The sequence below is a fragment of the Photobacterium kishitanii genome (genome assembly GCF_003026355.1).
Classification (GTDB): domain Bacteria; phylum Pseudomonadota; class Gammaproteobacteria; order Enterobacterales; family Vibrionaceae; genus Photobacterium; species Photobacterium kishitanii.
In genome coordinates this window covers 1-57,671 of record NZ_PYON01000021.1, presented here as the reverse complement: position 1 = coordinate 57,671, position 57,671 = coordinate 1, and the positions used below count along the sequence as shown (strand labels likewise).

Sequence of the window (57,671 nt, the reverse complement as noted above, 5' to 3'; positions counted from 1 at the left end):
GTGTGTTGAGTTTAACCCCAGAGCAGCTGCAACAAGCTAAAGTGGATAATGTTTCAGTACTGTCTTATTTAGCTAATGTTGAAGATAGTCACTTTATTATGATACTTGGACCATTAATTGCCTTTATTGCAATTACTTCGTCATTCTTAGGTCATTTTATGGGAGCGCGTGAAAGCTTTAATGGTTTAGTGGCAAAGCAAACATCATTATCGATTAAAACCATTGATAAGATTGGCGTTGTATTAATGTTTGTTTGTATCTGGTTTGCTGCGGTTATTAATCCGAGTATTCTGGGAATGATGGAGGCTTTTTCTGGCCCCGTCATTGCGATGATTTTATTTTTGATGCCAATGCTGGCGGTGTATCACATTGAAAGTTTGAAAATCTATCGTGGTAAAATAAGCACTTACTTTATTTTACTGATGGGATGTTTAGCTGTTGGTGCGATTGTGTTTAATTTGGTGAAATAAAACCAAATGAAAGCATAAAAAATAAGGCTTGCTACTCTTCTATCGTTTTAACGAGAAAGAGTCGCAAGCCTTATTGGTTTTAAATTAACAATAAAGTCAAAACTTACAGCTTGAAGCGATTAATTTCTTGTTGTAGTTCATAAGACAAAGTTGATAACTCTGCTGCTTGTTTGGCCGCTTCAGTGGCCTCTATTGCCAACTCATTTGATACATCACGAATTCCCTCGGTATTACGGGTAATTTCAGATGTTACTGATGATTGTTCTTCAGCGGCAGAGGCGATTTGAGTGGCCATATCACTGATATTATTCACAGCAGTAGTGATTTGCGACAAGCTTGCAGAGGCTGAGTTTGCATCATCAACGCTGGTTTCTGCTAAATGACGACTGTCCTCCATGATCCCTACCGCTTGACCTGTGGTTTGTTGCAGCGTCTCAATCATTTGTTGAATTTCTTGGGTTGAAGCGTGAGTACGTTGGCTTAATACTCGTACTTCATCGGCAACTACGGCAAACCCGCGTCCTTGTTCACCAGCACGCGCTGCTTCAATAGCGGCATTAAGTGCGAGTAAATTGGTTTGTTCGGCAATGCCTTGAATGGTCGAGAGGATAGTATTAATACTTTGTGCATGACTGTTTAACGCACTAATAACCGCTGTTGCTGTTTCTACTTCTTGGGCAAGGCTAGCGATTGACTGTTGGCTTTGGTTTACTTGAGTGCTGCCATGGCCAGAAGCGATAACCGTTTCTTCTGAGGTGCGAGCAGTATTTTCTGCATTTGAAGCAATCTCATGGGTTGCGGCGGCCATTTCATTAATTGCAGTTGCAACCATATTAATTTCATCTTGTTGAAATTGAATACGAGTACTGCGCTCCTCTGCTTGAGAAGCTGTGATATGAGATTGTTGGCTTAAAGTGCTAGAAACATGACTTAAACGGGTGAGCATGCTATGTAAGTTACTAACAAATAAATTGAAGTTATGTGCAAGTTGACCCACTTCATCATTACTATGAGGTTCAAGGCGACGAGTTAGATCACCTTCACCGCTAGCAATTTCAGCTAGGGCTGCAGAAACTCGGTTTAGATCGCGGAATAAGAAGTTGACTAATATTGTTAGGGTAGCGATCACTAATAAGGTAATGACGATAGCAGTGATAATTAATTGTTGTAGTGCCGTATGATAACTGGCTTCTTCTGTGGCGAGATCCATTTCTAACGCTAAAATCCATTCAGTATTTGGGACATTAGCGAAATAAAGGATTTTTTGTTGACCATTAATTGTCAGCAGTTGCGATTTATTGGTCGCAATTTGCTGTTCAATATTAGCCATGGTTAGTTGATTACTGTATTGGGGGAGTGGCTTGAGCAATAATTGTTTATTAGGATGTGCTAAAAAGCTGCCGTCTTGTTTATTGATTAACATTGCAAAAGCATTTTGACCAACATCAAGGCTGATCACATCATCAATAAGTTGATCTATTAATACGTCAGCACCAACAACACCGATCATTTGACCATTATTAATTAATGGTTGCGCTATGGTAACGAGTAATGCATTCGTGATGGCATCTTGATAGGCAGTGGTAATTATTTGTTTAGTCGCTGTTTGTGCGTCACGGTACCAAGGGCGTGTGCGTGGATCGTAGCCAGCACGATTACGATCGGGGTGTGAACGGTGCATCGCACCATCAATTGTGCCGAAATAAATATCATCAAAGCCACCACTTTTACGTGCTTGTTCTAAAAACATCACATTATTGGGTTGGTTATAATAATTTTCAAATGACAGAGTAATTGCACGGCGAATATTCATCCAGTCAGAAATACCCACTGTGGCTGTTGAAGCAATACTGTGAGCACGCTCGTTGGTATTCGCATGTGTTTCGTTACTAAGTTGTTTGGCGGCAAGCCATGTTAACGCTGTTGCCATGACGACTACTGCCGATACGCTAGCCATGATCAGTTTTTGTTTGAGTGAAAACTGCATAGGTCCATCTCATGAGTCAAAATATGCTCTATGAGAGCAAATTATAACTGCCATTACAATTGATTCATTGATGATTACTTACTTTATTTTTAAGTAATTAACATATTGATATTTTGTGACTTTTTATTGACGCTCAATACGGGGTGGATGTCAATAGCTTGACGATTATGGCTGTTTGGGTGATATGTAGAGAGTCATTAAGTGATGTGCATATGGATGTTTAGACGTCTAGATGTTGACAGTGGTGACACATCCCATTAACCTAAGGGAAATTCTAAAATAGATATTCACTATCAGCATGTCAAACTCAACCAACACATCATCAATTACACCTTCAGCATTGGCATTGCTGCCGTTGGGGATCTTTCTCGCCTTATTTATTGGTGTCGGTAGTTACCTTACTTACCAAGGGGTCGACTTCGCGTTTTACCAATTGCCATCACCTGTAGCAGCATTACCTGCTGTTATTGTGGCTATTCTTCTCAGTAAAGAGAAGCTTAATAAAGCCATTGAACAGTTTATCCGTGGTGTCGGCCATAGCGATATTATTGCAATGTGCATGATTTATCTTCTGGCTGGCGCATTTGCAGCGGTAGCTAAAGCATCTGGTGGGGTTGATGCAACGGTAAATCTAGGTATGGCGATATTGCCTGCAAGTATGATTCTGCCGGGTATTTTTATTATTTCAGCATTTATTGCAACCTCAATGGGCACGTCAATGGGGACTATTGCAGCTGTTGCACCGGTAGCATTAGGTATTGCTCATGCCGCTGGGATGGATGTTGCACTAACCGCTGGTGTGGTACTGAGTGGGGCAATGTTCGGTGATAATTTATCTATTATTTCTGATACGACGATTGCAGCAACGCGTTCTCAGGGGTGTCAGATGAAAGATAAATTCCGTGAGAATATTAAAATTGCGATACCAGCAGCGTTAGTGACTATGGTGTTATTTGCTTTTAGTAGTTCAGTTACCACGTTACCAGCAGCAAACCCAATTGAATGGCTTAAGGTGATGCCTTATATCACTATTTTGATCCTTGCTGTTTCAGGGGTAAATGTATTTGTAGTACTGACACTCGGTATTGTACTTGCTGGTGGCGTTGGTTTATTTTCGATTGATAGTTATAGCCTAACTACATTTGGTAAAGATATTTATAGTGGCTTTGGTAATATGCAAGAAATCTTCTTGCTCTCTATGCTGATTGGCGGTGTGAGTGAATTAATGCGTCAACAAGGAGGGTTAGCTTTTTTAACTCAACTTATTAGTCGTGTGATTGGTAAATTTAGTTCAAAGCACAGTTCGTCAGAAAACTCGCGAGCAAGTGAGCTGGGTATTGCCTCGTTAGTGAGTTTAACTAACTGCTGTACCGCGAATAATACCGTTGCGATTATTGTATCTGGTGGTGTAGCACGTGAGTTAGCACAAGAGAATGGTGTTACTGCCCGTCGTTCAGCGAGTTTATTAGATATTTTCTCGTGTGTTATTCAAGGTGTATTACCTTACGGTGCTCAGGCGTTGCTATTAGGTTCGGTGTTTAAGCTGTCGCCATTAGAAATAGTATCTCATTCATACTATTGTTTCTTTTTAGCTATTTCAGCATTAATTGCGATTTTTGTTCGTCGTTCAGCGACTAAATTTGAAAAAGTATTTTAATCACGAAATGATCATATTTAGCGTTTGAATTTATTAAACGTTTTTCAAAAAGCTCGGCAGTGACCGAGCTTTTTTTATAGTTTGTGATCTAGTATCCGTTTTTAATGTTGTAAAAGTGATCTTGATAGCAGAATAGTGACACTAAACAGGTGCTGATTTTCGATTCACTTACACTGAGCGCGATTATTTTTAAGCTGTTATTTATTATTACTATTTAATTAAATAACGCGATTATTTTTGCATTAATTTGACTCGACTCAAGCCATCTAAAAATGGTGGGTATCGTCTATTAAAATCGTTAAGGTGGATAACATGAAGCAACGTTTATTTGCTAAGACAGCATTAACTGCTGCTCTTCTGGCTGTACTTTCTGGTTGTGCAACACCGACAGATGATACCTCTACTCAGTGGGATGCAGATAAAACTTATCGTATTACAATTTTACATACCAATGATAATCATGGCCGTTTTTGGCAAAATCAAAATGGTGAGTATGGTATGGCGGCACGAAAAACCTTGTTAGATACTATTCGTGCAGAAGTAAAAGCTGAAGGTGGTACAACATTATTACTTTCTGGTGGTGATATTAATACTGGTGTGCCTGAGTCCGATTTACAAGATGCAGAGCCTGATTTTAAAGGTATGAATATGCTAGGTTACGATGCAATGGCATTAGGTAACCATGAGTTTGATAACCCACTTGAGGTATTACGTAAGCAGCAGCAATGGGCTAAGTTCCCAATGTTATCAGCCAATATTTACGATAAAAATACCGGCAAACGTTTATTTCAACCATACCAAATCTTTGAGCAGCAAGGGATTAAAATTGCTGTCATTGGCTTAACGACTGAAGACACCGCTAAAATAGGTAATCCAGAATATATTGGCGGGATTGAGTTCCGTGATCCTAAAGCAGAAGCTAAACAAGTTATTGCTGAACTTGAAGCCAATGAAAAGCCAGATGTCATTATCGCGGCAACCCATATGGGCCATTACGAAGATGGTCAACGCGGCATTAATGCCCCTGGTGATGTGGCATTAGCGCGTTATATGCAACCTGGCGATCTTGATATGATTGTTGGCGGTCACTCGCAAGAGCCTGTATGTATGGAAGGGCCGAATAAGAACAATAGCAACTTTAAACCCGGTGATAAGTGTACTCCTGATCAACAAAATGGTACTTGGATTGTACAGGCCCATGAATGGGGTAAGTATGTCGGGCGTGCTGACTTTGAGTTCCAAAATGGTGAGCTAAATCTTATTAGTTATGATCTTATCCCTGTGAACTTAAAGAAAAAAATCAAATTAGATGATGGTAGCCAGCAGCGGGTGTTTATTCAGGATGAGATCCAGCAGAATGCTGAAGTATTATCATTTTTAACTCCATACCAAGAAAAAGGCCAAGAGCAATTAACGGTTAAGATCGCAGAGTCTAATGGTAAGTTAGAAGGTGATCGTAATGTAGTACGTTTTAAGCAAACTAATTTAGGTCGCTTAATTGCAGCATCACATATGCAACGAGCGAAGGCTGATTTTGCGGTGATGAATTCAGGTGGTGTACGTGACTCGATTGACGGTGGCGATATTACCTATAAAGATGTACTGATCGTGCAGCCGTTTGGCAATATCGTGACTTACATTGATATGTCGGGTAAAGAAATTCTGGATTACCTGAATGTGGTTGCGACTAAACCGATTGATTCTGGTTCTTATGCTCAGTTTTATGGTATCAGCATGACGGTAGCTAATGGCAAAGTGAGCGATGTTAATATTGGTGGCAAACCACTATTAATGGACAAAACGTACCGTTTTACAGTACCAAGTTTTAATGCTGCTGGTGGTGATGGTTATCCTAAAGTCAATAAGCACTCAGGTTATGTGAATACTGGGTTTGTTGATGCTGAAGTGTTAAAAGAGTTTTTACAAAATAATAGCCCGATTGATGTAAACCGTTACGCGCCAAAGGGTGAGATTATTTATAAATAAGTGGCCGTTGTTATCGGTATGCTTTATCTACGGCGCTGACTATTCAGCGCCGTTTTTTTTGTACTTTTTAAAAAATACCTCTCGGTATATAGTTCTGTTTTGGTAAACAGATGTTGTTAGCTTCTTTGGCGGATATTCACTAAATCAAAGGGGAGCTAATGACAGCTGTTTGGGTAGCAAAACTTTGCAAGAGAAAAACGTATGACACCGGCAATTAAATTAGCAAAAAAACATAAAATTGAATTTCAAGTACACCAATATGAACATGATCCAGCTAATAATAATTTCGGTCACGAAGCTGCTGAAATATTAGGCTTAGATCCTCACCGCGTGTTTAAAACGTTATTATTTGCATTAAATGGTGATCCTAAAAACTTAGCAGTTGCCGTCGTTCCTGTCGCTGGAATGCTAGATCTAAAAGCTGCGGCTAAAGCAGCTGGTGGTAAAAAAGCGGAAATGGCCGATCCTAAATTGGCAGAAAAAGTCACGGGTTACATTGTTGGCGGTATTAGCCCTCTTGGACAGAAAAAACGGTTACCAACCTTTGTTGATAGTAGTGCCGAGCAATTTGAGACTATTTGCGTTAGTGCTGGACGCCGTGGTTTGGAAATAGAACTTGCGGCTCAAGATTTAGTGACCTTAACGTCAGGTAAATTTGCAGCTATTGCTAAGCAAGATTAGTGAATAAAATATATTCGTATTGTCGTTAGCATATTGCTGTTATTACAGTAGCTAAACCAATAGTAATTAATCCCCGATGTGTGCATTGATAAAAGGAAATTAGCGATGACAATCAGCATTTGGCTGTCTTTATTAGTTATTTGTTTACTGGGGGCAATGTCACCGGGGCCGAGTTTAGCCGTAGTTGCTAAACATAGCTTATCGGGAGGACGTTGGCATGGGATCGTGACTGCATGGGCGCATGCCTGTGGGGTTGGATTTTATGCTTTGCTAACGCTCGTTGGTTTAGCGGCAATACTGCATCAGTCGCCACTGTTATTTACCAGTGTTAGTTATGTCGGCGCAGGGTATTTAGCGTATCTAGGCATTAACGCATTACGTTCTAAGGGTGGTGTAGCAGCAAAATTAGCTCAAGGACAAGCAAGTACATTGCTTGAAGCGGCTCGTGATGGGGTGATGATTTCATTATTTAATCCGAAATTAGCGCTGTTTTTTTTGGCTTTATTTAGTCAGTTTGTTGCGGTCGGCAATGAAATATCGTCAAAGATCATTATTGTCGCAACACCGCTGTTAGTTGATGGATTATGGTATACGCTAATTGCTTGTGTTTTATCTTATCCAGCGGTACTCACTCTATTAAGAACCAAAGCACAAATAATTGATCGTCTCTCTGGAATTGTTCTATTAGGATTAGCGTTTCGCGTTGTGTGGCTGGCTTAATTGTAAAAATGGCCGAACTGTGTTCGGCCATTTATATTAGCAATTAGGTTGGCATCTTTTTTTACGTAGCCAAATCGGAACAAACGTATTTAGAAGCGTCGCTAATATAATTAAACTAACACCAACAATTTTATTCCATGACATAGGATGATTAAAGAACATAAATTGCCAGATAGCAGAGAAGATTAAATTAGTAAAAATAATCGGTGCTAACTGTGATCCTGATTCTGCTAACTGATAAGCTTTAGCTCGGAAAACCTGTGTATTGACCGTACATACTGCCATAAATAGCAATAACAATAATAAAGGGTGCTGCCATCCTGTCAGGGTGTGCCATTCTACAGCTGTTGTAACGGGGGAAAAAATTAACAAAGGTACTAAAAACAAAGAAGCAACAATAAAGCTCCATGCACTTACACCTAAAGGCGTTAAATTACTTTTGCTTGAGCGATACATTGCCACTTGTGAACCCGCATTAAAAATACCACCCGCTAAGCCTAATAATAAACTTCCACCAAATTTCATTTGCTCCAGATTTCCTGCAATGAAAAGTAAGCCAGTAAAAGTTATTCCTAAGTTAATAATAATTAATCGTTTTATTGGTGTCTTAAAAAATATGCGTTCTAGAATAGGAACAAATAAAGGGCTGGTACCAAATAAAACGACTGCTTCAACTAGACTTAAGTGCTTAATTGAGGCCAAGAAACATAATTGACAGGCTGTAATACAAAAGCCACGAACCAATAAACCACTCCAAGCTTGTTTATTAGGTTGTGACCATTGAGTGATCATCATTAGCCAAAATGCCAGGATTGCTGGAAACAGTAACCGGAAAAAGCATAGCCATGCAGGGTCAAAGCTGTGGGTTAGCCATTTTGCTAACAATCCTGTTACTGATAAGCTAAATGTAGACACTAGCATTAGCAGCATTGGGCGTATTTCTGAATTCATTAGTAATAATCTCCTAGGGCGGCGACTTTACTTTAATTGTATGATAAATAAATTCAAAACAATTTAACCCTAGGATCTATTTATTTTACCATGTGGTTAATGGCGTAGATTTAGATGCGGTAATAATCATTTGTTATTTTTATCAATGGCTTATGTTTTATTCATGTAATTTATTATTAAGCATCGCGATGGTTTAAATGTCGATCACGTATTTGTTGTTTCTTTTCTGCACTTTTTTTGATCATAACGTAAAGCGCACCAGTTCCACCATGCTGGCGCATAGCTGAATGGAAACAAAGTACATCTGAAATTTGCTCAAGCCATGTGGTGACAAAACTCTTCATTAAGGCTGGTGGGTTAGCGTGCTCTCCTTTGCCGTGAATAATCATAACCGTACGAATATCTAACCGTTGAGCTTGTTTTAAAAAAGCGAGTACTTCATCACGTGCTTGAGATAAGGTCTTTTTATGTAGATCTAAACGGGCGTGAATATCATATTTACCTTGGCGCATTTTTTTAAATACAGCTAACTGCACACCGTCACGCTTAAATTCAATCATGTCATCAGGTTTGATCATGTTGGCATGATCAAGTGATAAATAATCTATATTACTATTTGCTAAAGTTTGTGCTGCAAGTCGCCGAGCGAGTTGTGCTTCAGATACTTGGTATTTTTGTTGGATTAAAATAGTATCTTGTTTTATTGGCGCTACATCGGCCATCATCTCTTTAAAGAGATCTAACTCATTATTAGACATAAAGGTTCACTATAAGTAAGCGATAATTTAATTATACTCGCGCTTAATTGAAACAAAAGCCAATAAATTGGAAAGGCAAAGAGAGATATTTAAGCCATTTATTTATTGAAAGTTATTTAATATTAACTATGCGGTGTAATGTCGTTTGCCATTAAGTTTTTATAATTGCTATAAAAGTTGGTACTTGATTGTATTTTAACCAGATTAAGTCCCTAATAGTCCCTGAAGTTGTTGGTTTAGTGAGCAGTTGTTTTAGTTACAAAAAAAATATCGTATAGGGGTTGCTAAAATAAAAATGGCGAGTATTATAGCGACCTCAACAACGTACAGCGTGTTGAAAAATCGGTGAATAGCACAGTTTATAGAGTGCATCTCTGATTTAGGAATTACGGACTTGAGGGTGATCCTTCTCGCGGTATTCCTAGAAAATTAGTCGGTGAATAGCGCAGTTTGGTAGCGCATCTGGTTTGGGACCAGAGGGTCGGGGGTTCGAATCCCTCTTCACCGACCACTATTTAAAAAGTAGTGGTTGATTAAAACCATTACTATTAGAGAACACGCAGCATAATGTGGTTCTCAGAAAGAATTAAGTCGGTGGATAGCGCAGTTTAGTCGCGCATCTCTGATGTTAGGAATAGCGGGCCAGAGGGTTAACCCTTTGAGTAGTGTTCCTGAAAAGAACAAAGTCGGTGAATAGCGCAGTTTGGTAGCGCATCTGGTTTGGGACCAGAGGGTCGGGGGTTCGAATCCCTCTTCACCGACCACTTACAATGGTGGCTATAGCTCAGTTGGTAGAGTCCCGGATTGTGATTCCGGTTGTCGCGAGTTCAAGCCTCGTTAGCCACCCCATTATTCAGGTTATCTTTTTTAGAGACCTTGGCCTTGTAAGCCTAAAAAAGTCAGTGAATAGCGCAGTTTGGTAGCGCATCTCTGATGTTAGGAATAGCGGACCAGAGGGGTGACCTTCTAGCAGCGTTCCTAGAAAAGAATTAAGTCGGTGAATAGCGCAGTTTGGTAGCGCATCTGGTTTGGGACCAGAGGGTCGGGGGTTCGAATCCCTCTTCACCGACCACTATTTAAAAAGTAGTGGTTGATTAAAACCATTACTATTAGAGAACACGCAGCATAATGTGGTTCTCAGAAAGAATTAAGTCGGTGAATAGCGCAGTTTAGTCGCGCATCTCTGATGTTAGGAATAGCGGACCAGAGGGTTAACCCTTTGAGTAGCGTTCCTGAAAAAGAACAAAGTCGGTGAATAGCGCAGTTTGGTAGCGCATCTCTGATGTTAGGAATAGCGGACCAGAGGGTTGACCCTTCTAGCAGCGTTCCTAGAAAAGAATTAAGTCGGTGAATAGCGCAGTTTGGTAGCGCATCTGGTTTGGGACCAGAGGGTCGGGGGTTCGAATCCCTCTTCACCGACCACTTACAATGGTGGCTATAGCTCAGTTGGTAGAGTCCCGGATTGTGATTCCGGTTGTCGCGAGTTCAAGCCTCGTTAGCCACCCCATTATTCAGGTTATCTTTTTTAGAGACCTTGGCCTTGTAAGCCTAAACAACGTCGGTGAATAGCGCAGTTTAGTCGCGCATCTCTGATGTTAGGAATAGCGGAGCAGAGGGTTGACCCTTCTAGCAGCGTTCCTAGAAAAGAATTTAGTCGGTGAATAGCGCAGTTTGGTAGCGCATCTGGTTTGGGACCAGAGGGTCGGGGGTTCGAATCCCTCTTCACCGACCACTATTAAGAAGACCGTATCGAAAGATACGGTTTTTTTTCGTCTGTATAAAATGAACCGTGGTTTAGATGACCAGAGGTCGGGGGGCACTGATATTAGAATCTCGCTCTTCACCGACCATTATTAAGAAAACCTGAGTCGAAAGATTTAGGTTTTTTTCGTCTGTATAAAATGAATCGTGGTTTAGATGACCAGAGGGTCGGGGATTCACTGATATTAGAATCTCGCTCTTCACCTATTATTGCCCCACTTTTACTTGCAGTTAGCTTTTGTACCTGAGGTTATCTTCTCAATCTTAAAGCCTTGTTGTTTCATTAAGTTGGGTAGTCCTTGCTCGCCAATTAAATGAAATGCGCCGACCACGACCATAAACTTCCCTGATTGGTATGGCGATGTTTTAGCTAAGGTTTCAGCCCAGCGCTGGTTACGGTTAAAAATTAAGGCATCATCAGTTGTTGGATCAAATTGGCTTTCTTGAAACAGCTGTTCAAGTTTATCGCCATCTCCGTGTTGCCAGACTTTAACTAAGCAACGTAATGAGGATTGGGTTTTATCCCATTCATTAATAGTCTCAATTAACATTGGGGCGCCATTGTCGGGGAGATTTTCTAACATATTGAATTGTTGGCTAACACTTTCTAATTCGAGGATTGGTAACTGTTGTTGCTGAGCGCGCTGTAAAAGTACGTAGTCGATACCATAATCAGATTTTAGTTCGAGCTGATCGGCAAGAGCGAGTTGGAGAGTAACGGCAGTTAACCAAGGCGGTTGCTGGAGTAATTGCTCAAATGAAATATTTAATTTCTTACTGATATGTTTTAATTGATTGAGTGCCGTTTCAGGTAGCGCTTGATGAGTAAACGGTGGCGCAAGTTTTGGGGTTACGCTTGATTGTTGAAGGATATTAGCTTCTACAATTAGCGCGTCGGCTTGTTGCCATTGTTCAAGAAACACATCAGGCAATGGAAACATCGCTTCTTTACCTGCATGAATAGATCCTAAAACATAAAACTCACGCTGATTGTCATAAATTTTCCATACAATTGGTGTCGCTAATGCTGGTTGGGAAATAAAAGGCAGTAATAATAATGCTTTTGATAAGATAGATTTGAACATAGGTTACCGCTGATTATGTAGGAGTGATTAAGTTATAACAAATATTGGAGCTGAGTGAGATCAAAAAAGGCCACCGAAGTAGCCTTAATGCGATTTTTAATTATCGGAATACTCTTATTTTGAGTTACGGATACTTGGATGAAGCCAGAACCACCACACAATAAATCCAATTGCAGCTGCGCCTAATAAGAAACACATATTATTTCTCCTGATGTTGTTGGCTTGGCTTGAATAAACGTAACCGGTTAGCATTACTTACTACTGTAATTGATGATAGTGCCATTGCTGCCCCTGCAATTACAGGGCTAAGGAGTGTTCCTGTTAGTGGGAATAACACTCCAGCGGCAATTGGAATACCTAATGTATTGTAAATAAAGGCACCAAATAAGTTTTCTTTGATATTTCTTAGTGTCGCTTTTGATAATTCTAATGCATCAGCGACACCATGTAGTGAATGACGCATCAAGGTAAATTGCGCACTTTCAATCGCAACATCAGTGCCACTTCCCATTGCGATACCAACCTCTGCTAACGCGAGTGCTGGTGCATCATTAATACCATCACCAACCATAGCGACTCGCTTACCTTGTTGTTGTAATAAGGTAATCTGTGCTGCTTTACCATCGGGTAATACCTCTGCAACCACATCTGAAATACCGAGTTTAGCGGCAATAACTTGAGCAGTCTTGACGCTATCACCTGTAAGCATAACGACATTTAGCCCCATATCTTGCATGCGTTTAACTGCAGAATATGAATCTTTACGTAATGGATCACTAATTCCAATAATTCCCGCTAAAATACCATTTTGAGCTAAATAAACGGGAGTAGCACCTTGGTTAGCAATGAAATCGAAATCAGTTTCAGCCTGAGATATATTAATCTCATTTTGATTCATGAACTTGGCATTACCTAGTAGCAGTTGTTGTTGCTCTATTGTGCCTGATACACCTAATCCTGAATACGCCATAAAGTTGCTATGTGGGTAGAGTTGTAGCTGTTGTTGTCGCGCTGATTCAACAATCGCGTTGGCTAATGGGTGTTCAGAACCTTGCTCTAAACTCGCGGCTAATTGAATGAGTTGTTCACGACTTAACGTATTATAAATTTTATAATCAACAACTTGTGGTTTACCTTCGGTTAAAGTACCGGTTTTATCTAATACCACAGTATCAATGCTAGCTGCCTGCTGCATCGCTTCAGCATCTTTAATTAAAATACCTAGCTCTGCTGCGCGCCCGACACCAACAGTCACTGACATTGGTGTTGCTAGGCCTAGTGCGCACGGACAAGCAATAATAAGTACAGTTGTGGCGGCCACAAGCATATAAACTGATGCAGGCTGCGGGCCAAAATAATACCAAGCCATTGCAGTTAATATGGCAATAATCATTACACTTGGTACGAAAACACTTGAGATAGTATCGGCTAATCGTGCAAGTGCAGGTTTACTACTTTGGGCTTGGCGGACCAATTGAATAATACGTGCGAGCATAGTATCACTGCCAATATGCTCAGCTTTAAACAATAAACTACCTTGTTGGTTAATCGTACCTGCACGAACGTGATCACCGCTTTTTTTATGTACAGCTAAGGGCTCACCAGTCAGCATCGATTCATCAAGATAACTATTACCATCAATCACACAGCCATCAACGGCGACTTTAGCACCCGGTTTTAAACGTAACGTCATACCCGCAATAACATCACTTAGTGGACGTTCAATTTCTTGACCATTTTCAACCACAATGGCGGTTTGGGGCTGAAGATCAATTAAGCGTTCTAAGGCTTTTGAAGTACGGCTGCGTGCTCGTGCTTCTAATGCGTGGCCAAGGGTGATAAGACCGATGATCATTGCTGATGCTTCAAAATAGACATGACGAGCAGCTAACGGGAACATATCTGGTGCGATAACCACTGCCATTGAAAATAGCCACGCTGCTCCTGTACCTAAGGCAACGAGTGTATCCATCGTGGCACGATGATGACGGAAAGCTTTCCAACTATTGATATAAAAATCTTTACCGGCTGTGACGAGTAATGCCAAAGTAATAAGACCGACAATTCCCCAACTTATTTGGCTGGTTGTTGAATCGATTACCATGCTACCGCCAAATACTCCCCAAGCCATCATTGGTACCCCTAAAGCAAGGGCAATAATGGCATTACGCATATGAGTCTTTACTGTTTGTTGGTTTTGCTGTTGTTGGCGAATACGACGTGTTTGATCATCTTCGCTTTGTTCTGCACCGTAACCTGCTTGTTGAATAGCCTCTATAACCGCCTGTGATGACGCCTGTCCATAAATTAAGGCAGTACGTTCAGCAAGGTTAACGTTAACACTATCAACACCGTCTACTGCCTTAATTGCTTTCTCTACAGATGCAACGCAACTCGCACAGGTTAGTCCTGATAGTAGTAACTGGATTGAGTTTTCTTGAGGCGAGATAATAGGTTCGGGGTCTGATGCGATAGACTCCGATGCCAGAGGTTGATCGATTAAGGGTATTGGCTGCGGTTGCAATATTGTCGTCGTTGTTGCTTGATAGCCTGTCGCAGCTACGATTGCGATAATCTCGTTATCAGTCAGTGATGTATTAACGCTGAGATTATTTTTATCGATCGTAATAATATCAATATTATCTAAGGTTAATGCGGTGGTTAATTTAGCAACGCATTTACCGCATGATAGGCCGGTTAAACTGAAATCATAATGGTGTTGTGTTGGCGTTGTTACTACTTGATAGCCTAATGCAACTATTATGTCTGTTAGTGCTTGCTCACTGATAGAGCCAGATACATCAGCAAGCTGTTTGCTAATATTAAAATGTGCAATATCATGACGCTCAGTTAGGGCCTGTTCAATTTTAGCGACACAGCGACCACAGGATAAACCCGTAAGTGGCAATTGATAGTGATAGCCAACTTGGTAACCTAATGCAGTAATAGCGTCAAATAATGCATTTAAAGGAGTACCAGCAGATACGGTTAATTGTTCTGTATTGATATCTATAATTTGGGTGTCAGGTAGTAGGCTAAGAGCATCACGAATTTTATTAACGCAACGCATACAGCGTACATTGGCAAGAGGAAGAGTAATGGTATTCATGTGCTCGCCTTTTTATGCTTAGATGAAATAATGTTGCTAGCATAATCCTTCCAGTAACTATAATGTCAAGGCTATTTTTTTATACAGTAGAGTAAATAAGTGATGATGAGTATTAGTGATGTTGCAAAACAAACAGGATTAACCGCTAAAACGATCCGTTTTTACGAAAGTAAAGGGATTATAAGTGCTGCGCCTCGAGGTGCTAATGGTTATCGATATTACAATGCTGATCATATCGCAGAGTTATTATTAATTAAGCGCTCTCGAATGATTGGGTTTTCTTTAGATGAATGCCAACAATTATTAGCATTATCGACTAATCCAGATCGTCATAGTCGTGATGTTAAGCAAAAAGCGCAGCAAAAGCTGGTTGAAATAGATCATAAAATCGAGGAGTTAAAGCAAATTAAATTGACGCTAGCGGCATTGACTGAGCAGTGCCCAGGGGATAAAAGCGCACAATGTCCGATTCTCGATAGTTTAACTAAAAGAGGCTAAATAACCGTATAGATAAAGGTTATTTAGCCGTAAGTTGGTTAGTGACCACTATCTGTCATAGACAAAGTCCCATCATAAGGAATGACACGTAATTGCTTTGTTGGTGATGAGCTATAGCTAACCATAGTATTTTTATCTAATCGTTTTAGATTAAATTGATGCCAAAAACTCTCATGAGTCCAATTAAGGCTTTCAATCGCTGCATCAGTGATTTTCTTAGTGTGATCTTCAGTATCGACTACCAATACGGCTGCATTACCAAAGGCGTAAAAATAGAGTCCTTTTAATACCGTATAGCCGTTATCTTTTTTAGGATCTGGGTAGTCGATGAGCGTATATTGACCAAATTTACAGCTACCAAATTGTTCATGGCTGGAAGTTACGTATTTATAGTTAAAGTCACACCCCATGCCGTTAATAACGGGATATAGCATTAAAACTAATAATGCTATGACAAGATATTTAAATTTTTTCATACATTTTTCCAGTGGTATCAATGTAAACCGTGCCTTTACCGCTCAAGTTTTGTGGCATTTTTTGTAGATTGAGCAATTCAATGTTACCACAAATCTTTTGACTATTAACGGTAACACAAGGTGGAGACTGCCAACTGCTGGCCCATAACATAATCCAAGCAAACATCGCTGTTAAACAAACGCTGTAGCCAATTTTTGCTATAGTCGGAAATGAGCTAGTTGTTGATGCCTGCTTGGTGCTATTTGCATCAGTCCCAATACTATTGTTATCACCATGATGATCGATTGGTTGTAGCTGCTCTGTATTATGTTGTTCATTATCGACCACAATTTCAGGCTGAAATTGTTGTTGGATAAAGGTGTTATTGGCAATAGTAAAACCAGCCCCTTTAATTGTGATGATAATTTCACTCTTACTCTTAAACGCTTTACGTAAGTTAGCAATGGCAACGTTTAATGAGTTGGGTACAACAACTTTGTCTGGCCAACCGATTTCAAGTAGTTTTTCTCGACTGATAATTTCGCCGCTGTTATCAATTAAAAATTGGAGGATCTTTGTCTCGCTTGCACTGAGTTTAGTGGTTGCCTCTTGATTGGTATAAGCACTCTTTTGCGGCTCAAAAACATCCTTACCGTATTTATATATGATCATGGCGTTAACTACCTATCTTAGTATCTGTTTTTCGCAGTACACTCTTAAAGACGACTGCTTTTTTTTTATTGTTATTGCTTTCAATATCAAAGCGCGTGGGTATTGATTGCGATATAAAATCTTTATTCCTTTAGAGGATATAAGAGGGTAACAAGGGAGTTACTTCTACTCTTCTTGCTCTAAGAAAGTCCATCACACATCTCTGATCTTTATTTTCAAAGCAAATGCTAACAAAAAAAAATATTTATGGAAGAGATGATAAAGGATAATTCTCGCCGTAAAAGGCGAGATATGATTATTTATCACATTATGTGTAGTATAAAAAGGTATGTTTTTCACATTTTTTTTTATAGCTTGGTGGTAAAATCATTATTGCATAATTCATTGTATTTAATTGAAAAACCTTTGCCATCTTAATGATTTTATCTTTTTTTATATGAATATAATCGTTAAAAAAAACTGTTTTTTTTATTTATCTAAATTTTTTCTGAAACATTTATTTTTCAGAAGCCATTTTTTTGACGCGTGTGAAAAAACACCAATTAATTGTGAACATCATTTTTTATTATTTGCCTTAATACAAACTCAGTCACAGAATGAGCGGGTTCCTGACAAAGACTGTCCTGCGATACACACTTAAAAAAATAGATAGTACGCACTTATGTGGACAGACAATTAGAAAGTTTTAAAGCATTTAACCAATGGAGTTAAACATGAAATTGAAATCTCTATCTCTAGCTGTAGTAGCAGCTTTATCTCTAGGTGTTGCTACATCTGCAATGGCTGCTGATGCACCAGCAACAACTACAAATAACACTGCACTAACTCAATCAGCAGCGACTGGTCACTGGTATGCTGGTCAAGGTCACGGCTTCTGGGTTGGTGGTGCACTAGGTATGGGCTATGTTGGTAGCGCAGATTCTCAAATGTTTGGTGGTCAAACTAATGCTCCTAGCGCTAAGCTAGATGCTGGTTACGACTTCAACCAATATGTTGGTGTGTACGGTAGCTACGACTTCATGTACAACCTAGGTAATTCAAATCTAAACCTAGCAACTGTTGGTGTTAAAGGTAATCTACCTCTTACACAGAAATTATCTGCATTTGCTAAGTTAGGTGCAACTTACATCTACGCTGATGATAAAGATGTAAACGAAAACTTATTCCACATGAAGTCTGATAGCTTCTCTGCAACTGGTGGTCTAGGTCTTTCTTACCAAATCACTAACGCGCTATCTACTCAAATTGGTGCTGATTACTACCAAAACCTACGTACTTCACACGGTCACGCTGATCTAACTCAAGCGTACTGGGGTATGACATACAAGTTTGGTCAACCAGCTACACCTGTAGTTGTTACTAACAATGTTGAAGTAGTTAAAGAAGTTGCTGTTGAAGCACAAATCCCAACACGTTCTTCTTACGTTCTTCCATACCAAAATGGTGAAACTAAGCTAAACGCTTACGGTCGTTACAACCTAGGTGAGATTGCTGCAACTATGCAAGCTAACCCAGAAGTTAACGCTCAAATTATCGGTCGTACCGATAATGTTGGTAGCCAAGCAATCAACGATAAAGTTTCTTCTGAGCGTGCAGCAAACGTTGCTAGCTTCCTAGAAGCAAACGGTATTAGCGCAACTCGCTTAACTGTTTCTCACGTTGCTAACACTAACCCAATCAAAACTGATAAAGCAGACAGCACTGACTACGTTCAGCGTTCAGTACAAATCATCCTTAAGTAATTAAGACGATTGTACAAACTGTCTAGTTTTTAACTAGTTTGAATTTAATGCCGGTGAGAGATCATCGGCATTATTTTATTCGATTGTTATCTCAATAGCCTGTTTAGGTATAACTAAAGCAATCTATCGAGATTAAGATTGAGTTATAGAGTAATGATGAAAAAGAGTAGATTCTGTTTATTAATATTATTAGCAATTTCACTAACGGGCTGTTTTTCTAACCAGCAATTGAAGAAATCAACGCAATTGGTAGGGGAATGGACATTGAAAGGCGGGGTCTACATTCCTGGCGTAACCAAACATAAACCTAAATTAAATATTAATGCTGATATGAAGGTTTCTGGTTTCACTGGCTGTAACCAATTTAAAGGCCGTCTAATTGCTGCTGATGGTAGTTTTACCTTACCTGTGGTTAGTCGTAGAATTTGTTTACCAGAGCTTGTTACTCAAGAAGAAAATATGCTGAATGTTCTACGCAGTGCGACCAGTATTGAAGTGATTAATAATACGTTGGTGGTTGATTCAGGTAATAAGTTTTTAGTATTTGAAAAAACTAATGCTCGTTAACTTTTAGTTCGAGATGATGCATATAAAAAGGCCCGTTAGCATTATGCTGACGGGCCTTTTTATGTTGTAGGGTCGATCAGTATAGTAATGAATATAACTGACGACGGTATGTCGCTGCAATTGGGTTGCCTTGACCTAATGCCGCTAAAATATCCATCATGGTTTTTTTAGCATTGCCATCGGCAAAATTAAGATCACCACGAAGAATATTTAATAAGAGTGCTAATGCTTCTTCATTGCGATTGACTTGGCTGTATTGAACCGCAAGCTCAAAGGCAACATTACTATCATTTGGCTCTGCAGCTAATTTTTGTTCTAACTGCTGAATTTCAGGAGAGTTGCCTGCTTGTTTATGCAATTCAAGCTTAGCAATCAGCCCTTTATATTTTGCATCTTGATCTTGCATTGGAATGGTTGCGAGAATTAATTCTGCTTCGTCAAATAATCCAGCGGCGACTAAACACTCAGCAATCGACAGTTCGATAATGCTATTTTTAGGAAATTTGTGTGCGAGTTGGCGTAGTAACGCCAGTGCTTGATTATAATCTTGGCTTTCTACTAACGCTAATGCATGTTGTAGCTGCAACTCTTCTGGCGTAGGTAAATGACGAGTTAGCATCTCACGTAAGCTTTGCTCTGTTTGTGGGCCAGCAGAACCATCAATTGGTTGGCCATCTTTAAATAAGGCAACAGTGGGTAAACCACGGACACCAAATTGAGAAGCAACCATTTGTTGAGTTTCACAGTTCACTGTCGCTAACGTAAATTGACCTTGATATTCACGTGCAATTTTTTCAAGAGTTGCATTTACTTCAAGGGTTTCTGGCATTGAAGGCGCCCAGAAACTGATTGCCACAGGTGCCTGCATTGATTGATCGATGATCTGCTGAAGATTCTGCTCGTTTAATTCAAGAGCGACATTTTGATACATGTGCTGATATCCGTTGGCTATTTGAAAGGCTATATCAAATATATGGGGATGAATCGAGACGAATCAAGAAAATAGCAACAAATGACATTAATTATTAAAGGTAAGCATAACCGCAAGTGTGATACAGACACAGATAATATTAATTTGGCGCAACGACATACTACACCTCAGATAAGAAAGTTTATGATGATATGAGTCTTTTGACTTAAAGCTACTGTAGCGCTTTATTGTGACACTAATGTGACGTTATTATGGTTTTTGTAGTGGAGGTGAGGTTATATCGATTTAAAGGCTATTTATTTAACTTTAAGAGCTTAAATTAGGGAGATATACCGATATTGAATTTTCAGTTGTTGTTTTTATCACCATGTCATTTGAAAATAACCGAAAAAATCAGCCATAATAAACGCTGCTATTATGGCCTATATTTGACTAATTACTCTTTATTAGTAGTTTATCTAACCACTTTGTTGGCAATATACGGCGAAGAAAACCAAAAATATGAGTTGGTTGAGTAACGTAATAACGTGCTTTTGGGTGCTTGCTGTTAATTATAGCTAACACTTGCTTAAATACAGCTTCAGGGCCTAAAGTGAACTTATTATTAGGGCTAGATGAGCCTAATCGATGTAATGTTTGTTGATAAGCGGCTTGATGGCGTGAGTGGTTAATATCAATATGTTGTTCAAATTGTTGCTTAGCATTTTGTCGAAAATGGCTTTCAATTGGCCCTGGTTCTATTAAGGCAATCTTGATTGGAGTGTGGGCAAGTTCTAATCGGAGAGTATCAGTATAACCTTCAAGGGCAAATTTACTGGCGTTATATGCCCCACGATATTTCATCGCGACTAAACCTAGTACTGAACTATTTTGAATGATTTTGCCGTGGCCTTGTTGCAGCATCAGTGGGATCACAAGTCGAGTAAGTTGATGCCAACCAAAAAAGTTAGTTTCAAATTGGGCGCGTAATGCGTCTGTTGGTAAATCCTCTAATGCTCCCGGTTGCCCGTAAGCTGCGTTGTTAAATAACATATCTAATTGGCCATTAGCCAGCACTAATGCTTGTTTTAGGCCGCGATCAATGGATTCAGAGCAGTTAAGATCAAGTTGAATACAATTGATTCCTTGATTATTTAACCGTTCAACATCACGTAGTTGGCGGCAACTGGCGATCACGTTATAACCTAGCTTATTGAGTTCGGCAGCGCAGTAATAGCCAATACCAGAACTACAGCCTGTAATTAAAATAGATTGTGTCACTGTACGCTTTCCTTGTTGAGATAGGGTTTAAGTTGTTGAGCCATAAATTGTGCAATAAGTGGTTGTGCTTCAGCTGTTGGATGAAGTCCATCTTTCATCATCAACTGAGGTTTAACAATGATATCGATAAGAAAAAAAGGCAATAGCGGTACATTAAACGATTGGCTCAGGTTAGGGTAAGTATTACTAAATAATTCGGTATAGCGTTTGCCATAGTTCGGTGGGATTTCAATTTGCATTAATAACGGCTGTGATCCCACTTTTTTAATTAAAGTGATTATTTGGCTTAAATTATTGCGTAATATTTTAGGTGCAAAGCCGCGTAAACCATCATTGGCCCCTAGTTCGATTAATACTACATCTGGCTTATATTGCGTGAGTAACTGGGGAAGACGCGCTAGACCGTTACCACTGGTATCGCCGGAGATACTGGCATTGATGACTGTAGTCGGTTGGGATTGTTGGGCTAATATTTCTGGTAGTAGTGTTGGCCAACTTTTATCCGCAGGCATTTGATAGCCAGCACTTAAGCTATCGCCTAAGACTAATAGTGTTTGACTAAATGCTGTTGAGGAAAATAACAGCATTATTAATGAAAGGATTCGTATCATGTCAATCTCCGTAATAAAAGCACATTCTGTCTCTAAACAGGTTACGACAGCCTTGTCGTCGATGACTATTCTGCAGGATGTTTCACTTGAGGTCGAGCAAGGAGAGTCAATTGCGTTAGTGGGAGTATCTGGCGCTGGTAAATCAACTCTGATGACTTTACTGGCGGGGTTAGATGTTGCGACAACGGGAGAGATTGAATTATTAGGTCATTGTCTTAATCAATTGAATGATGAGCAACGAGCACTATTACGTAGTGAATCAATTGGATTTGTATTTCAAAACTTCTTATTGCTGCCAACCTTAACCGCATTAGAAAATGTCACTTTACCGTGTTTAATTAAAAATCAGGATATTGATATTGAACGCGGTAAACAATTGTTAGCCGTGGTCGGCTTGCAAGGACGAGAAACCCATTTGCCAAGCCAATTATCCGGTGGCGAGCAACAACGGGTGGCATTAGCGCGGGCATTTATGATCAAACCTAAAATTCTGTTTGCTGATGAACCTACGGGTAATTTAGATCAACAAACTGCGGCGATGATCATTGAGTTGTTGTTTGAACTTAATCGGGACAGTGGTACTACACTGGTATTAGTGACCCATGATGATGTGTTAGCTGCACGTTGTGATCGGGTCATGCGGTTAGATAACGGCGTATTAAATAAGGAAGTAAGCAGGGAAGAACGCGATGTCTAATCTTTCAATTATGGCGACTAAAAGATCATTTATTGTACGGTGGGCGTGGCGTGAAATTAGCCAAGGTCAATTGTGGTTAGTTACTTTAGCTTTGAGCTTAATTATTGCTTGTGTGTTTGCGTTATCAGCTTTAGTTAGTCGAGTTGAAGCGATCATTGTTGATCAAGGACGATCAGCGCTGGCTGCTGATATGGTGTTAGTTTCTTCGCAGCCCGTTTATAGCTCACAGTTTAAAGCGATCCAAACCGATGCAGTACAGATGTCACAACAAACCCGTTTTGGCACCATGGCATTTAGTGATAATGGTATGCAATTAGTCAGTGTAAAAGCCATCGATTCGAGTTTTCCATTACGAGGTCAATTAACCCTTCAACCTGCAGCTAAAAAATTATTACCGCAGCATGTTAACCCAAATGAATTATGGCTGGAGGAACGGTTATTTTCATTATTAGATATTAATATTGGCGATGTGTTGATGTTAGGTGATGCGGAGCTCAAAGTAAGTGGACGTATTCGTCAAGATCCTGAGTTATCGTTTAATCCTTTTAGTCAAATGCCAACTGTTTTGATCCATCAGCAAGATATCGCAGCCGTGGGGGGAATTCAGCTCGGTAGTCGAATCAGCTATCGTTATTATTTCTCTGGTTCAGATAAGGCATTAGAGAATATTCGTCAGCGGTTCACTCTAACCCCAAGCCAACGGTGGTTAACTGAAAATGATGCAGGACGCAGTGGGGATTTTATTGAGCGTGCGCGTCAATATTTATCGCTTACCTTAGTGCTAGTGGTGTTAATGGCTGCGGCGACCTTAGTGCTTACTTGTCAACATTATGCTGTTACTCGTAAAACTGCGGTGGCAATGATGAAAAGCCTTGGTGCGACGAAAGGTTTTTTATGGCGCTGGTTGTTAACTCAAATCGGGTTGGTGTTTATGGTGGCGATAGTTATCGGTTTAACGTTAGGAGTTGGGCTAGAGTGGTTATTGCGTTACCCCTTACAAAATCTATTGCCGGAGCAGTTACCAACAATGGGATTTGCGCCATTAGGAATCAGTTTATCGGTGGCGCTGTTAATTGCATTACCTGCATTAGGGATACCGTTGTCACGGTTAGTGCAAACATCGGCGAATAATTCAATACAAGCATCAACCATCGAGTCTACATCGATTCGTTTACCGTGGTTATTACTACTTTTTCCTGTATTGGCGGCAATATTATGGATCGGCAGTAATATGTTTGTGTGGTTAACTCTAGGTGGCATCGCAGCGTTACTGGTGGTGTTAACGTTAGTGGGGGGCGCTGCTATCGTTTTATTACAAAAATTGAAATTAGGTGCCGCTTATAGCTTAGCGCTAAGCCGTGTCAATCGCAGTAAAGCTAAAACTGCGGCTCAGTTGGTAGCGTTAACTTGCTCATTGATGTTGCTTGCTGTGATTGGGCTATTACGTAATGAGTTACTCACAGATTGGAAAAATACGTTACCTGCTGATGCACCAAATGTGTTTGCGCTTAATATTGCTCCAGAGCAACAGCAAGGCTATTTAACTTATTTAGATAATGCCAAATTAATCCGCTCTGAAGCTTATCCGGTGACGCGTGGGCGGTTAGTGGCAATTAATGATAAACATTTTTACTCCTCACCAACAGCAACAGAGCAAGTCGAAACAAACAGTGAGATTAATAATGAACAAAAAGATCCAGCATTAAGGCGTGAGCTTAACTTCACTTGGGCAGATGAACTGCCAAGCCATAATGTGGTGACTGAAGGGCAATGGGGTGATAAAGCTGGCGTATCAGTGGAATCTGGAATTGCCAAACGTCTACATATTAACGTCGGCGATAAGCTAACATTTACGGTCGGCGGGTTAGAGTTTACTGCTATTGCTAACAGTATTCGTGATGTCGAATGGCGTAACATGAAGCCAAATTTTTATTTCATATTCACGCCAGATGTGTTGCAGACATTCCCTGCGACAGGGTTAGTGAGTTTCCGTGTTAGCGAGCAACAAAGCGAATTATTAAATACTTTAGCTAGCCAGTACCCAACCGTGAGTGTGCTTGATTTACGGATGATGGCAACCCGTATTCAAGGCTTATTAGCCCAAGTGAGCTGGTCGTTGACGGTGCTTGCAGGCTTAGGCGTTGTCAGTGGTTTATTGCTGATTATGACTCTATTACGACTGAGTATTTCAGATCGCCAAACGGAAATTCAGTTATACCGAACGTTAGGCGCCAGTCGAAAACGTATTGCTGCGACCTTGTGGTTTGAATACGGCATTATCGCATTACTCGCTGGTGTGATAGCTGCAGTTGGGGCTGAATTTGTGGTGGGCTTGCTGGTGGTCAAAGGTTTTGAGTTACCGTTTAGCTTGCACCCACTGATGTGGTTTGGTTTACCTATGCTTGCTATTGGGCTGGTGTATCTGGTGTCGCGGTCGCAGATTAAGAAGTTGCTGTTGCCGTTGCGGTGATTAAGTTGGTGAGACTCATTTATTTGTTTGAATTAAAAAAGATCGAATATTTTTAATAATTAGTGCTGATGTTAATAAAATAGGTAGTGATACCATTAAAATCAAAACGATAGATTCAATACTTAAAAATATAAGAGATTTAATAACGGTAGGATTGGTTAGATCTAACATAATAAACTCAAATGTTGTATTTGTTATGTATGTTATTGGTTGAAAGCAATTATGGCAAGATCTTTAGGCCTAATATTTGATGAATTTATTATAGATTTATTACTCGATAGGGCTGTTAATCAGTCCTACTTTGCTTGTACTAACATATTTAATCAATCACACAAGGTTTGTTTCAATGCTTGCTCAATGCTTGGGAAGCTAAAATGAAACCCTTCGGCCAGAAGCTTATTTGGCAATGCTCGTTGGCTATCAAGTAATAGTTGTGATGATTCCCCTAACCCTAATTTTAATACCCATGCAGGGGTACATAAAAAGTGCGGCCTTTTAAGGGTAGTCGCGAGTGTTTGGCTAAAGGCTTTATTGGTCACAGGGTTAGGTGCTGTAAAGTTAAACACCCCTTGTGCGTCAGCATGATTGAGCACAAATAAAATGCCTTTGATCATATCGTGGAGGTGGATCCAAGGAAAATATTGGTTACCTGCGCCGATTTTTCCGCCAAGCCCTAGTTGGTAAGGCAACAGCATTTTTGCTAATGCGCCACCTTGTTTTGTTAGTACTATACCAGTTCTTAGAATACATACTCGAGTTTGAGTTGATTGCGCTTGTAAGGCTATTTGCTCCCAGCGTAAACAGACTTGTTGGGAAAAATCATTATCGTTAACCGTAATCGGGGTTGTTTCATCAATCGACTTATCTTGATTATCACCATAAATGCCAACAGCAGAGCCACTGATGAAAGTGTGGGGAGGATTGGTGCCATTATTTATTTTATCAACCAGTTGTTGAGTGAGATCCCAGCGGCTATGTTGAATGATACTTTTTTGGTTATCACTCCAACGTTTGCCCATAATTGGTTCGCCAGCGAGATTAATTACCACATCAAATTGATCTAAGTTTTCGAGATTATCAAGTGAATCAATAGCATGAATATGATGACCCAAGCTTTGATAGGCGCGCGTTGGGTTACGGCTAAGTACCGTAATTGCATCGTGATTTAAATGTGGCAGTAATGCTTTGCCAATCAGTCCTGTTGCGCCTGTCACTAAGATATTCATCGAGCTACTCCCTTATGCTATTAGTCTATCATCTTAAATTAACGTGGTAGGGAAGCAAGTAAGAGTCAAAGATAATGCTCTCCTATGATTGTTACTTCACAGTATAAATGATGTGGATTAATACGATAGCATGGACAGAGATATTGTGATGCTCTATTAGGAACGAGCATGGTTTTTTGGTAAATGCTCACGTAGACTGAGCCGATATATTTATGATTTTGGCTGGGCTTAATAATGAAATTATTTTTTGCATCAGATATTCACGGCAGCTTAGCCAGCGCCGAGAAAGCAATTGCGGCTTTTGAAAAAAGTGGCGCTAAGTATCTTATTTTACTTGGTGATATTCTTAATCATGGCCCAAGAAATGCCTTACCTGAAGGTTATGATCCGATTAAAGTCGCTGAATTACTTAATCAATATGCTGCTTGCATTACAGCAGTACGAGGTAATTGCGACAGTGAAGTTGATCAAATGCTGTTGGATTTTCCGATGATGGCTGATTATAACTTGGTAATGTTAGCCGATGGACGCCGATTGTTTTTAACCCATGGCCACATTTACAATGCTGATAAGCATCCTCAGTTAATGGCGGGTGATGTGATTGTCTCGGGGCATACCCATATTCCTGTCGCTGAACTAAAAGGGGATTACTATGTGTTTAATCCTGGTTCAGTCGCGATCCCACGTAATGGTTTACCCGCGAGTTATGGTTTGCTTGATGGTAATGATTTAGCTGTTGTAAGTTTTGATGATGAAGTTTTAGCGCAGACAGTACTGAGCTAGAGTGTCACTAATAGCTAAAAAAGCGCATGCTCGATAATTCGAATATGCGCTTTTTTGTTGGTAGTCGCTATCTATCGATATGGCCTAAATCTCGCTCTGGATCAATCACATCGCGAATACTTTGTTTAAGTTGTTTCGCATCAGGAAAACCACCATCGCGTTTGCGTTCCCAAATAAGCTGACCATTACAGTGGATTTCAAATCGACCCCCTGTGTCTGGATGAAGACTAATGGTGGTAATTTCTTCGCTAAAAGTATGGAGTAATTCTTGGGTCATCCATGTTGCTCGCAGCATCCAATTACACTGACGACAATAATAAATATCAATAGTGGCTTTATTCATGATTATTCCTGCTTGAGCTAATGGCTGTTATTAAAGATCGAGTAATAATTTAAAGCCAATCACAAAGGTTAAGGCTTCAAAGCAACGTTTAATTAATTGATTACTGCGTTGATGGGCAAGATGCGCGCCGAGATAACCACCGCATAATGAACCGACTAATAACACCGGTAGCCATGGCCAGTAAATTGTTGCGCCTGCTTGGTAGATAGCTACGGCACCGATAGCATTCCAGCATAAGCCGACACTGACGAGTGTTATAGCAACCGCTTGTTTGTAGTCGCACCCAAACCAGCGCACTAAGAATAAGGTCACAAATAAACCACTGCCAGCAGTCAGTGAACCGTTGATAATACCAATGATAAATAAGGCAATTGCGCCAATGATAAACCCAATGCTATTACGGTGTTGTGGGGCTGATATTTGCCCAAGCTCTTTGCTGGTAACTGAATAAATACCAAGGCTAATGATCAGTGCGCCTAACGCGGCTTCGGCAAATTTAACTGGAATTAAAAGGATGAGGTTGGCCCCAAGTATGACGCCAAATGTACCAACGACAATCACATAAAGGGTGAGTTTCCATGCCAAGTTACCATTACGAATATGGTTAACAGTGGCACCAATGCCTAAGGCAACGCTGGCTATTTTATGGGTTGCGAGGGCAATACTAAAGGGAAGGCCGAGAAAAATAAGTAGTGGAAATTGGATTAATCCTGCGCCACCACCAGAGAGTGAGGCGAGAGTATTTGCAATTAAAGAGCCAACAAAAAGCCCTAATGTATTGAGTGCATCCATGCTATGTGGTTGTCCTTAACCATAAAGTAGACAATTAGCATAAAGGCTTAAATTGGCAGTTGCCAGCAATAAAAAACGCCCCAGCACAAAATTTTCGTGCTGGGGCGTTAGAACGGTTAAGTAAGCAATAACTTACTTAGCGTTAGCTTGTTCAGCCTGAATCGCAGTAAGTGCAACTGTGTAAACGATATCGTCTACTAGTGCGCCACGAGAAAGGTCGTTAACTGGCTTACGCATGCCTTGAAGCATTGGACCGATAGATACTAGATCTGCAGAACGTTGTACAGCTTTGTAGGTTGTGTTACCAGTGTTTAGGTCTGGGAATACAAACACAGTTGCTTTACCAGCGACTGGAGAGTTTGGTGCTTTAGAAGCAGCAACGTTTTCCATGATAGCGGCATCGTACTGTAGAGGACCGTCGATGATTAGATCTGGACGCTTCTCTTGAGCAAGTTTAGTTGCTTCACGTACTTTATCAACGTCTGCGCCTTTACCAGAAGTACCAGTAGAGTAAGAGATCATTGCTACGCGTGGTTCGATACCAAATGCTTTTGCAGAATCTGCAGATTGGATAGCGATTTCAGCAAGTTGCTCAGCTGTTGGATCTGGGTTGATCGCACAGTCACCGTAAACCAATACTTGGTCAGGTAGTAGCATGAAGAATACAGAAGATACGATAGACGCATCAGGTGCAGTCTTGATGATTTGGAATGGAGGAACGATAGTGTTCGCTGTGGTGTGAACCGCACCTGAAACAAGACCGTCAACTTCGCCATTCTCAAGCATCATTGTGCCAAGGAATACTGAATCTTGTAGTTTCTCACGTGCTACAACATCAGTCATACCTTTTGCGCCACGAAGCTCGACTAAACGAGCAACATAGTTCTCACGTACTTCATCAGAGTTGATGATAGTTACGCCAGCACCTAGAACCACACCTTGTTGCTCTGCAACACGACGGATTTGTTCTGGGTTACCTAGAAGCACACATTCAGCGATACCGCGCTCAGCACAGATAGCCGCAGCTTTAACTGTACGTGGCTCATCACCTTCAGGAAGAACGATACGCTTAGCAGCTTTACGAGCAAGTTCAGTTAACTGGTAACGGAATGCTGGTGGGCTTAAACGACGCTCACGAGTTGAACCTTCAGATAGAGACTCAATCCAGTTACCATCGATGTGGCTTGCCATGTACTCGTTAACTAGCTCTACGCGCTCTTTATCATCTGCAGGTACTTCTAGCGTGAAGCTCTGTAGATTAAGCGATGTCTGCCAAGTGTTACCTAGCGCAGTCATTACAGGTAGGCCAGTTGCGAATGCACGCTCACATAGATCCATTACTGGTTTAGGTAGATCGTAACCACCAGTCAGTAATAGTGCACCGATTTCAACGCCGTTCATTGCAGCAAGACATGCAGCAACAATAACGTCTGGACGGTCAGCTGAAGTTACTAATAATGAACCTGGACGGAAGTGCTCAACCATATTAGGGATAGAGCGTGCACAGAAAGTGATGCTCTTAATACGACGAGTTTCGATGTCACCAGCGTTGATGATTTCAGCGTTTAGGTGCTGAGCAATATCAGTTGCACGTGTAGCGATTAGCTCTGCGCTCCAAGGTGCACAACCAAGTACACGAATAGGGCTAGAGTTGAACACTTGCATGATTTCAACATTTGAAGGAACAGTGCCTTCAACATCGTCAAAGATCTCAGAAAGATCTGGACGAGTACGACCTTCAGCATCAACTGGTGCGTTTAGTTTGTTAACAATAACGCCAGAGATTTGCTTGTTCTTAATACCGCCGAAGTTAGAACATGCTACTTCGATACGCTCTTTAAGTTGTGCTGGGTTATCTGTACCAGGAGAAACAACAAATACGATTTCTGCATCTAATGTTTTAGCAATTTCGTAGTTGATCTGGTTAGCAAATGGGTGCTTACGTGTTGGTACTAGACCTTCAATAAGAGCCACTTCAGCGTTAGCTGTTGCTGCCTTGAAACGAGCAACGATATCTTCAAGTAGAACGTCAGTTTTATCGTTACGGATCAATTCTTCAGCGCTTGCCATTGAGAATGGGTCAGCCAATTCCATGGTGCTATTTGCACGAATGATCGTGGTTGTTAAATCAGGTTGATCGTCACCATGACGTGGTTGAGCGATTGGTTTGAAGAAAGAAACACGAACGCCTTTGCGCTCCATTGCACGAAGTACACCAAGACTAACACTTGTTAGACCAACACCAGCGCCAACTGGGATAAGCATAATAGTACGAGACACTATAGATTCCTCTAACTATTGAATCGATACAGCACTGTTCAATAACAATTCGACTTTAATTGCTTAAAGCAGAATAATCATAGAGCAGCACCACAGTAAAATATGACAAAATGTCATGGAGAAACGGCTGACTAAAAGGCCAGCCGTTTTATAAATCGTAAGATTAGATCTCAGCTAGAAGCGCTGTGTCTTCTGCGATTACTAATTCTTCGTTAGTTGAAACAACCATTGCAGGAATGCGGCTGTTTGCAGTAGTGATAACACCTTCGCCGCCGAAACGTGCTTTAAGGTTCGCTTCGTTGTCTACTTCGATACCGAAGATAGCTAGACGGTTAAGAACCATCTCACGGATTGGTGCAGAGTTTTCACCGATACCACCAGTGAATACGATTGCATCTAGACGGCCTTCCATTGTTGCTGCGTAGCTTGCAACATACTTAGCTAGACGGTGACAGAATACGTCCATTGCACGTGTAGCTTCTTCTTTAGTACCGTAGTTTTCTTCAACGAAACGACAGTCAGAAGTCACACCAGTAAGACCTAGTAGGCCAGACTCTTTAGTGAACATAGTGTTGATTTCAGCAACGCTCATACCTAGACGATCGTGTAGGTGGAACATAACTGCTGGATCAAGGTCACCACAACGTGTGCCCATTACTAGACCTTCAAGAGGAGTCAGACCCATAGAGATATCTACAGATTTACCGCCTTTGATTGCACATACAGATGCGCCGTTACCTAGGTGACAGTTGATGATGTTTAGTTCATCAAGAGGCTTGTCTAGAAGGATCGCTGTTTCACGAGCGATGAAACGGTGAGATGTACCGTGTGCGCCGTAACGACGGATACCGTTTTCTTTGTATAGACGGTAAGGAATTGCATATAAGAACGCTTCTTCAGGCATTGTCTGATGGAAAGCTGTGTCAAATACCGCAACGTTTTTCAGACCAGCAAAGTTGTGCTTAGCTGCTTCGATACCGATAACGTGTGCAGGGTTATGCAGTGGTGCGAAATCAGACGCATCAACGATACCTTGAAGTACAACATCATCAATAAGTGCTGATGCAGAGAACTGCTCGCCACCATGAACGATACGGTGACCGATTGCACCTAGTGCTTCTTTAAGCTCTGGCTTAGAAGCAAGAATAGTGTCAACCATGAATGCTAGAGCTTCTTCATGAGCAGCGCCGTCACCTAGTTGAGCTTCGTGCTTACCATCAAGTTTCCACTTGATACGAGCTTCAGGAAGACCTAGACATTCTGCTAGACCTGAAAGATGTTCTTCACCTGATACTGGATCAATGATTGCGAACTTAAGAGATGAACTACCGCAGTTTAGAACTAAAACCAGCTTAGACATGAGAGTGACTACCTATAATCTGTCTGAAAGTTGATATTCATTTTTGAATAAAAAAGTACCCCTAGAATAGACGAGTTTTTATTGGTCGTCTTACTAGAGGAGAAAATCACGCTCTTTCCTGAGAAATAGAATTGAGTTACCTCTAATTCTGGGTCATCCTTGACAGAGCCTAGCTTGCAGTTAAGGTCATTAACGGCAACAATTACATTTAGGCTTGCCTAGAATAACCGATTGTTACGCAATATAACAAAAAGATTTTTAGAAATTTTTAATTTGAATCAAGTTTGTTGTGTATTTTTTTTAAATGTTATAATTTTTTTTGATGAGTGGTGCATTATGGCTCAACATACAATGTGGAAACACTTTCAGAATGGTCAGCATTACATGACGACATGGCCTATGCGTAAAGAGCTAGCGGCTGTGTTCCCAGAGCAACGGTATATTAAGGCCACCCAATTTGCGACTAAAGTGATGCCCGCAGTCGCTGCGATCAGTATTCTGACTCAAATGGCATTTCATAATTATGATGCGATGCCGCAAGCGATTGCGATTGCGTTACTGGCAATATCGATGCCACTGCAAGGCTTGTGGTGGTTAGGTAAGCGTAGCCAAACGACGTTGCCGCCATCATTAGCAAAGTGGTATAGCGAAATTTATCAAAAGATAGTCAGTGAAGGCCATGCGATGCAGCCTAAGAAATCTCAGCCGCGCTATCAAGAATTAGCTGATGTATTAAATCGCGCATTTAAGCAATTAGATAGACATGCATTAGATCGTTGGTTTTAGGTGGTTAATGGTATTTTTGAGGTAATAAAAAAGAGTCGATAATACGACTCTTTTTTGTTTGGTTCTTATAGCACATTAAACAATGGCTAATGAGCGATTATTCTTCGTCGAAATCAAAATCTGGACGTGATGCACGTGTTGCAGGCTTTGCCAGGATCTCTAAGTATAATGATGGTAGTTCTAGCTTTTCAGCTTCATCAATGTACTTGTTGATTTCTTTTACGTGAATAACTTTTGCTTCTTGCTCGGTATGACCAAACTTGCAATCAAAATCCCAAAAATCAGTACCAGCAGGTAGTGTTTTGTTACGCTCACGACGAATGTATTTCTTCACATCGTGTTTAATTGATTCCACAACACGAGCAGCCGCTTTTTTGGGATGAGTTAAAGCAAATGTTTTTTTCATTGTTTTCCTAATTAATTTGGCTCAAAGAAAAGAGCTCTGTATTTATTTTACTGCAAATTGTCGTGGGTAGCGATGGGGTAAGGCTGAAATTGATGCGATAAAAAAATATTCAGTTATCAGACTCTTTTTTGCAACTAATTATAGCAACTGCGGTCTTATCTATATCTGGGTAGTAAAAAAGCGTTATAGCATAGCAGTAACGTTATTCTTTATCGGTATTGAAAGGGCTGTTTCCTCAATATTAGGTAGCTATTCAGGCAATAAACAGGTTGTTGAGGTATAATTACTTGGCAACTAGAGGTATAGCTGTTATCTCTCTAAGAACCCCAACTGCTTGGCCGCCGATGGGGTTCTCCTCTTTCTAGCGTTAGTAATTTGCGAATTATTGCGTTATTTGTAACATTTCAAATCACTATTTCTTTGTCCCATGGCCTTCATTGCCGCCATCATCTTATCTTTTTGTACATACCGTTGTGGCAGTGGTTGCATCTTTACGGTGAAATCTTGCGCGCCAGCGTGTAATGATACTTGATCTGAAATTGGAGTTACCATCATCACTTTCAGCTTGGGGTTACGGGCTGTGATGCGTGACGCTGTACCGAGTCCTTCCGTAGTATGAAACCGTCCAGCAACGTGGATGATTTTTTGCTGAGGATGTTGTTTTAAATAGTCGACCATTGTTTCTGCCATGGTGTCATCCCAAGTCGTTTGAGCTGCAAACTGACGTTTTGTTTGTGCTTCATTGCCATGGTGCATCGAGTCAATAAATGTTTGCTGATAATTGTCAGGGGTTAATGTTAATGAACGTGCAACCCATAACCGCTCATTAGTCGGTAGCTTATCAAGATAATCCGCTCCTTGACGACCAACACAACGCACAATCGATTTCGGTGCATTGGCGGCGAGCACATCTAAGTGATTGCGTTTAGCAAATTCTACTAATGGGCGATAATCACTGTCGTAATTTGGCCATGCATTTGCTTCTTTGACTAAGGTTTTTTCACCAATTTCGCCAGCTAAGTAGCGATTAACGACGGTTTGTTTATCGCGGGTAAATTGTTCCATCGATAACGTTAAATGTGGGTTTTGTTGGTAAAGTGCCGCCATTAATTGAGCTTGTAAAAGGTGGGCAGCAGGGTGGCTATGCCATTCACCGACTAAAACAATATCGGCTTGTTGTAAGGCTTGTGCTAATTGGGAAATAGAAAGAGGTTCGCCTTGAGGAGTAGCGATGGTGTAATCATACATTGTTGCTATGGGGCTAGTGGTTGGTGAGGGAATGTTTGCTTGTGGTGGAGATGCACAACCAACTAATAAGCTTGCTAGACCAACATAAATCAATGACTTCATTATTATTATACCGAAAAGAATAAACGATAAATAATAAATGTAACGAGATTGATTATCAATAGTAAATGATAATCAATCTTATCTGTGTTGTGGGGTAATTTGTTTTAAAATAACTTACTGACGGCGATAGACACGAATAGCAAAATCAGCTTCACAGTCAAAATTTTGAGTTTGAGCTAGTTGTTGCCAAACTTGATCTGAGGTTTTCCATGCAAAAGGAGTCATTTGCATTAATGCAGTTGCTTCTTCACCACTTAATGTCATGTCATAGTGCAGCTGTTCATCAATCACTAATTCAAAACCATCAATATTTTCTACTGGAACATCATGTAAGTTGACACCATCATAGATCAATTCTTTAAGCTGATATAAATGACGTGGGGCAGGTGTTACCGCAACTAAGATGCCACCGGATTTTATCGCACGATATAATTCTTCACCTTTACAGGGTGCATAAATACGAACGACACCATCAAAAAAATGATCAGCAAACGGTAAGCGGTGACTCGATGCGACACAGAAATCACAATCATGGTAGCGTTTAGCTGCATACTTAACGGCAACTTTTGAAATATCTAAACCGTGGACAGTGATCTCTGGAAATTGCTGACGTAATTGCACAAACTCTGAAGTGTAATACCCTTCACCACAACCGATATCAAGTAGTTGAGTTGCATCCTGAGGTAAGTGCTGACGTAACTGTGCCATAACCGCATCACGCAATGGCTGGTAATGGTCAGTATTAAGAAACAAGCGTCGCGCTTGCATCATTTCTTTATTATCACCTGGATTTTTCGAACTTTTATGATGGGCTGGCATCAGGTTTACATAGCCTTCTTTGGCCTGATCAAACTGGTGATTATTACTACAGCGATATGATGTGCTGTTAGCGTCCATAGTAAGTGGCAGGTGACATAAAGGGCATTGATAAGACATGTAATAGACCAAAGCTGAAAAACAGCCGTAGAGTGTAATGGTTATTAGCGGTTGCCGCTAACAGATTTTGAGGATAAATAAAATCAAGCCCTCATCACTGAAGGCTTGCGGTGTTGTATGTTATTGGCTCGTAGTGCGCACTTTATATTCAGCCTTGTCGAGTCCGTGTTTTTTCATTCTCAAATACAGCTTTTTGCGCGGTATCTGTAAGTATGATGACACTTCATTGATGCGACCAGAAAACAAATATAATGCATCTTCAATTACTTGTTTTTCATAGCCATCAACCAGATCATCGAGTGGGCTACTCATTTGATCTAAAGGTTTAGATCGCTCTTGCCCTGCTAGCTTGACGATGCCGATGGCATACAATTCAGCAACGTTTTTAAGCTCTAATACATTTCCTGGCCATTCATAACGGTTCAAAATAGCGAGGTAAGCTTTATCAATCGCGGGGATTGCTTTATTGAGCTTTTTACAACTTTGCTTTATGTAGTGTTTAAATATCAACGTGATATCACTACTACGCTGACGCAATGTTGGTAAATTAAACCGCACTTGACTTAAAAAGTAGAATAGCTCTGGTAAAAATTGTTCGGTTTCAACAGATTCAGTCGGGTCGCCATCAAATAAAGCGATCACACGTACTTCCTTTTTACCTTGGCGCTCTTGTTCAAGTAAAAAACGACATAACCATTGTTGGGTTTCAATCGGCATGTGGTGTGGGTTACATAAACATAAACATCCACTACGAGCTGAAATCATGCTGCGTTGTAAATCTGGGGTACGGGTAATATTCGCCGCATTGACTTCAACAAAAGGACCATTACTTAATTGGCTATTTTGATGAAGTAATTTCGCTACAGTATGCCGACCGGTACCACTTTCACCTTCAATTAAAACATCTTTGGTTGTTAGAGCGATGGTTTTTAATTGGTCACGAATTTTAATAATTAATGGGCTTTCTCCCAATAATACTTCCGCAGTGGTGGTGTGTAATGTGTTGCGTTGCTCAATGATTTGTCGACGTTGAGGTAAGTATTTCTCAAGTAGCGTAATCAGTTCTTTTGGCTGTAATGGCTTTTGCAAAAAGTCGACGGCACCTTTTTTAAGCGCTCCAACAGCCATTGGAATATCACCATGACCAGTAATAATAATTACTGGCAGCTCATGATCAAACTGTTGGATTTTAGCCAATAGTTCCATACCATCTAAACCTGGCATGTACATATCAGAGACAATAACGCCAGGCCAATTACGTTTTAGCATTCCCAATACTAAGGTTGAATCAGTTACGGCTTTTGCTTTAAATCCAGCTATTTCAAGTAGTTCTTGATAGGCTTCGACAACATCATGATCGTCATCCACAATCAGTACTTCAATATCATCACTTATCATATTTATTTAACTCCAGTACGACCATTGCTCCACCTGATAAGCTAGAGGCAAGGAAGATTTCACCCTTTAGTCGCGTCATAATTGAACCACAAATACTTAACCCAAGGCCTAACCCAACGTCTTTAGTGGTGGTAAAGGGAATGAATAATTTTTCTATGATGCTGGCATCAAAACCATCACCACTATCATAGACAGCCAAACGGATTTTATCCGATGGACTATCTAGTTGAATAATTTCTATTTTACGTTGTTCACAATGAGCAACAGCATCACAACTATTGACCAATAAGTTTACCAAAATCTGTTCTAACTGAACTTGATCGGCAAGTGCATACAGTGACTGGTCAATTGTGTTTACCATTGTTATTTTTTGAACTTTGGCACGACTTTCAACCAATGTTAATGCTTGTTTGATTGAATCTTGAATATCAACTTTGCTTAATGGCTTGGTTGCTGATTGTTTTTTAGCAAAGTTTCTAAAGCTTATGATTAGTTTACTCATTCGAGTAACAAGATCGTCAATTTTTGTCAGATTTTCGGGTAGATTTTCGTATTTTTTGTGATCAAGTGCAAGTTTGGCGCTGAAGATCCGCGTAGAAATCGCAGATAAAGGTTGATTAAGTTCGTGTGCGAGTGATGTCATAGTCTGACCAACAACCGCCATTTTCGCAGCTTGAATTAATTCATCTTGAGTTTCGATCAAATCACCTTCAATCCGTTTACGATCTTCTATTTCATCCCGCAACTGCTGATTTCTAATCGTTAATGATTGCGTTTTTTCAGCAACGGTATTTTCTAACCAGCGTGCAGTATTTTCTTGCTCGGTAATATCCGTCATAGTAATAATAACTTTGCCATCATTACCTTGAGTAAAAGTACGAAAATCGAGCCGTAAATATAAACTTTGATTGTGTTTAGTGACTAATTTTACTGTCATATTGTATGCGCCATTGATCATTAATGGCCCATTGATAGTGAACAAATGCTTTAATTTTGTTATGACTGAATTATTAAATAAATCCCAAACTTGATGCTTTTTGGTGACATTACAGAAGTTTAATTGCGTTAATGCTTGAGGATTAACAGACTCCACGGCGCCATTGAGATCACAAGTAATAATGCTGGCTTGAGTATTATTGATTAGATTCAGTGCATTTGAATTTTGAATTTCTTGCATTTGTTGACAAAAATAGCGCAAATTGTCACCTAAAATACCAATCTCATCAATACCTGTTGTTTGTATATGAGCATTAAGATCGCCACTTGCAATAGCTTGTAAATCTTTACCAAGTAGATTTAAGCGTTTGACCACACCACGCCCGACAACATAAATCGATAAAATAATACTAAGGATAATGGTAATAAAGACCACTCCAAATAAAACTAAATTACTGATCCAAATTGAGTGTCGTGTTTCACCATTGAGTTTAGCTAAGGCATTATCGGCATGATTAACTAAGGTTTGAATTATATTTTCTTGTTGTGTTAGTTGATTCCGAATATTACTCTGTGCTTTATTGATATTTATATTATTTATATTGTCTTGGATTAATAATTTTTGAAGCTTACCATTAGGAATAACTAAGTGAGTAAATTCTTGCTGTAATTGACGGTAGGTAATTGTCGATGGGTAATTATTTAGTTGCTTACTAATTTTATTGAGTTGGACTATTTTCTGACCAATAGCATCAAAGGCTGTATTAATATCACTGTGTTGGCGATGTTGAATAATATCTTCAATAAGTTGATGTAATTCATTTTCATTAACCGTAATTGCTTGAATAACCGAAAATTCAGTCATGACATTTTTGATATTAGTATCGTGCTTAAGCGGTGATTGCTGAGGATTATTCAGTAGTCTCACCATTTGCCATTCAATCTCTAGTCGCAACGGTTGTAACTCATCAATTAAATCTTGATGAAGCCACTTAATCGTATTTTCTGTTTGTTTAAGGGCAAATTGATGCGTATTTCGTTGTTGTAATAAGGCGATATAACTATCAATGTTTGCTACTAATAACTTTTGACCTGATTTTATTTTGGGGTAGTAGTATAAACTCGATATATTATCTATTGATTGATGAATATCCGTTAAAATAGAAGCAATATTTTTCTTAATGGCTTTGTGTTTTAGCGGGTTAATATTTATATCTAATGCGGTTAGCGCTGCTTGTAATTCTGCAGTACTTCGCTCTAAGCGATAGCTAGCACGTAAGGTTGGCATATTGTCATTGGCAATCGTCCCTATTTGCTGGCTAAGTTTCTGCCATGTTAATGCCGCAATAACACTGACACTGATAGTTAAAAATGCCATTAAGATAATGGCTGAGGTCAGACGATTACCGATAGTATTATTTTTTACGCAACGAAACATTGTTATTTTTCATTCCATTTATAATGGCATTTGCTAATAAAGAGTGACGCTATTTGGTCGCTAATTAAGAGCGAAGAAGTGAAATGATTATACGTAGTGATTGAAGTGATCACTAACGGTTTTTATAACAAAATAAAGGCTATATATTAGCGCGCGGTTGTTAAGTTACTATAACGTAACTTAATGGTTGCGATTTTGGCGTTTGTTTTTATTCGATGAGAATAAGAGTAATGAAATAAAACCGAGTATATTCACTCGGTTTTATTGCGCAGGAGAGATTAAAACTATGCAGTAATAATTCGTTGGATTTCACTACATGATAAATGATAGTGACGTGGGCATGCGCGCCAAATATTTAGCATTCGTAGATACTTTTCAAGCATCGGTACGTGGCTATTAAATTGATGTTCATTTTTAGGAAACTGTGGGTATAGGCCTTCATCATTGGTCAGGAAGCGAACGTAATTTACTAATTTAGCTTCAGTGCTAACATCGAAGCCTAAGAATTGTAGGCGACGTTGATCAATATCTTTTGCGCCATCACAACGACAATCTTCTAAATTGAATGATTCTTGTAGCGCATGGTACATTTCCATTATTTCAATGACTTGTTTACATTCGTCTTCTGACACTTCGCCAAAATCTTTATCCAGTTCACGCATTTGTAAACAATAGCCACGCTCTACAATCATTTGTAGGCGGCGGTACTTTTCAGAATTTTCAGGCGTAAGTTTTGCCATGATGTAGTATTGATTTGATAGAATTAGACGTTGAGCGTTAGTCATTTCCATAGCTGGTAAACCTCAAATTTTTTATAGATTGCTCTCACTCAGTGTTTATGTGTCGCTGTAGTGAATGCAAGGAATCGTTGTTATGAAGGTGAGATTAGCAGGTTGGGTGTAAAATAAAATGATCTGACACCACGAATAGGATTATTTTTTGTTAATGGATGTTATCTGTTTGATATGTTGGTGAAAATTTTATCTTCTTGATTTTAATTGAAAACTATTTTTTGGTAGTCTTGTAAGTTCATTATAATGTGAATGGCTATAGTGGGTATATCAAATAGTATCAGTAGCCAATAAATGCTACTGATACTGTAATCGCTGATGCTCAGGGGCTAACTCAGACCGATAATATTGCCATCATCATCAAGATCAAGATTCATAAATGCTGGTTTTTCAGGCAAACCGGGCATGGTCATAACATTGCCGCATAATGCATAGATAAAGCCAGCACCTGCGCACAGTTTTAACTCTCTAATCGGAACGGTAAAATCCGTTGGCGCCCCTTTAATATGTGGCTCGGTCGTAATCGATAATGGCGTTTTTGCCATACAAATAGCTAAATTATTAAAACCTTGTGCTTTTAATTGAGCTAATTGTTGGGTTGCTAAAGGTGAAAGTTCAATATTTTTAGCACCATAACCAACTTCAGCAACTGCCATTAACTTCTCTTCAATAGTTTGATCTAACGTATAAAGCGGCTTGAAGTTAGCGGGCGTTTTACAAGCATTAACGACGGCATGGGCAAGTTCAATTGCACCATTACCACCTTTTGCAAATGCTTCACTTAAGGCAACATCAACATGCACATTGAAGGTGGAGTCTAAAATTAATTGTTTTAGCTGTTCAAGTTCTTGATCGGTATCTTGTGGAAAACGGTTAATCGCAACCACAACAGGTACCCCATATTTGGCAGCGTTATTGATATGCCACCGTAAATTGTCAAAACCAGCGAGTAACGCTTTAGCATCTGGTTCAAAAATAGTGTCGGGTAAGGGTTGCCCTGGTCGTAAGTCATAAAGTCCTGAATTCGCTTTGAGGCCGCGTAGGGTGGCAACTACTACTGCACAATCAGGTCCACGTTGTGCTTGTTGTGCTTTTATATTACAGGCTTTTTCAAACCCCATATCTGAGCCAAAGCCACCTTCAGTAACGGTAAACTCACTTAATTTAAGTGCAATTTTATCAGCAATGATTGATGAATTACCGTGGGCAATATTTGCAAATGGTCCCGCATGAATAAGGGTTGGCACACCCTCTAAGGTTTGCATTAATGTTGGCTCAATTGCTTCACACATGGTAACCGCCATTGCGCCAGCTACTTGCAGATCTTCTGTGGTAACTGGTTCGCCATCAAGGTTATAGGCCACGACGATTTTACCGATCCGTTGGCGCATATCAGCTAAATCAGTCGCTAGAGCTAAAATAGCCATTAATTCAGAAGCGGCTGAAATATCAAATCCATCATGACGCTCAAGTCCATTAATGGTTTTTCCTGGTTCATTTTGACCGACAGTGATCATACGTAATGCACGATCATTGTGGTCCATAACACGCTTCCAGCTAATATTATTAATATCAATCCGTAGTGCTGGTAAGCCGGTATGCGCACTAAAAGCATCATAACCTAAACGTGCTTCGTGATAGAGACGAGCATCTAGTGCTGCTGCTGCAAGATTATGGGCCGCAGTGACAGCATGAATGTCACCGGTTAAGTGTAAGTTGAGCTTTTCCATTGGTGCTACTTGGCTATAACCACCACCGGCAGCGCCACCCTTAACACCAAATACTGGTCCCATTGATGGTTGACGGATACAAGCAAATACCAAACGTTCAATTTTAGCTAAGCCTTGTGCTAAGCCTATAGTTGTTACCGTTTTACCTTCACCCAGAGGGGTGGGAGTAATTGCCGTTACCAGTATGAGTTTACCTTCAGGCTTATTGAGTAAGCGTTTTAAAATAGCGGGTTTAACTTTCGCTTTTAAGCTGCCTTGAGGCGTAAGATCTTGTGCTTCAATGCCGGCATTTAAGGCAATGCGATCAATGGGAGTGAGTAGCGTTGCACGGCAAATTTCGATGTCGCTTTTCATGAGTGCTAATTTCCTCATAGGCTGAGAGAATAATACGAATACTGGTATTGGGCGCTATTATAAAGGTAGATCGATGCTTTTTCATTAGCGCAAACGTTTGCTTTTTGTTTATACCATAACTTTATCATGAATAAGTATCATTTTATGGTTTTTTGGACTTTTTTAAGAGTTTATTGCCATGTAAGAATAAATAAAGAGAGGATGTTTTTAGTTTTTTACGATAATGGAATGTATTATTTCAATATTAGTTATTGGTTGTTTTTTGCTCTGCCTTTAAAGTAGATAGTACATAAAAAATGACCCTGATCAATTAGGGTGTAAATATAGTAAAGGAAGTGATTATGCAAGAACAAGAACCTGTAACGAAGTGGCAATACACCTTACCTCTTTCATTATTTATTATGGTGGCGTTAATTTCTTTCCTTGTTGTTATTTTACCGCTGTCCCGATAAATAAACGGTTTTTATTTAAGTATTAAACAGAAAAGAGCGACTTATCTTATTTCCTTAAAGGTAAAGATAAGCCGCTCTTTTTGTATTTGTAATAATCAGATAATGATTAAATACTAATACATTACCTTCTTGCCATAACTAGCAAGAATGTCTTTAATTTTTTCCATGGTTTCTTTTTTCGGTGGCTGAACCCCTTTTAGAGGGTATTCATAGCCAAGCGCTTCCCACTTGTGCTCACCAAGCTGATGGTAAGGCAACAGCTCAATTTTTTCGATATTGTCCATGTCTTTAATGAATTCACCCAACAAGTGTGCTGAACGTTCATCATCTGTATAACCAGGGACGACGACATAACGAATCCAAGTTTTTTGACCACGTTGGTGTAGATAGCGTGCAAAATCAAGCACACGTTTATTAGCAACGCCAACGAGATCTTGGTGGATGGCATCATCCATTTGTTTAAGATCAAGCATGACCAGATCCGTTGCGTCCAATACTTCATCAACCACATCAGTATGTTTACGAACGTAGCCATTGGTATCAAGGCAAGTGTGGATACCTTCTGCTTGTGCAGCACGGAAGAAATCGCGGACAAATTCTGGTTGTAGCATAGCTTCGCCACCAGAAGCGGTAACACCGCCACCAGAAGCATTCATGAAGTGACGGTATGATCTCGCTTCATGCATTAATTCTTCAACGGTAGCTTCACGACCATCATGGGTATCCCATGTATCACGGTTGTGACAGTATTTGCAGCGCATTAAGCAACCTTGCAGGAATACAATAAACCGAATTCCTGGCCCATCGACGGTTCCGCAAGATTCGAAAGAGTGAATACGACCTGTTACTGACATTGTTCTATTTCTCCGCATACTGCGTTTTATTTGCATGTTATTTTATTACAAAACGATGTCTGAATATAGCGAAAACTCAGGATTGTTAATCAACATGACCATTTAGTTGTGGTTGATATTCATACTACTTGTGTTTATGTAGTGATATCTTTTGGCGGTGAATTATTAAGCAGTTGTTGACTGCGCTGCTGCCATTGAGTATGCCAAATTGGGATTTGACTAAAGGGCAGTGGCGGTGAAATAAAATACCCTTGTGCTAATTCACAATCCATTTTTTGCAGTTTTAACCACAAGGTAATATCTTCAACACCTTCAGCGATGGTGGTTAAGTTGAGGCGTTGAGCTAATAATAAGCATGTTTCAATAATGACTTTTGCGGTGTAGCTAGTTGGCATTGCTTGGACAAAACCGATGTCTAACTTTAATGACTTGAACGGTAAAATATCAAGTTGTTTGAGTGATGAATAACCAGTGCCAAAATCATCAATTGAGAGATTAAAACCATGCATGCCTAACCGTGCCGCAGCTTCTAGTGCCTTTCCGGCAGATTCAAAAAGTTCAGATTCAGTTAATTCAAAATACAACCAATGATGCAGTTGTGGATATTGGTGGTGTAGCGCTAATACACTATTAATAAAACTACGTTCGACCAATGTTTTCGCTGATATATTAACCGCCACTTTACGTCCGCAAAAAATATCTTGATGGCTAATGATGTGGTTAATGATGAGTAATGCTAGCTGACTATCTTTACCAATATTGGCTAAATGTTTAATGAATTTTACTGCTGGTACGATGCCATGATTAGGATGTATAAAGCGAATTAATGCCTCACTGGCAACCCACTCACCCGTTGTTAGGTTTACAATTGGTTGGTAGTAAGGTGTTAGATAACCAGCAGTAAACGCATCGAGAATATCTTGTTCTTTAATGTCTAGTTGTAATGGATGCGTTATCGCTACAGGTTGTAGATTATTCATTGCAAGTGTCAATAATTGTTTTAATTGATCAAGATGAGTTGGTTTAACTAAAGTTCCTAATAGGTTAAGACCATAGTTTTTACACATTTTATTGACACTATTGAGTACCTCTTTATCTAAAGCACTGGTAATAATAATCGCGCCAGTAAACTGCTGTTCAGCAAGATGACCGAGAAAACTAATGCCATCCATTTGTGGCATATTGAGATCACAGAGCAATAATTGTGGTTGATACGTTTTCATTGCCGCTAAGGCATCAATACCATTGGTAGCACAATGTATATGATCGTGATTTGGATCGATTAAATGAGCTAATTGGGTTGCAAGAACTTGACGCTGAAAGTCATGATCTTCAATCAATAATATATTCATATGTCGATCCTATGTGCTATGAATTTGCAGTGATAATTGTTCGATTAATTGTTCAATATGTAAATAGTTACGCTGTAAATCGGTAGTATTTATTTGAACTTGCTGCGAGCATAACTCAAGATCATGGGTAGCTTGTGCTAATTGATGAAAAGCCATCATCCGTGCTGCTCCTTTCATTCGATGACTAATCATAAATATACTATCATTGTTTTGTTGTGCTATTGCAGTGTTAAGTTGAGTTAAATCATCAACACAAGAAGCTAAATATTGTTGAAGTAGCGTCTGACAAAGCTCGTTATCACCGAATATTGGTAATAACTCATTGATATCAATCATAGCAATAGCGGCTGTTGATATATTTGATGTCGTTACTTGTTTAGTGCCTACTTGTGTTAAATTTGGGACGTTATTGGTTACGTTTACAGGCTGTAACCATTGAGCTAACACTTCTTTTAGCTGCTGCTGTTTTAGCGGTTTAATTAAATAATCGCTAAATCCCATCGTCTTAAAACGCTCAGTATTAGTTAGGGCGTTAGCTGTAATAGCAATAATTGGTAATGCGATAGTTGCAGTTTGTTGTTCTTGCTCTCGAATTGTTTTAGCTAACTCATAGCCGTCCATTTCGGGCATATGACAATCAGTTAATAAAATATTGTAGTGATTGTCAGCTAACGCAATTAAAGCCTGTTTTCCGTTATCAACAATATCAACCGCATAATTAAGTTGTTCCAATTGCTGCTTAAGTATTTGTTGGTTTATTGGATGATCTTCTGCGACCAAAATATAACGATTATTCGCAATGGCCTGCTCACGGGTCAAGGTTACAGGTAACGTATATTGGTATTGACTATCATTATTATAAGGTTGGAATGGTTGCGTTAATGCACGGTAAAGTTGCTGAGGTAATAATGGGCTCAGAGAAATATTACGCGCATTAATATTTGACGTTAACATCACATTCGCTGAAGTAATGGTGATCCAATTTACCGATGGTAAGTTAATTGCGATCCAATTAAGGTCGATATTATGCTCAGTTGCCCATGATTGAGGGATAAAAAGTGTATCAATACATTGTGTGGATACGGCTGCCGCAAGTTGTTCTTTAGTCGTCGGGTTTAATGTTGTAATTGCACATTGCCAAGCAGTTAAGTAATCCACCAAAATAGGATCATTCACCATCGCTAATAAGCCACAGTGTTTTTTTAATGGCTTAATTTTTGTCGGCTGACAAATATCAAACGTTAGTATAATGCTAAAACTTGTCCCTTGATCAAGCTGACTTGATACCGTGATAGTACCACCCATGAGCTGGATTAATTGATGACAAATAGATAGTCCTAATCCTGTGCCGTCATAACGACGAGCGCTGTCTTGGTCTATCTGCTCAAAAGGTTGAAACAACTTATTAATATCTTGTGGGGAAATACCAATTCCAGTATCAGTTACTTTAAATGCAATGATCTGCTGGTTATTTTGTTGTGATAACAGGCTAATATCTAGATAAATTGATCCTTGAGAGGTAAATTTAATCGCATTATTTAGTAAGTTATTGAGAACCTGCTTAAGACGCATACTATCAAAACGTAAACTTTGGGCGATATTAGGATCAAGCCATAACTTAAAATCAAGCCCTTTTTGTGCGGCATGAATAGCATGGGGTTGTACTAAAATAGTCACAATTTTAGTTAATGTTTTTTCACGAATATCGAGCTTGAGTTTTTTGGATTCAAGCTTAGAGAAATCTAATACATCATTGACAATATTCAATAAATTTTCGCTTGAGAGCGTTAAGTTTTGGTGAATTTGACGTAATTCAGGTTGTTGTGAGTAAGGTTTCATTAAGTCTAATAAACAAATAATCCCACTGATTGGAGTGCGAATTTCGTGACTCATCATGGCTAAAAAGCGTGATTTTGCCGTGGTTGCCGCTTGAGATTTTTGTTTGGCAGTTGTTAGTGCTAATTGTTGGTGTTTCAATTGAGTGATATCAATCAAAATGCTATTCCACTGCCAACCTATTGCTGCTGGTGTTATTTGACTGCGTACTTCAATCCAACGTGAGCTCCTGGAATCTTGAGCATTAATTTGTAACTCTGTACGCCAATAGCCTTGTTTTACCGCATTACGCATTGCCGTAAGTAGATTTTGATAATCCTCACGTTGGGCGATACGATCTTGGAGTAAATGCGGAAAAAAATAAAATTTGCTTGCAGATATACCCGTGAAATCGGCAATCTTTTCACTCATAAACAGGATATCAATATCCATTGGATCATCACTTTTTTGGTGATGCTGAATTAATACGCCATCAAAGTTGTTGGTTAAATAGGTTAATTTATCCTCAACGGCTTTACGATGCTTGATCTCATTTGTTAAACGACGATTCCAGACCGTAATTGCACCAATAATAGCGCTGATCACTAACCCAAATATGATGATGAAGGTAATTAAGCGATGATAATTACCATCGGCTTTAAGGGTGACCGTATGCCACTTTTTTTGAATATTGATTAAGGTGCCAGGCGGCAAAGAGTCCATGGCCTTATTAAAAATATCACGTAACGGTAAGTTGTCTTTTTTAACAGCAAATGACACTTTGCGATTGTGATCATCGATATGGCTTGAGACAATTTTAAATTGACCTAAAAAGTTTTTTTGTAATAGTACATGAGCTGCTGAGAGTGAAATAACCGCATAATTAATCTCGCCATTGGCTAAAGCATGTAAAATATCTAGTTTGGTTTTAAATTGATGGATCTTGGCCGTTGGATAATGTTCTTTTACAAGACTCGCGCCAAAGCCAGAAGTCAGAACACCAATGATATCGGTCTTATTAATACCTATTAATTTTCGATGATTAATACGATCGACCATGACCCATTTATCGTTGCCGTAAGGGGCTGTAAATGCGAGTTCTCTATGGCGTTTTTTTGTCATTGCTATCGCGGCAATAATATCAATTTCATTATTGGCTAATTTCTGTTTGGCGTCTTGATAGTCACGGATAGGGACGATAGTCGTCGTGAAATGAAGCTTATTTTTTATATGGTCTAAAGTATCGTTAAGTTGATGTAGAGTAATATCGTTTTGATTTAATGCGCTAGATATCGGAAATTGATAACCAATACGAATATTTTGATGCTGTTGTAAATAGTGAGTTTCTGCGGCGGTCAGATGTAGCGCATGGGGATCACCTAACATTTTTTTTTGTGTATTTGTTAACCAATTATCATAAATTTCAGTTAGCGCTGATTCGGGAAGTTGATTATAAGCGTTGTTGATTTTTTCAATAATAGCGCGATTGTTTTTAGTTGCAGTGATATATAAGCGTTCAAAAGGAAGCTCTGTTAGCGGCGAAAAATATAATGATCGCTTAAAATCTCCAAAGGTATATAAATTTTGCAAGATGAGGCCATTGCCAATATATACATCCGCTAATCCCGTCTCGACGGCATTAAGTGCCACAGTAGCTGATGGCATTGCGAGGATTTGACCTTTAATTTGTAGATCGATTATTTTTTGTTCTATTGCAAAGCCATTTTCAACACTAACGATAACATCATTTAGATCGGCTATCTTGGTATGTTGTGGTGAACGACTGATCATCGCGAATGAGGTACTTAAAATAGGATCGCTAAAGACCATATATTTTTGGCGATCAAATGTTGAAGCAACACCAATTAAGAGATCGACCTCATTACGCTTAAATGCTGATAACATCTCATCAAAACTCGAGTAAGCGATATTTTTGACTTGATAGCCAGCTTTATTCGCAATAGCGTCCATTAAAGAAGGTAATAAGCCAATAATTTTACCGTTATTTTTAAAGGCTAGCGGTGCCCAATTAAACGAGGTATAGCCCACAGTTAAAATAGGTTTAGCTGTTGCTTCATTCGCTGGAGAGGCATGTATGGTAAGGCTAAAGATTAATGTTAGCAACAGCATTATATTACGCATGAAAGAATACCTAAATCATAAATCAGTGGGCTAATATAGAGGCCGTTGCAGGCTGCGATATTGTGTTTTTAGTTTCAAATACCAATCTGGTTTAAATTCCTGTGACTCAAATGTCCATCTAGCTTCTTTTATCCATAATTGGTGTTGTGGATCGCCGTCTACATACCCGCGTGAAGATAATTCGACTAAGCAGCGTGCTAAAACCTCATCAAAACGATAGTGAGGCCATAATTGTAAAATAGCCTGTCCGGCCTCAATATAATATTTTTGTTTTACTAACCTAAGAGCATAACGATATTTTTCGTCATCCTGATTACTTGATGTCGGCTGCATTGTCTCTAACCACATGTTTTTTATAATAGAATGAGGCTCATTACTATGTTGGTTGAGATTATGTTGTAATCGTTGGTAGCATGTTATTTGATGACGTGTCATTGCTAGGCGGTTACTAATACAGAGGGCGATAGCATCAAACTCAAAACTATGATGTTCTGGGGATGTTTGTTGGATCATATCTAGCGCAGCAATGTAGCTTTTGTAAGCATTAAGTGTGTTATCGCTGTCTAAATATTGCCATGCTTGCAGTAAATAAATAAAGGGCCGCTCATTTTTAGTTATGGTTTTTTGCTGACTGATTGTGCGCCATAAACGCTCAATGGGTAAGCTCTTTTTATCACTGTGTTGCAGTTGTAGCCAAATAATAAAAGCGTGGTAGCAAGGCTTATCCCATACTGAATGGCGAAGATATGAGATAGCTTCACGTAAGTGTTGCTGCATTGCACTATGGTTATGAAAATGACATTCGATCCATAATAAACCAAATAAGCGGTGTAAATTATTTTTACTAACATTATGGGCTTGCAACCAAAAATCATAACCCTGAGTGATCTTATTTTGTAACAGTGCTAGGCATGCACTGTATTCCAGTAGCATTAAATGATCAGGATATAGGCGGCGTAATTTCACTAATAGTGGTTCAAGCGCTTGAAATTTTTGTTGTCGTAGCCATAGTTTTGCCAATAGCAGCTGGGCAGGTAAGCTTTGTTCTTGGTATTGGATTAGAGTTAATAGCGCCTCTATATCGGCATCGAGGTGAGGCTTTTTTTGGTTAAATAAGCGTTTTGCCACTGCCGTTATCATTGCGCTGTGAGTGCTCTGCGGTGAATTAGTTTTTGCACATATGGCTTTAATTCCACTAATACCTGAATGTAAGTAACGCTCAAAAGCGTGATCATTTATTACACGTTGTTCAAAACTATATTCTAAGCGCTGTTTTAAGGTATTTAAACGTAGAGGTTTAACGAGGTAATCGTCGGGTTGGTATTCAGAAAAACCCATCAATACCGCAGGGGAGTCATCTGCAGTAAGAATAAAAATGAGTGGTGAATGTTGTAATAAACCATTGTGGTGGAGGCGTTCAAGTAATTGTAAGCCAGTGCTACCAAAGCCAAGGTTGAAATCCAGAAATAAAATATCAAAGTCTTGTTGTTGGCAATATTTGATTGCTTCAGATGCATTAGAGGCGCAAAAGATATTAGCGCTTTGAAATTGTCCATTAACTAAAATTAGCTTGGTTGTTTGTTGGATAATACTACTGTCGTCGACAATCAATACTGATTGAGTTCTGCGCATGAGAAAGTCGTATCCTTAAGCATAAAATTAAATAATTACGTTTTGTGAGTGTTTTTCGCGCAGGGTAGCTATAAAGTGTGATATGAACAACACAAATAATGTAACAGTATGTGTCTTTGTGTGTAAAGTTTGAGGCATAAAAAAACCGGCTATATAAGCCGGTTTTTTATTAGGAAGCGAACTTCCTACACAGAGATTCTATATTATAGAGAAGCTGTGAAAGTACGAGCAATAACGTCAGCCTGCTGTTCAGCAGTTAGAGAGTTAAAACGCACAGCGTAACCCGATACACGGATAGTTAACTGTGGGTAGTTCTCTGGGTGCTTAACTGCGTCTTCTAGCGTTTCGCGGTTAAGAACGTTAACGTTAAGGTGTTGACCACCTTCGATGCCAGTCTCATGGTGGAAGTAACCATCCATTAGGCCTGCAAGGTTATTCTCTTGAGTATCAAGATCTTTACCTAGTGCGTTTGGAACGATAGAGAATGTGTATGAAATACCATCTTTAGCGTGTGCAAACGGTAGTTTACCTACAGAAGTAAGTGAAGCTACAGCACCTTTTTCGTCACGACCGTGCATTGGGTTTGCACCTGGTGCGAAAGGAGCACCTGCACGACGACCGTCTGGAGTGTTACCCGTCTTCTTACCGTACACAACGTTAGATGTGATAGTTAGGATAGACTGAGTTGGAATCGCATCACGGTACATTTTGTGAGTACGGATCTTGTTCATGAAGCGCTCAACAAGGTCACATGCGATGTCATCAACGCGTGCGTCATTGTTACCGAACTTAGGATAGTCACCTTCGATTTCGAAATCGATAGCGATGCCATCTTCGTCACGGATAGGCTTAACAGTTGCGTATTTAATCGCTGATAGTGAGTCAGCAGCAACAGAAAGACCAGCGATACCACAAGCCATTGTACGCTTGATGTCACGATCGTGTAGAGCCATTAGCGATGCTTCGTAGCTGTACTTGTCGTGGCTCCAGTGGATAGCGTTTAGCGCAGAAACGTAAGTCGTTGCTAACCAATCCATGAAGTGATCTAGACGATCCATAGTATCTGTGTAGTCAAGAACTTCAGCAGTTACTTTGTCAGTCTTAGGACCCACTTGGATCTTAAGCTTCTCATCTACACCGCCGTTGATTGCGTAAAGCATAGTTTTAGCAAGGTTAGCACGAGCTCCGAAGAACTGCATTTGCTTACCAACAACCATTGGCGATACACAACAAGCGATAGCGTAATCGTCAGAGTTCATGTCTGGACGCATTAGGTCATCGTTTTCGTACTGGATAGAAGACGTATCAATAGATACCTTCGCACAGAACTTCTTGAAGCCTACAGGTAGTTTCTCAGACCAAAGAACAGTGATGTTTGGCTCTGGAGAAGGACCCATTGTGTATAGGCTGTTTAGGAAACGGAAGTTAGTACGTGTAACTAGTGTACGACCGTCAAGACCCATACCACCCATTGATTCTGTTGCCCAGATTGGGTCACCAGAGAATAGCTCATCGTATTCAGGCGTGCGTAGGAAACGAACCATACGTAGCTTCATTACGAAGTGGTCGATCATTTCTTGTGCTTGTGCTTCAGTGATCTTACCAGCGGCAATATCACGCTCGATGAAGATGTCTAGGAAAGTCGAAGTACGACCTAGAGACATTGCAGCACCGTTTTGTGATTTAACAGCAGCTAGGTAGCCGAAGTAAGTCCACTGTACAGCTTCTTGTGCAGTTGCAGCAGGAAGAGAGATATCACAACCGTATTTAGCAGCCATAGTCTTGATTTGACCAAGCGCACGGTGTTGCTCACAGATCTCTTCACGACGTTGCATAGTCATTTGAAGATCTTCGCCGTTCTCAAACATTTCTTCTAGAGATTTGAATTGAGCTAGCTTGTCAGCCATTAGCTTGTCAATACCGTAAAGTGCGATACGACGGTAGTCACCAATGATACGACCACGGCCGTATGCATCAGGAAGACCAGTTAGAACACCAGACTTACGACATTTGATGATAGAAGGAGTGTAGATATCGAAAACACCTTGGTTGTGTGTTTTACGAAGCTCTGAGTAAACCTTCTTGATAGTAGGATCTAGTTCACGACCGTATACTTTGCATGAGTTTTCGATCATGCGGATACCACCGTTAGGGATCAAACCACGCTTAAGAGGCGCGTCAGTTTGAAGACCTACGATAGTTTCAAGTTCTTGGTCGATGTAACCAGCGTCGTGTGCAGTGATAGTAGAAACAACGTCAGTATCGAAATCAACAGGTGCGTGAGTCGCGTTTTCCTGTTTGATGCCTACCATTACAGCTTCCCAAAGTTTAGCTGTAGCTGGAGTTGCTTCTGTTTCAAGGAAAGAGCCGTCACCCTCGAAAGGAGTGTAGTTCTTTTGGATAAAGTCACGAACGTTTACTTCGTTCTGCCAATCACCAGCTGTGAAGCCTTCCCATGCAGCAAATTGCTCTGCCATTGTATACCTACCTATACTATTCAGTAGAAAAAAATAAGTGTTCTCGCGTCAAAACTTAGTGGTGGCTATTGCCTTTAAGTTCTGGACGGCGATGAATAACCCAATACGTCATACCAACCAATACACCACCACCAAGAATATTACCAATGGTAACGGGAATTAGGTTGTTTACAATAAAATTATGTATGGTTAAATCTGCAAATTGAGCCGGATTTACACCTGTCATTGCCCAGAATTCTGGACTTGCGAAACTGTGAATTACAATACCCATTGGAATCATAAACATATTTGCAATACAGTGCTCAAAACCACTTGCAACAAACATCGCAACAGGTAGCAACATTACCATAACTTTATCAGTCGCACTACGGCATGAAAAAGTCATCCAAGTTGCAAGACAAACCATTAGGTTACATAAAATACCTAAAACAACAGCTTGTCCAAAATTATGATGAAGCTTATGTTGTGCGATTTTCATTGCGTTAATACCCCATTGGCCATCGGCACCAAGGTGTTGTTTTGCAATCCAAATACACACAACAAAGAATATTGCGCCAACAAAGTTACCGAAGTAAACAATGCCCCAGTTCTTCATTAACTGGCCAGTAGTAATACGTCCACTTGCTCGAGCAACCGTGGTTAATACAGAAGAGGTAAATAGCTCACCGCCACATATAACTACTAGGATTAAACCTAAACTAAATGCAAGCCCACCAACAAATTTAGACATACCCCAAGGCATATCACCAGCGCCAGTAGTTACTGTTGTGTAAAACACAAAAGCAATTGAAATAAAAACACCAGCAGTTATCGCTAAAAAGAATGACTGTAGCGGATGTTTTGTCGCTTTATAAACGCCGACTTCTTCGGCCTTATGTGCCATAGCTGGTGGCATCAGCGAGTCAAAAGGATTAGTTTCCATTTTCACAGGGGTGCTCTTTATGGTTTAAGTTAGGCTGCAAGAATAATAGCAAAGGTTGTGAATCATAAATTTGATCTGGATCATTGCGGTGAAAATTTATAACAAAATTAGACATAATATTACATTGCAAAATAATGTAATCAGTTGAATTTAAACGGTATAATTTTTTTGAAAAAACTAAAAAAAATTTTAATGTAATTTTGTTTCATAATTTTACAGCTATGGTTACAAAATTACGCGTCCTTTAAAATCAATGGGTTAGTTGTTCATGGTTTTTTTTTTAACGTATTTATGCCGCTAAAAGAATATTCATTCAACTTTTTTTATATTGGTGTTATCAATGTGTTTTCTGGGGATGTATTTTTATTACTTATGCTAGGTGGGTATGGTGTAAGCGTGGTGATGAATATATATGTAAAATTAACAAAAAGCCGCTATCAATGATAATCGGCTTTTTCGATGTAAATCTGTTGATGTAAACAATGATTATCGTTGTACAACCAATAAATTAATCGTTGAAAGTTGACCAAATTGGCGCATGATCTGACGGTTTTTCAATACCGCGTAGTTCGTAATCAATCCCTGATTCAATACAACGATTAGCTAATGTTGGTGTTGCTAAGATCACATCAATCCGTAGTCCTCTGTTATCAACAAAGCCTTTAGAACGATAATCAAACCATGAAAATTGATCATCTACCGTTGGGTGTAGTTGACGGAACGTATCAATAAAGCCCCAATCAAGTAATGTCTTTAACCATTGTCGCTCAATCGGCTGGAATGAACATTTCCCCGTTTTTAGCCATCGCTTAGCATTAACCGGACCAATACCAATGTCTAAGTCCGTTGGACTTATATTGATATCGCCCATGATGATTAGTTCATCATCAACGCTATGACTATCATTAAGGTAGTGCATTAGATCCGCATAAAACTTTTCTTTCGCGGGAAATTTTGTTTCGTGGCTAACATTATCACCTTGTGGGAAATAGCCGTTCATTACGGTAATGGTAGTGCCGTTTTGTTGAGCAAAAGTAGCCATGATCATTCGACGTTGAGCTTCGTCATCATCGCTTGGAAAGCCTTTCTGAACACTAATAGGTTCTTGCTTGCATAGCATTGCCACGCCGTAATGGGCTTTTTGGCCATGAAAGTAAACCTTGTATCCCATTGCTTCCACATCAGCTAATGGAAAGGCTTCGTCATGAACTTTAATCTCTTGTAAACCGATAACATCAGGCTGGTGTTTATCGATAATAGCCTGAAGTTGATGTAAACGAGCTCGTAGCCCATTGATGTTAAAAGAAATAACTTTCATATTTAGTATCCATAACTGCGAATAATTATTGGTTACAGATACTAGCACATCAACCCATCACTTCAATATATGATCACGCCATTGAGAATATGAGCATAAGTAAATGGCTGCTTTATTTGGGCATGATGATTATTGCAGGTCTATGATAGAGGTGCAGATATTATTTATGACAAGCTATTGTTTTTAAATGATCAGCTCAAACACTACAGCCATGAGCGGGTGTTATCTTTATTTACTAATAGAAGGAAACTGTAATATGGGCATCATTTCTTGGATTATTTTGGGTCTTATCGCTGGGGCATTAGCTAAATGGTTAATGCCAGGTAATGATGGTGGTGGTTGGATTGCAACTTGTGGTTTAGGTATTGCAGGATCTTTAGCGGGTGGATGGATTGGCTCATTGATTGGTATTGGCGCTGCTGGAGGAATTAACCTTGGCAGTATTATTATTGCTACCGCTGGCGCATTGATATTATTGTTTATCTATAATCGTTTTATTCGCTAATAACGGTGTTATATAACGATAATCATGGAGCATAATAATGTTTGATTTTATTAAGCGGTTGTTCGGCTCTGAGTCAGAGGATGAACGCAATACTCGACTAAGAAAAGAAAAAGCACAACAACACCGCAATCAAAAATATGCACAGGGTGCATCTGATAAGCCAACTACTCATGATGATGATGGCGAGAACTAAACGTTAATGATCGTTTTTTCATCTTTAATTTGCTGCTGCAGTTGTGTAAACCATCCACTTAAAGGCGGTGGCAGTGGCATTTTTTTGATCAAATATAGACTGTCATTAATGTGGTTGTCAGTAAACTGAGGCTGGGGTAATAAACACGTAATACGACCAAGGTGAGCTTCAGTGCAATATGGATAATCTCGAAGAATAGTTTGATAAATACAGTATGCTCTATGAGGATCATGGTTAAGCATCGATTTTGCTGTAACAAGCTGCGAGATTAATAATCTAATGTTTGCTATTAGGAACTTATTGCCACCTAATTGAGCGAGACGGCGGTAACTATAGTCATCTAATAAATCACCACTCATTAATGCTTGGTAAATTTCACCTATTAAGCGTGTCTCACCGAAATGAATAAGTAATGGTAGTGCATCAATCATAATTGCAGTAGGTGCTTGCGACATTTTACCATAATAACGGGCTAAGCCATGTAATAGCCGGCGTTTGGCTTTTAAGGGCTGCTGAGTTGAAAAAGCAAATCGCGCTAAAGTGATATGACTAAAGTCAGCTAAGGTTGCTTGCTGCTTATAGGTTAAACGTCGCTTTGCATGTTGCTGAATCGTCTTCAGTGAAATTAATAACTTCTGTGGTAACGATAATTGTTGGCAGACAAGCTGTTCAAATATAGCCGTAAATTCAGCAAAACTAGCAATCCAATCATTACCAATAATTGGTAAGTGGGCCGCAAGTACTTTTCCTGCTTTGAAAAATAACGGCAGATCATTGGTATCGGCAGCTAATTGTGCCACAAGTAGTGAGCGATGACAGATCCCAGGTGTTAATACCATCGCCTGTTGAGCAATAACTTTGGCATCATTGTAGCGGTGCTGTTGCTGTAATAAGGTGGCTAATTCATCATAAGCTTCCACATATAGTGGTACTTGTTTGATCAAACTGTGCAGGCAATGAATAGCCGCTTGTGTTTCATTTAACCGGTGCTTGAGCTTTGCTTGACGTAAAATGAGTTTATGGTTATTGGTCTGCTGACTAAAGGTTGTCATTAACTGAGTTGCTTGTTGCCAATCTTGTTGGTCTATTAATAGATCAATCAATAGTATTTCTATTTCAAGATTATGGCCCTTATATAGCAGTAATTGTCGGCATAGCTCAATAGCGTGTGAGGTTTGATGATTATCTAGTGCGGTGTAGATAGGTTGGCGTAATAGACAAGCTTGATATATAGCGATGACACGTTTTTTAAGTTTACCAATATTAAGCGGCTTAGTGAGAAAACTGTCAGCATGGATGCTCATTGATGTGACAATGACTTCAGGTGTGCGGTCGCCAGAAATAAACACTACACCACAATGTGAACTGATGTGATTTCTTTTTCTAATTGCTGCCAGTAATTCACTGCCATTGAGATTTGGTTCAAGGTGGAAGTCGATTATCATTAGATCATAACGGGTATTTTTACATAACTGAAAAGCACTATCGCTATCGGTCGCGATATCCACAGTAGTGATATTGATACTGTCTAAAATATTTTTAATCAGTGCGGCAGAGGAAGGTTGATCATCAATAATGAGGACGCGAATATCATGGGGATTATGTGATGGTGCTTTAGTAAATTCTTCTGTCATAAATATCCATATACTGAAACAGAAAGGCTACGAAATATGTATTGTATAGATCTAACGTTATCTCAATGATAGTAGAAATTAAACGCTTAAGTGCGGGATTATTTTATAGGTATAAAAAAACCAGCTGCAAGGCAACTGGTTGAATGATGGTGGTGGGAGAAGGATTCGAACCTTCGAAGGCAGTGCCGGCAGATTTACAATCTGCTCCCTTTGGCCACTCGGGAATCCCACCACGGGATGTTACTGTTATAATTAAAGCTCACTTTAATTACCGAAAAGTTGTTATAAACAACCTTTCTAAATGATGGTGGTGGGAGAAGGATTCGAACCTTCGAAGGCAGTGCCGGCAGATTTACAATCTGCTCCCTTTGGCCACTCGGGAATCCCACCACGGGAT

General features: G+C 39.8%; 44 protein-coding genes and 9 tRNA genes (1 of these 53 running past the window's edge). 21 read left to right on the top strand and 32 right to left on the bottom strand.

The window, feature by feature from the left end; all coding sequences use genetic code 11:
* A protein-coding gene (locus C0W29_RS18345) for an SLC5/6 family protein (RefSeq protein WP_045044103.1) crosses the window boundary here: on the top strand, positions 1-470 show its 3' portion. The gene continues 790 nt to the left of window position 1, outside the view; 470 of the gene's 1,260 nt are visible here — the last part of the coding sequence; its start codon lies off the left edge, out of view; the stop codon is at positions 468-470.
* A 103-nt stretch (positions 471-573) separates the two neighbouring features.
* On the opposite strand, the gene C0W29_RS18340 is transcribed toward C0W29_RS18345, so the two are convergent.
* On the bottom strand, positions 574-2,457 hold the full coding sequence (locus C0W29_RS18340) for a methyl-accepting chemotaxis protein (protein ID WP_045045839.1): 1,884 nt from the start codon (positions 2,455-2,457) through the stop codon (positions 574-576).
* Positions 2,458-2,755: 298 nt separating this feature from the next.
* Between C0W29_RS18340 and C0W29_RS18335 the strand changes: the two genes are divergently transcribed.
* From C0W29_RS18335 to C0W29_RS18320, 4 genes are all read left to right on the top strand, one after another.
* Positions 2,756-4,114, top strand: a complete 1,359-nt coding sequence (locus C0W29_RS18335) for a Na+/H+ antiporter NhaC family protein (RefSeq protein WP_045044101.1) — start codon at positions 2,756-2,758, stop codon at positions 4,112-4,114.
* A 312-nt stretch (positions 4,115-4,426) separates the two neighbouring features.
* Positions 4,427-6,100, top strand: coding sequence for a bifunctional UDP-sugar hydrolase/5'-nucleotidase UshA (ushA, locus tag C0W29_RS18330; RefSeq protein ID WP_045045838.1), 1,674 nt, complete (start codon positions 4,427-4,429; stop codon positions 6,098-6,100).
* A 201-nt stretch (positions 6,101-6,301) separates the two neighbouring features.
* Positions 6,302-6,781, top strand: coding sequence for a Cys-tRNA(Pro) deacylase (gene ybaK, locus C0W29_RS18325; protein WP_045067475.1), 480 nt, complete (start codon positions 6,302-6,304; stop codon positions 6,779-6,781).
* A gap of 105 nt (positions 6,782-6,886) precedes the next feature.
* Entirely contained in the window at positions 6,887-7,501 is a 615-nt protein-coding gene (locus C0W29_RS18320; RefSeq protein ID WP_045044099.1) for a LysE family translocator, read from the top strand.
* A 36-nt stretch (positions 7,502-7,537) separates the two neighbouring features.
* Here C0W29_RS18320 and C0W29_RS18315 read toward each other — a convergent pair whose 3' ends face one another.
* Together C0W29_RS18315 and smrA are read right to left on the bottom strand one after the other, a co-directional pair.
* Positions 7,538-8,452 (bottom strand): DMT family transporter, encoded by a 915-nt coding sequence (locus C0W29_RS18315; protein WP_036793532.1) that lies wholly within the window; start codon positions 8,450-8,452, stop codon positions 7,538-7,540.
* Between the two features lie 176 nt (positions 8,453-8,628).
* Positions 8,629-9,210: a DNA endonuclease SmrA gene (gene smrA, locus C0W29_RS18310; protein WP_080895478.1), complete on the bottom strand. Its 582-nt coding sequence runs from the start codon at positions 9,208-9,210 to the stop codon at positions 8,629-8,631.
* A gap of 434 nt (positions 9,211-9,644) precedes the next feature.
* Between smrA and C0W29_RS18305 the strand changes: the two genes are divergently transcribed.
* The 7 genes from C0W29_RS18305 (at position 9,645) to C0W29_RS18275 (ending at position 10,942) form a co-directional block, all read left to right on the top strand.
* Positions 9,645-9,721 (top strand) — tRNA-Pro (locus tag C0W29_RS18305).
* A gap of 176 nt (positions 9,722-9,897) precedes the next feature.
* Positions 9,898-9,974, top strand: a tRNA-Pro gene (locus tag C0W29_RS18300).
* A 9-nt stretch (positions 9,975-9,983) separates the two neighbouring features.
* A tRNA-His gene (locus C0W29_RS18295) sits at positions 9,984-10,059 on the top strand.
* A gap of 146 nt (positions 10,060-10,205) precedes the next feature.
* Positions 10,206-10,282, top strand: a tRNA-Pro gene (locus C0W29_RS18290).
* A gap of 273 nt (positions 10,283-10,555) precedes the next feature.
* Positions 10,556-10,632: transfer RNA gene (locus tag C0W29_RS18285), tRNA-Pro, on the top strand.
* Positions 10,633-10,641: 9 nt separating this feature from the next.
* Positions 10,642-10,717 (top strand) — tRNA-His (locus tag C0W29_RS18280).
* Positions 10,718-10,865: 148 nt separating this feature from the next.
* Positions 10,866-10,942 (top strand) — tRNA-Pro (locus C0W29_RS18275).
* Between the two features lie 250 nt (positions 10,943-11,192).
* Here the strand turns inward: C0W29_RS18275 and C0W29_RS18270 are convergent.
* Positions 11,193-12,056, bottom strand: a complete 864-nt coding sequence (locus tag C0W29_RS18270; RefSeq protein WP_045045690.1) for a TraB/GumN family protein — start codon at positions 12,054-12,056, stop codon at positions 11,193-11,195.
* Positions 12,057-12,255: 199 nt separating this feature from the next.
* Positions 12,256-15,165 (bottom strand): cation transporter, encoded by a 2,910-nt coding sequence (locus C0W29_RS18265; RefSeq protein WP_045045689.1) that lies wholly within the window; start codon positions 15,163-15,165, stop codon positions 12,256-12,258.
* Positions 15,166-15,270: 105 nt separating this feature from the next.
* Here C0W29_RS18265 and cueR point away from each other — a divergent pair, with 105 nt between their 5' ends.
* Positions 15,271-15,663: a Cu(I)-responsive transcriptional regulator gene (gene cueR, locus C0W29_RS18260; RefSeq protein ID WP_036793537.1), complete on the top strand. Its 393-nt coding sequence runs from the start codon at positions 15,271-15,273 to the stop codon at positions 15,661-15,663.
* 38 nt (positions 15,664-15,701) lie between these two features.
* Here cueR and C0W29_RS18255 read toward each other — a convergent pair whose 3' ends face one another.
* Both C0W29_RS18255 and C0W29_RS18250 read right to left on the bottom strand, forming a co-directional pair.
* Complete coding sequence (locus C0W29_RS18255) at positions 15,702-16,139, bottom strand: hypothetical protein (protein WP_045043868.1); 438 nt, start codon at positions 16,137-16,139, stop codon at positions 15,702-15,704.
* Positions 16,126-16,791: a winged helix-turn-helix domain-containing protein gene (locus C0W29_RS18250; RefSeq protein WP_045045688.1), complete on the bottom strand. Its 666-nt coding sequence runs from the start codon at positions 16,789-16,791 to the stop codon at positions 16,126-16,128. Before C0W29_RS18250 ends, C0W29_RS18255 begins: the two co-directional genes overlap by 14 nt.
* Positions 16,792-17,504: 713 nt before the next feature.
* Between C0W29_RS18250 and C0W29_RS18245 the strand changes: the two genes are divergently transcribed.
* Together C0W29_RS18245 and C0W29_RS18240 are read left to right on the top strand one after the other, a co-directional pair.
* Entirely contained in the window at positions 17,505-18,533 is a 1,029-nt protein-coding gene (locus C0W29_RS18245; RefSeq protein WP_045043866.1) for an OmpA family protein, read from the top strand.
* A 156-nt stretch (positions 18,534-18,689) separates the two neighbouring features.
* The gene (locus C0W29_RS18240) at positions 18,690-19,100 is read left to right on the top strand and encodes an META domain-containing protein (RefSeq protein ID WP_036793543.1); all 411 of its coding nucleotides are present in this window, start codon (positions 18,690-18,692) and stop codon (positions 19,098-19,100) included.
* A 76-nt stretch (positions 19,101-19,176) separates the two neighbouring features.
* On the opposite strand, the gene C0W29_RS18235 is transcribed toward C0W29_RS18240, so the two are convergent.
* The 3 genes from C0W29_RS18235 to tesA all read right to left on the bottom strand — a co-directional run bounded on the left by C0W29_RS18235 (position 19,177) and on the right by tesA (position 21,902).
* Complete coding sequence (locus tag C0W29_RS18235) at positions 19,177-20,031, bottom strand: co-chaperone YbbN (RefSeq protein WP_045043865.1); 855 nt, start codon at positions 20,029-20,031, stop codon at positions 19,177-19,179.
* Between the two features lie 432 nt (positions 20,032-20,463).
* On the bottom strand, positions 20,464-21,291 hold the full coding sequence (locus C0W29_RS18230; RefSeq protein WP_045045687.1) for an SDR family oxidoreductase: 828 nt from the start codon (positions 21,289-21,291) through the stop codon (positions 20,464-20,466).
* Entirely contained in the window at positions 21,288-21,902 is a 615-nt protein-coding gene (tesA, locus tag C0W29_RS18225) for a multifunctional acyl-CoA thioesterase I/protease I/lysophospholipase L1 (RefSeq protein WP_036793549.1), read from the bottom strand. Before tesA ends, C0W29_RS18230 begins: the two co-directional genes overlap by 4 nt.
* Between tesA and C0W29_RS18220 the strand changes: the two genes are divergently transcribed.
* Complete coding sequence (locus C0W29_RS18220) at positions 21,901-22,599, top strand: ABC transporter ATP-binding protein (RefSeq protein ID WP_045045686.1); 699 nt, start codon at positions 21,901-21,903, stop codon at positions 22,597-22,599. The genes tesA and C0W29_RS18220 overlap by 2 nt on opposite strands.
* Complete coding sequence (locus C0W29_RS18215) at positions 22,592-25,069, top strand: ABC transporter permease (RefSeq protein WP_045045685.1); 2,478 nt, start codon at positions 22,592-22,594, stop codon at positions 25,067-25,069. The genes C0W29_RS18220 and C0W29_RS18215 overlap by 8 nt, the downstream gene beginning before the upstream one ends.
* A 323-nt stretch (positions 25,070-25,392) precedes the next feature.
* On the opposite strand, the gene C0W29_RS18210 is transcribed toward C0W29_RS18215, so the two are convergent.
* Entirely contained in the window at positions 25,393-26,295 is a 903-nt protein-coding gene (locus C0W29_RS18210) for a TIGR01777 family oxidoreductase (RefSeq protein ID WP_036793553.1), read from the bottom strand.
* 234 nt (positions 26,296-26,529) lie between these two features.
* Here C0W29_RS18210 and yfcE point away from each other — a divergent pair, with 234 nt between their 5' ends.
* Positions 26,530-27,078 (top strand): phosphodiesterase, encoded by a 549-nt coding sequence (yfcE, locus tag C0W29_RS18205; RefSeq protein WP_045045684.1) that lies wholly within the window; start codon positions 26,530-26,532, stop codon positions 27,076-27,078.
* Positions 27,079-27,145: 67 nt separating this feature from the next.
* On the opposite strand, the gene C0W29_RS18200 is transcribed toward yfcE, so the two are convergent.
* The 4 genes from C0W29_RS18200 to C0W29_RS18185 form a co-directional block, all read right to left on the bottom strand.
* On the bottom strand, positions 27,146-27,421 hold the full coding sequence (locus tag C0W29_RS18200) for an Rdx family protein (protein WP_045045683.1): 276 nt from the start codon (positions 27,419-27,421) through the stop codon (positions 27,146-27,148).
* Positions 27,422-27,451: 30 nt separating this feature from the next.
* The gene (locus C0W29_RS18195; RefSeq protein WP_045045682.1) at positions 27,452-28,213 is read right to left on the bottom strand and encodes a sulfite exporter TauE/SafE family protein; all 762 of its coding nucleotides are present in this window, start codon (positions 28,211-28,213) and stop codon (positions 27,452-27,454) included.
* A 132-nt stretch (positions 28,214-28,345) separates the two neighbouring features.
* Positions 28,346-30,478 carry a phosphate acetyltransferase gene (gene pta, locus C0W29_RS18190; protein ID WP_036796255.1) on the bottom strand — a complete coding sequence of 711 codons (2,133 nt, stop codon included), beginning with the start codon at positions 30,476-30,478 and terminating at the stop codon, positions 28,346-28,348.
* Between the two features lie 178 nt (positions 30,479-30,656).
* On the bottom strand, positions 30,657-31,853 hold the full coding sequence (locus C0W29_RS18185; RefSeq protein ID WP_036793561.1) for an acetate kinase: 1,197 nt from the start codon (positions 31,851-31,853) through the stop codon (positions 30,657-30,659).
* Between the two features lie 336 nt (positions 31,854-32,189).
* On the opposite strand from C0W29_RS18185, the gene yfbV reads away from it, so the two are divergent.
* Positions 32,190-32,639, top strand: coding sequence for a terminus macrodomain insulation protein YfbV (gene yfbV, locus C0W29_RS18180; protein ID WP_036793563.1), 450 nt, complete (start codon positions 32,190-32,192; stop codon positions 32,637-32,639).
* 97 nt (positions 32,640-32,736) lie between these two features.
* Here yfbV and C0W29_RS18175 read toward each other — a convergent pair whose 3' ends face one another.
* From C0W29_RS18175 to xthA, 14 genes are all read right to left on the bottom strand, one after another.
* On the bottom strand, positions 32,737-33,045 hold the full coding sequence (locus C0W29_RS18175) for a DUF6172 family protein (protein WP_036793565.1): 309 nt from the start codon (positions 33,043-33,045) through the stop codon (positions 32,737-32,739).
* Positions 33,046-33,435: 390 nt separating this feature from the next.
* Positions 33,436-34,395, bottom strand: coding sequence for a ChaN family lipoprotein (locus tag C0W29_RS18170; protein WP_045045681.1), 960 nt, complete (start codon positions 34,393-34,395; stop codon positions 33,436-33,438).
* Positions 34,396-34,509: 114 nt separating this feature from the next.
* On the bottom strand, positions 34,510-35,331 hold the full coding sequence (gene rlmA / locus C0W29_RS18165) for a 23S rRNA (guanine(745)-N(1))-methyltransferase (protein WP_045043856.1): 822 nt from the start codon (positions 35,329-35,331) through the stop codon (positions 34,510-34,512).
* A gap of 120 nt (positions 35,332-35,451) precedes the next feature.
* Positions 35,452-36,729 (bottom strand): sigma-54-dependent transcriptional regulator, encoded by a 1,278-nt coding sequence (locus C0W29_RS18160; RefSeq protein ID WP_045045680.1) that lies wholly within the window; start codon positions 36,727-36,729, stop codon positions 35,452-35,454.
* Positions 36,719-39,103, bottom strand: a complete 2,385-nt coding sequence (locus tag C0W29_RS18155) for an ATP-binding protein (RefSeq protein WP_045045679.1) — start codon at positions 39,101-39,103, stop codon at positions 36,719-36,721. Before C0W29_RS18155 ends, C0W29_RS18160 begins: the two co-directional genes overlap by 11 nt.
* A gap of 284 nt (positions 39,104-39,387) precedes the next feature.
* Complete coding sequence (locus tag C0W29_RS18150) at positions 39,388-39,894, bottom strand: YfbU family protein (protein ID WP_036793574.1); 507 nt, start codon at positions 39,892-39,894, stop codon at positions 39,388-39,390.
* A 329-nt stretch (positions 39,895-40,223) separates the two neighbouring features.
* Positions 40,224-41,978, bottom strand: a complete 1,755-nt coding sequence (locus C0W29_RS18145; protein ID WP_045045678.1) for a formate--tetrahydrofolate ligase — start codon at positions 41,976-41,978, stop codon at positions 40,224-40,226.
* A gap of 565 nt (positions 41,979-42,543) precedes the next feature.
* Entirely contained in the window at positions 42,544-43,284 is a 741-nt protein-coding gene (pflA, locus tag C0W29_RS18140; RefSeq protein ID WP_045043852.1) for a pyruvate formate lyase 1-activating protein, read from the bottom strand.
* 134 nt (positions 43,285-43,418) lie between these two features.
* Positions 43,419-44,636: an EAL domain-containing response regulator gene (locus tag C0W29_RS18135; protein WP_045043851.1), complete on the bottom strand. Its 1,218-nt coding sequence runs from the start codon at positions 44,634-44,636 to the stop codon at positions 43,419-43,421.
* A gap of 9 nt (positions 44,637-44,645) precedes the next feature.
* Positions 44,646-48,593, bottom strand: coding sequence for a transporter substrate-binding domain-containing protein (locus tag C0W29_RS18130; protein WP_045045677.1), 3,948 nt, complete (start codon positions 48,591-48,593; stop codon positions 44,646-44,648).
* Positions 48,594-48,623: 30 nt separating this feature from the next.
* Entirely contained in the window at positions 48,624-50,225 is a 1,602-nt protein-coding gene (locus C0W29_RS18125; RefSeq protein WP_045043848.1) for a response regulator, read from the bottom strand.
* A 203-nt stretch (positions 50,226-50,428) separates the two neighbouring features.
* On the bottom strand, positions 50,429-52,702 hold the full coding sequence (pflB, locus tag C0W29_RS18120; protein WP_036793586.1) for a formate C-acetyltransferase: 2,274 nt from the start codon (positions 52,700-52,702) through the stop codon (positions 50,429-50,431).
* Between the two features lie 55 nt (positions 52,703-52,757).
* Positions 52,758-53,624 carry a formate transporter FocA gene (gene focA / locus C0W29_RS18115; protein ID WP_036793588.1) on the bottom strand — a complete coding sequence of 289 codons (867 nt, stop codon included), beginning with the start codon at positions 53,622-53,624 and terminating at the stop codon, positions 52,758-52,760.
* A 508-nt stretch (positions 53,625-54,132) separates the two neighbouring features.
* Positions 54,133-54,942, bottom strand: a complete 810-nt coding sequence (gene xthA / locus C0W29_RS18110; protein ID WP_045043847.1) for an exodeoxyribonuclease III — start codon at positions 54,940-54,942, stop codon at positions 54,133-54,135.
* 256 nt (positions 54,943-55,198) lie between these two features.
* Here xthA and C0W29_RS18105 point away from each other — a divergent pair, with 256 nt between their 5' ends.
* Positions 55,199-55,447, top strand: coding sequence for a GlsB/YeaQ/YmgE family stress response membrane protein (locus tag C0W29_RS18105; protein ID WP_036793593.1), 249 nt, complete (start codon positions 55,199-55,201; stop codon positions 55,445-55,447).
* Positions 55,448-55,484: 37 nt separating this feature from the next.
* Entirely contained in the window at positions 55,485-55,640 is a 156-nt protein-coding gene (locus tag C0W29_RS21670; protein WP_155395136.1) for a hypothetical protein, read from the top strand.
* On the opposite strand, the gene C0W29_RS18100 is transcribed toward C0W29_RS21670, so the two are convergent.
* From C0W29_RS18100 to C0W29_RS18090, 3 genes are all read right to left on the bottom strand, one after another.
* The gene (locus tag C0W29_RS18100) at positions 55,637-57,274 is read right to left on the bottom strand and encodes a response regulator (RefSeq protein ID WP_045045676.1); all 1,638 of its coding nucleotides are present in this window, start codon (positions 57,272-57,274) and stop codon (positions 55,637-55,639) included. The genes C0W29_RS21670 and C0W29_RS18100 overlap by 4 nt on opposite strands.
* A gap of 147 nt (positions 57,275-57,421) precedes the next feature.
* Positions 57,422-57,506 (bottom strand) — tRNA-Tyr (locus C0W29_RS18095).
* Positions 57,507-57,579: 73 nt separating this feature from the next.
* Positions 57,580-57,664, bottom strand: a tRNA-Tyr gene (locus C0W29_RS18090).
* Between the last annotated feature and the right edge of the window lie 7 nt (positions 57,665-57,671).

What these genes read in the sequence shown, in the direction of transcription:
- C0W29_RS18340 (WP_045045839.1), bottom strand. Translation starts at nt 2,457, where the DNA reads ATGCAGTTTTCACTCAAACAAAAACTGATCATGGCTAGCGTATCGGCA.
- C0W29_RS18335 (WP_045044101.1), top strand. Translation starts at nt 2,756, where the DNA reads ATGTCAAACTCAACCAACACATCATCAATTACACCTTCAGCATTGGCA.
- ushA (WP_045045838.1), top strand. Translation starts at nt 4,427, where the DNA reads ATGAAGCAACGTTTATTTGCTAAGACAGCATTAACTGCTGCTCTTCTG.
- ybaK (WP_045067475.1), top strand. Translation starts at nt 6,302, where the DNA reads ATGACACCGGCAATTAAATTAGCAAAAAAACATAAAATTGAATTTCAA.
- C0W29_RS18320 (WP_045044099.1), top strand. Translation starts at nt 6,887, where the DNA reads ATGACAATCAGCATTTGGCTGTCTTTATTAGTTATTTGTTTACTGGGG.
- C0W29_RS18315 (WP_036793532.1), bottom strand. Translation starts at nt 8,452, where the DNA reads ATGAATTCAGAAATACGCCCAATGCTGCTAATGCTAGTGTCTACATTT.
- smrA (WP_080895478.1), bottom strand. Translation starts at nt 9,210, where the DNA reads ATGTCTAATAATGAGTTAGATCTCTTTAAAGAGATGATGGCCGATGTA.
- C0W29_RS18270 (WP_045045690.1), bottom strand. Translation starts at nt 12,056, where the DNA reads ATGTTCAAATCTATCTTATCAAAAGCATTATTATTACTGCCTTTTATT.
- C0W29_RS18265 (WP_045045689.1), bottom strand. Translation starts at nt 15,165, where the DNA reads ATGAATACCATTACTCTTCCTCTTGCCAATGTACGCTGTATGCGTTGC.
- cueR (WP_036793537.1), top strand. Translation starts at nt 15,271, where the DNA reads ATGAGTATTAGTGATGTTGCAAAACAAACAGGATTAACCGCTAAAACG.
- C0W29_RS18255 (WP_045043868.1), bottom strand. Translation starts at nt 16,139, where the DNA reads ATGAAAAAATTTAAATATCTTGTCATAGCATTATTAGTTTTAATGCTA.
- C0W29_RS18250 (WP_045045688.1), bottom strand. Translation starts at nt 16,791, where the DNA reads ATGATCATATATAAATACGGTAAGGATGTTTTTGAGCCGCAAAAGAGT.
- C0W29_RS18245 (WP_045043866.1), top strand. Translation starts at nt 17,505, where the DNA reads ATGAAATTGAAATCTCTATCTCTAGCTGTAGTAGCAGCTTTATCTCTA.
- C0W29_RS18240 (WP_036793543.1), top strand. Translation starts at nt 18,690, where the DNA reads ATGAAAAAGAGTAGATTCTGTTTATTAATATTATTAGCAATTTCACTA.
- C0W29_RS18235 (WP_045043865.1), bottom strand. Translation starts at nt 20,031, where the DNA reads ATGTATCAAAATGTCGCTCTTGAATTAAACGAGCAGAATCTTCAGCAG.
- C0W29_RS18220 (WP_045045686.1), top strand. Translation starts at nt 21,901, where the DNA reads ATGTCAATCTCCGTAATAAAAGCACATTCTGTCTCTAAACAGGTTACG.
- tesA (WP_036793549.1), bottom strand. Translation starts at nt 21,902, where the DNA reads ATGATACGAATCCTTTCATTAATAATGCTGTTATTTTCCTCAACAGCA.
- C0W29_RS18215 (WP_045045685.1), top strand. Translation starts at nt 22,592, where the DNA reads ATGTCTAATCTTTCAATTATGGCGACTAAAAGATCATTTATTGTACGG.
- C0W29_RS18210 (WP_036793553.1), bottom strand. Translation starts at nt 26,295, where the DNA reads ATGAATATCTTAGTGACAGGCGCAACAGGACTGATTGGCAAAGCATTA.
- yfcE (WP_045045684.1), top strand. Translation starts at nt 26,530, where the DNA reads ATGAAATTATTTTTTGCATCAGATATTCACGGCAGCTTAGCCAGCGCC.
- C0W29_RS18200 (WP_045045683.1), bottom strand. Translation starts at nt 27,421, where the DNA reads ATGAATAAAGCCACTATTGATATTTATTATTGTCGTCAGTGTAATTGG.
- C0W29_RS18195 (WP_045045682.1), bottom strand. Translation starts at nt 28,213, where the DNA reads ATGGATGCACTCAATACATTAGGGCTTTTTGTTGGCTCTTTAATTGCA.
- pta (WP_036796255.1), bottom strand. Translation starts at nt 30,478, where the DNA reads ATGCTTATCCCAGTTGGCGCTGGTGTTGGTCTAACAAGTGTTAGTCTT.
- C0W29_RS18185 (WP_036793561.1), bottom strand. Translation starts at nt 31,853, where the DNA reads ATGTCTAAGCTGGTTTTAGTTCTAAACTGCGGTAGTTCATCTCTTAAG.
- yfbV (WP_036793563.1), top strand. Translation starts at nt 32,190, where the DNA reads ATGGCTCAACATACAATGTGGAAACACTTTCAGAATGGTCAGCATTAC.
- C0W29_RS18175 (WP_036793565.1), bottom strand. Translation starts at nt 33,045, where the DNA reads ATGAAAAAAACATTTGCTTTAACTCATCCCAAAAAAGCGGCTGCTCGT.
- C0W29_RS18170 (WP_045045681.1), bottom strand. Translation starts at nt 34,395, where the DNA reads ATGAAGTCATTGATTTATGTTGGTCTAGCAAGCTTATTAGTTGGTTGT.
- rlmA (WP_045043856.1), bottom strand. Translation starts at nt 35,331, where the DNA reads ATGTCTTATCAATGCCCTTTATGTCACCTGCCACTTACTATGGACGCT.
- C0W29_RS18160 (WP_045045680.1), bottom strand. Translation starts at nt 36,729, where the DNA reads ATGATAAGTGATGATATTGAAGTACTGATTGTGGATGACGATCATGAT.
- C0W29_RS18155 (WP_045045679.1), bottom strand. Translation starts at nt 39,103, where the DNA reads ATGTTTCGTTGCGTAAAAAATAATACTATCGGTAATCGTCTGACCTCA.
- C0W29_RS18150 (WP_036793574.1), bottom strand. Translation starts at nt 39,894, where the DNA reads ATGGAAATGACTAACGCTCAACGTCTAATTCTATCAAATCAATACTAC.
- C0W29_RS18145 (WP_045045678.1), bottom strand. Translation starts at nt 41,978, where the DNA reads ATGAAAAGCGACATCGAAATTTGCCGTGCAACGCTACTCACTCCCATT.
- pflA (WP_045043852.1), bottom strand. Translation starts at nt 43,284, where the DNA reads ATGTCAGTAACAGGTCGTATTCACTCTTTCGAATCTTGCGGAACCGTC.
- C0W29_RS18135 (WP_045043851.1), bottom strand. Translation starts at nt 44,636, where the DNA reads ATGAATATATTATTGATTGAAGATCATGACTTTCAGCGTCAAGTTCTT.
- C0W29_RS18130 (WP_045045677.1), bottom strand. Translation starts at nt 48,593, where the DNA reads ATGCGTAATATAATGCTGTTGCTAACATTAATCTTTAGCCTTACCATA.
- C0W29_RS18125 (WP_045043848.1), bottom strand. Translation starts at nt 50,225, where the DNA reads ATGCGCAGAACTCAATCAGTATTGATTGTCGACGACAGTAGTATTATC.
- pflB (WP_036793586.1), bottom strand. Translation starts at nt 52,702, where the DNA reads ATGGCAGAGCAATTTGCTGCATGGGAAGGCTTCACAGCTGGTGATTGG.
- focA (WP_036793588.1), bottom strand. Translation starts at nt 53,624, where the DNA reads ATGGAAACTAATCCTTTTGACTCGCTGATGCCACCAGCTATGGCACAT.
- xthA (WP_045043847.1), bottom strand. Translation starts at nt 54,942, where the DNA reads ATGAAAGTTATTTCTTTTAACATCAATGGGCTACGAGCTCGTTTACAT.
- C0W29_RS18105 (WP_036793593.1), top strand. Translation starts at nt 55,199, where the DNA reads ATGGGCATCATTTCTTGGATTATTTTGGGTCTTATCGCTGGGGCATTA.
- C0W29_RS21670 (WP_155395136.1), top strand. Translation starts at nt 55,485, where the DNA reads ATGTTTGATTTTATTAAGCGGTTGTTCGGCTCTGAGTCAGAGGATGAA.
- C0W29_RS18100 (WP_045045676.1), bottom strand. Translation starts at nt 57,274, where the DNA reads ATGACAGAAGAATTTACTAAAGCACCATCACATAATCCCCATGATATT.